Raw genomic sequence first — 52,005 nt, 5'->3', positions numbered from 1 at the left:
TGTTGGTGCCGGAACGGACGATCTACGCGGGTGCCAAACGCCGTCAGGCGTTGGAGGACAAGGCCGCCGCGCATGAGGAGTACGTGCACGCCCGTGAGGTGCTGGGCTACTCCCACGCTGCGGCGATGCGGTGGCTGATCGAGAGCTACGGGATCACTGAGCGGACGTTGTTCCGTTGGGGATTCACCGATGTGCACGCCCCACGGGCGGTGGCGTCATGACCGCCCCAGCTGTGCACGACTGCCCGTTTTGCCGTGGATCGGGTTGTTCCCACTGTAGTAGCGGGGAGGTTGACGACCGCGAGATCTACACGGCGGCACCGACAAAGTCCGGCATCTACGCGGGCGTCCCGGATGCGATCTACCACGGAGACAAGACCTCGCTGTCGTCGTCGGGTGCCCGCATGCTGTTGCGGCCCGGCGGACCGGCGCGGTTCCGGTACGACCAGGACCACGGCGGCAGTAAGCACGCCGCACATTTTGATGAGGGGCACGCCGCTCACGCCGAGGTGCTGGGTACCGGTCTCGAGGTCGTCGAGATCGAGGCGCTGGACTGGAAGACCAAGGCCGCGCAGGAAGCTCGCGCCCAGGCGTACGCCGAGGGCAAGGTGCCGCTGCTGACGTCGGGCGTGGAGATGGTGCGCGGGATGGGAGCTGCCGTCGACGCACACCCGGCGGCATCCGCGCTACTGGCCAGTGGGCGGCCAGAACTCAGTGCCTACGCCACCGACCCGCATACCTGGACCCGGTTGCGGGCACGCCCAGACTACCTCGCCGATCAGTTGATGGTCGATTACAAGACGACCACTGATGCCTCTCCGGCAGCGTTCGAGTCGTCGGCTGGCAAGTACGGCTACGCGATCCAGGAGGCGCACTACCGGTACGTGCTCGCGCTGCTGGGCATCGAGATCGACCGGTGCGTGTTCATCGCCCAGGAGAAAACCCCTCCGTACCTGATCTCCCTGCACGAGAACGACCCCGAGGACGTCGAACTCGCCGGACGGCAGGTCCGGCGTGCCATCGACATCTGGGCCGAGTGCACCGCCACCAACGAGTGGCCGGGCTACGGCAACACCATCCACATCATGCGCATGTCCCGTTGGGCGCGCTACAACGCAGAGGAGACGCTCGCGTGACCGACACGGACGGACTGCTGAAGCTCCGGGAACCGTTCGCGGAGAACCAGATCGGGAAGCTTCCCAAGCCCTACAGCAAGGACTCCAAACGCTCAGACTGCAAGGTGTGCGGCGGTTACCATGGCCAGCCCGCGATGCACATCGACTACGTCGGCCACGCCGCGATCACGTCCCGGTTGCTCGAGGTAGACCCGCTGTGGTCATGGGAACCTGTCGCATTCGATGATGGTGGGCTGCCGCGGTTCGACCAGCTCGGTGGGTTGTGGATCAGGTTGACTGTCCTCGGTGTTACCCGCCTCGGCTACGGCGACGCCCAGGGCAAGAAGGGCGGCGACGCCGTCAAGGAGGCCATCGGCGACGCCCTGCGCAACGCTGCGATGAGATTCGGCACAGCACTGGAACTCTGGCACAAGGGTGACCTGTACGCCGACGAGAGCGACGACCCGACCCCAGCGCCCGCACCCGACCCCGCAGGGGCGGCGCGCGCCGAACTGCTCGACCTGCTGGCGAGCATCGACATCGCCCCAGGCGAGGCGGCCGAGCGGTTCGCCGCCGACGGACACGGCGAGATCGGCCGGTCTACGGACGTCGCTGCCATCAGAGCGCTGACCGCTCACTACGCCCAGATCGCGGGGAAGTCGTGAACGACTACAACCCGGTCTCCGTAGAGAACGCGATCCGGGAGTGCGCCAACAGGATCGCGAAGGGCGTCACCGTATGCGGCAACGCCTACGCCGCGTTCCTTGACGCCGACCGCAGCTACGACCGCGTGTTCGCGAGCGCATACCTCGACGCTGACGGGCCTGCACATGAGCGGAAGTACGTCGCCGAGCTCGCCACCCAGGAGGAGCGGGAGAAGCGCGACGTGGCCGACGCCGCCTACCGGTATGCGGACCGTACCGCGCGGGCGGTGGAGGCCGAGCTGCGCGCTTGGCAATCGGTTGGCGCCTCGATCAGGCAGGCGTACGGCGTCGCGGGCAGGGGTGAGGCATGACCGTGCATCCGTCCGCCCGCAACCTGATCCGGCAGGCATGGCCGAAACCCGGCCCACGCCCGGCACGTACCCGCAACGCCGGGGAGTCCCGCACCCGCAAGATCGTCGACCTCCGCTCCGGTGGACTCTGCGAACGCTGCGGCGGCTCAGGACATTCGGTGCACCACTTGCTCAACCGTTCCCAGGGCGGCCGGTGGGAGCCCACCAACTGTGCACGCCTGTGCGGCAGTGGATTGACCGGCTGCCATGGCTGGATCACCACCCACCCGGACGAGGCATGGGCGGAGGGCTGGCACCTCAAACCGTGGGAGCGGCCCGGGGATCGGCCTATCCACTCCCGCGTGCATGGCGTCGTGCTGCTCGCCGATGACGGCACCGTCACCCCGATCGAAGGAGTCGCCCCGTGACCATCGACGTGCTGTGGTTGGGAGGCACCGGGTTCGGCGATCTCCCCGAGGGGATCTCCGACACGTTCGGCCGAGCGCTGGATACGAATCGGTTCGCCTTCCACTACCTGCGCTATCCGGCTGCCTATGGTGCGCCGATCAGTTACGCGGAGAGCGTGACCCGTGGTCGGCAGATCCTCATCGACGCCATCCGCGCCACACCCAACCGCGTTGTCATCGGAGGGTATTCACAGGGCGCTGGCATATGCGGTGACCTGGCCGCAGAGATCGCCGCGGGCGCGCATCCTGACCTCGAGGTGGACGCCTGCGCGCTGATCGCTGATCCGTCCCGGCCGTTGGGTGTCGGGATGCCCGGCTCACCAATGGTTGGGGGCTACGGCATCGAGGGTGAGCGCCCCATCTTCGGGCCTGTCCACCTGCCGACGTGGTGGGCGGTTGCGCCCGGCGACCCGATTTCGGCACTGCCCCAAGGCAACCCGTTGCGCACTATCGCAGACCTGACCGAGTGGTACAGCCTGTCGTCCCCGGACGCCGCACTGCGATGGGGTGAGGACCTCATCACCCGCGCGAAAACTGGCCGGTGGCAACGGTGGTGGTCGATCGAGAACTGGCGCAGCTGGGGTGGGGCACTGCAATTCGCTTACGGCTACCTGCCTCTCGGCGGTCGGCACACCACGGCGTACATAGCCGAGGGGCTGTGCGCCGCGCTCGCCGACGTCGTGAATCGGGAGGTTCGTTGATGGCGAAGCTCACCAAAGCGGAAGAGAAGCTGCACGCCGAAGCCCTCGCCTTAGTTGACCTCGAGCGAGACCTTTCCGAGGTTGAGAAGTGGTTCGTGCTGGAGCACTTCCAGGAGGCATCGACTGCTACGAACTCGACGCATGGCGCGTTCTTCACCCCCGATGGTCTGGCGCGAGACTTCGCAATCGAGGTCCCCGACTCCGCAGCACGGATCATCGACTTCGGTGCAGGTATCGGGCGACTCAGCATCGGCTGCCGGAATCAGTTCGGGTCGCGATGGAACAGTGACCCTGACCGCGAATTCGTGTGCATCGAACGTAACTCGGCGTACGTACGGATCGGGCGCAAGCTGCTGCCAGAGGCAGTATGGATCGAGGGTGATGTCCTCGATGTCCTGGATATGGGACTGGGACATTTCGACGTCGCGATCGGTAACCCACCGTTTGGTGGCATCAAGCGGTCGAAGGACGCCCTGGGATACAAGGGTCGAAAGTTCGAGTACCACGTGATCGCCCTTGCATCACAGCTCGCCGACTACGGGGTGTTCATCATCCCGCAAATGTCGGCACCGTTCCGATATAGCGGCCGGCCGTATTACGAGGGCGACTGCGGGGATCGCGAGTACCGGAAGTTCAGCGACGTAACAGGGATTGTCCTGAATGCCAACTGCGGCATCGACACCTCCTCTTACGCCGGAGATTGGCACGGGGTTTCACCGGCCGTGGAGATCGTGACGGTCGACTTCGAGGAGTGCCGCTCGGCAGCGGCTCATGAAGAAGAAACAGAGACCGCAGTCCACCCAGTGCCCATGAAGGTCATCGACGTTCAGCTGCCTGAACCGGATGTCGTGCCGTCGGAGTCGGGTGAGCAGTACATGTTCCAGCTCGGCGAGGCGCAGGTCGACGACCGCGGGGAACCGGTGCCATGCCACGCGGACGTCCTGCTGGCTATAGCGAACGAGGTGTCCTGATGGTGTGGTTCAACGTTGACGACACGATGGCGTTCCATCGCAAGACGATCCAGGCCGGGAATCCTGCCATCGGACTGTGGACTCGGGCGGGTGCGTGGTGCGCCTCGACGCTCACGGATGGGTTCGTTCCGAAGGCGATTGCACGCTCGCTTGGTACCTCCGCTCAAGCGCGCGCGCTCGTAAGAGCCGGTTTGTGGACTGAGGAAAACGACGGCTACCGATTCCACGAATGGGAGCAACGGCAGCGCACGAAAGCCGAAGTCGAATCGAAGCGTGAAGCGGACCGTCTCCGGAAGGCTGACCAGCGCAAAGGGAAAAGTGTCCCAGTGGGACAACCCCCGGACGTCGCAACGGATTCCACTATGGACTCCACCGCCGATTCCGATTCGGATTCCCCGCAGGAGTCCCAAGGGGAGTCGCATATGGCGTCCACACCCCCATTCCTTTCCATTCCTTTCCATTCCTCTTCTAGTGGTTACGTAGGGGAGGTATCTCTAGTAGCGACCGCGCGCGAAAACGACCCCCCTCTGCCTCATTGCGAAGACCACCCCGGCGGCACTCCAGCTCCGTGCGGCGCATGCGGCACCGCCCGGAAACGGTGGATCGCATGGAACCTCGAGCGCGACCAAGCCGCCGAGGCCGCAGAGAAGGCGCACCGAGAACGCCTCCACCAGGACAAGCTCCATGCCGCCGAGGACCGTGCCCGCGCCATCACCAACTGCGGGATGTGTGACGACGCGGGCTACGTCAACGCCTCCCTGTGCACCCACGACCCGGACGAGACCGACCGAGCGAAGCGCGGCATGGCGGAGATCCGAGCACGGATGAAGTGGGAGTCGGCGTCATGAGCCCCGACCGCTACGGCGAACCCGCCGACCGCGGTTGTCGAGATCCCCGCTGCCGCAGGGGGTTCCTCGGCGAGGACACCGAGGGCCGCCCCATCCCGTGCCTTGCCTGCAAGCCGCACCTCGCGGTTACCACGACCGCCAACGACTACGCCGAGCGCGAACCCAGCGCCCGAGCGCAACGAGCAATCAACGAGAGCGAGAACCAGCAATGAGCAAGGACCCTCAGTGGGCCGTGTGGATTCAGGGCCCGGATGACATCCTCCCCGCCCTCGGCCGCGCCGACGCGTTCGAGCGCGCCAACACCGCCAACACCGCGATCGCGTGGAACGAAACCCACCACACGCCAAGCAATTCGGATGCCTATCTGCCGCTGGTGTGGGCTATGCCGTGCCAGTACGGGCCCGGGTCGCCGATCGGTGAGGTTGGTCCGGCGTGGACTGCCGAGCAGGTTGAGGCCGCATGGAAGCGATGGGCCGAATGAGCAAGTCGCAGAGCGAGATCGAGGATGCTGCCCGCTACGTGGTGGCTGAGCGTCTCCGTACCGGGGTGTCCACCGCCTATGTCCTCGGTGTCCTCGAGCGCGATCCGTCCTGGCTGGATTTGCCGATGGAGGAGTACTCGCGGGTGCGGGTGGTGGTGGCGGACATCCTCGCGGGGATGGTCGCAGGCATCGGGACGGAGCACGCCGCATGAGCTCTCAGCGCCCCCAGGACATTCCACCCATCCTGAGACTCGAGACCGGCCCCGATCGCTCGCCCACGGCGCAGCTGGACGGGCGCACGGGGCAACAAGATAGCTACCTCGTCATCACCGAAAGGACCAGCGAATGAGCGACATCCGCAAACTTGCAGAGGGCGATGACCCGTTCGGCGCCCTGCCCTACGACCAGATGTTCGGCGCGCTCACCACTGTTGCGGCCATGGCGCACCACCAAATCCTCAACGGCAATGGCTTCCCGCTCGCGTTCGATGAGTTCTATGGCGGGCTGGAAACGCTGCGCCGTCGCGTGATTGCCATCCAGCTAGCCGTGGAGTGGTCGGACTACCGCAAGGAGTACAGCGTCAGCCAGCACGCACTCGCCGAGGCGCACAAGGCGTTCATTGCGGGATGGGACGCCGCGCTTGGCAATCATCGACATCACCGAAAGGCCCAGCGAATGACCGCCCAAGAAGACCTGTCGGACTTGCTGTTCGATCAGCTGGACCGCAGCGCCGAGCCTTACGAGATCGCAGGCAAGGTGATGGCCAAGGGTTGGCGTCCACCCGCCCAGGTGATCAGCACCGGCGACGAACTCGACACGGTTCCTGTCGGCTCGATTGTCGCGGTCGGTGAGGGCGTAGCCACCACACGATTCAGCGATGGGTGGTACGTCACCGGAGAGTTCTGGCACCTACGCAGCAACTCCCACGAGCTGATCGAGAGCTGCGGCCCCGTGACCGTCCTGTGGTCCCCCACGGAGCAGACCGGAGACGACAATGAGTAATACCCAACTGGCGCAACTGCTCACCGAGCACGCCTGGTATGTCGACCATCTGGTGCGGGGCTACTGCTTGCGCTGCCTCGACGGGGACGGCAAGTTGCGCAGATTCTCCACGGTCGAGGAGTTCGCCGCCCACCTGGTTGAACTGATCCTCGCCGAGTACCTGGTGATCCCACGGACACCTGCCAATGTCAGCGCCGAGGAAGCGCAAGCCGCATTCGACCGCGCGAAATCCCAGCGTCACACCTGGGAGTGCCTGAGCCGCACCCGAATCGGTGTGCCCGCACTGGACGCCTGCGACTGCCCACTCCCCGAGAACGGAGACACCCAGTGAGTGACAACAACATGATCGAGCCTCCCGAGGTGATCCGCGTCGTCGAGAACTACGTAGACGAGGAGCTACGCGACACCGCCCGGTACACCAACCGCACCCCACTGGACAGCTCCGGTGTGTGGGGGCTGCACCAGGTGGCTCGTGACATCTACGCCCTCGGGGTCCGGGATGGCGCGAGCCAGGAGCGGGCCCGGAGTTCGGGCATCCGCCAGCGGGAGCGCGACGCAGCGAAGGCCGCCGCCGAGAATGGAGACACCTATGCCTGAGCTGACCGAGCAACTGCTCCAGCGCCTCGCCCACGACAACGCGCACGAGACCCGGTCCGCGGACACGCTCCAGGCCATGGCTACCGAGATCCTCGCTGCCCGCGCCCGTATCGCCGAACTGGAGTCGGGCGCGCAAACACTCGGCACCATCGTCGACCGACAGTGCCGGGATGTCCTCGCCGCCACCGGACTACACCACCTCATCGACGACGACGGTGATGGTGATTGGGGTTTGGTGTGGGAGCGGCTGGCCGGGATGGGTGCGGAGCTGCGTGCCGCAACCGCGCGCATCGCCGATCTGGAGTCCGAGGCGCAGGCCGATCAGCGTGCGATCGAGGTGCAGTCGTGATCCCCGAACCCGAAACAGATCTCACCCCTCAGCAGTCGACCCGCTGGCGACTGACGAAACTGGCCGCTGCCCTGGTCCGTGACGGCGTCCCAGTGGACATGGTGATGATGGATGCCCGGCAGGGTTGCGACCTCGCCGCCGGGCGTACTCGGCAGGTGCAGTCGTGACCGCCGTCGAGATCCACACCCTTAACTATCCCGTCGATATTATCGCGGCCGGAATTAAGGTCTCCGTGTCGCCGCAGGTCCAAGCCCGAACGTGTTCCAGTTTGGTCCGGGAGGTACAGCCGTGAGCGCCCTCATGATCACGCTCGGCCGCGAATATGACACGGACACCCTGCGTATCGACGGGCGCACTGAGGATCACGTCGAGGGCTGTCGCTGCACTACCACGACTACGTGGTGGCCGTGCGGGGAGGTGCAGTCATGACCCCCGAGGAGGCGGACAAGTTCATCGACGCCTTCGCTGGCCTGACGAACTACCTGGCGTCGACAGTGGCTTGCCCGACATGCGGAGCGCTACCCCCGGGCCCGTGCTTCGAGGATGGGCGTGTCCATCCGTTGCGGATCGAGCGAGCTGAGGCAGACCAATGACCCCGGAGGAGATCAGGGCCGAGGCAATCGAGGTCATCGCGTGGCAGCTGCTCGAGCTGGACGATCCATACGCTGAGCATCCCGCCGACGACTGGCGGGCCGAGTATCACCCCAGGGCGGTGCCGTTCGTCGACGCTCTCGCCGCAGCCGGTCTACTGCCGACTGGGGTGGAGACGAGAGCTGTTGACGGGGGCGTGCAGTGGACCCACAGGGATGGATCCCGATCGACGTTGCCTGTCTACGGCAGCGAGCGGCGGTACGTCACAGCCTGGGAGGTGTCCGAGTGACCCGCTCTCGTGCCAGCGCCAAAGCGGCGGGCACCCGATTCGAAACCTCCATCGCCGCCTACCTCGCTGAGCGCGTTGACGACCGCATCGAGAGACCTGCCCGCAACGGTGCTCTCGACCGTGGGGACTTCTCCGGCATCCGCGCACCAGGCGGCGGCCGGACCGTCCTCGAGGCAAAGGATTACGGCGGCCGACTCCAGCCCGGCCCGTGGATCTGCGAGGCGGAGAAAGAGCGGGGGAACGATGACGCCCTCGTCGGCGCAGTGGTGGCCAAGCGTCGGGGAATTACTGACCCCGGTGCGCAATTCGTGCTGATGACGGTGCGGGATCTCGTAGCGTTGCTGACGGGCCACCGCCCCGACGAGTCCACCTGAAATATACTGCGGCCTAGTCAAATTGGGGGTCTCAGGCAATAACAGTGCACCGACATGCGAAGGGTGGCAGGCTATTGCGCATGTCGGGTGTGGAGACAGCAGTTGCGGGTGGGGTGGGTAAGGCATTGGTCCAACCGTCGATGTCGTTGTGGCGGTGGTGGAGACCCCCCACAGACAGGGCATCGGTCGCGGCGTGGGCCGATGAATTAGCCACGGCGGTTTACAACAAGGAACGACGTCTACGTGAGGACCTGCGGGGAGGTCCAGGAACATTCATGCGCGTCGGTTTCACCACGACCTCGCGATCGCGACCGGCTGTAGCGGCCGATGTCTCCAACATCGCGGCCTATTACGATCGACTCGACAGATCACTCCCACGCCTGGTCGTCCTAGGTGAACCCGGAAGCGGCAAAACCGTCGCCGCGATCCACCTGGTGCTGGGACTCTTAGGCACGCGCCGGGGCTTGGCCGATGCACTGCGTGCTGTGCAACCGGTCCCTGTGCGGGTCAACGCCTCGGGGTGGGACGGCACGCAGGATTTCTCCAGCTGGTTGACCACCCGGCTCGGCTACGACTACCCCAAGCTGCGGCCGGTGCTGGCACGAAAGTTGGTCGAGGACGGGTTGATCCTGCCTGTGATCGACGGCCTCGATGAAATGGATACTCCCGACAGTCAAGGATCGAGGGGCCGCGCGCTACTGGATCAGCTCAACACTGCCTGGCGCAGCGAACCAGTTGTCGTCGTGTGCCGCACCACCGAGTTCCTTCAACTGTCGCACCTGGGTGCAGACAACGGGCTGCACGCCGCCGAAACCGTCACCTTGCAACCACTGTCAACCGACCGAATCAGGCGCTACCTCACCAACTTTCGCGATGACATCAACCCTACTAGCGAGGCATGGTCCGAGGTCATCACCCACATCGCAACCGAACCGGACGGAGCCCTGGCAACCGCACTACACACCCCTTGGATGCTTAGCCTCGCCATCAATGCCCTGCACCCTGCCGGCATTGCTCGCCCTGCCCCTGGCATCGCTGACCAGCTCACCAGCTGCACCACCCCCGACGCCCTTGAGAACCTCCTGTTCGCCGCCCAAATCCCCGCAGCGGTCGTCGGTCTCAAACAGAAAAAGCAATACCGCAACTACACCGACGCCAATGTCCACGCCTGGATGCAGTCACTGGCCCGGCGCCTCGAACAACGCCGCAGCACCGGACGCGACGGTACCGGAATCCGCCTCGACGAGATTTGGGAAATCGCGGGTACCACCCGATGTCGCATCCTGCACGGACTCACCGTCGGCATCATCACCATTATTTCGTTCGGGCTTCTGTTCGGGCTTGTATCCGGGACCGTGATCGGGGTCGAGTACGGCATCAAACACGGGATGGCGAAGGGCATCGTGTACGGGCTCGTACACGCTATCCCGAGCGAACTCATGTCCGGGCTCATGTCCGCGTACGCACTCCCGCTCGTGTCCGGGCTCGTGGTCGGGCTCGTCAAGTCTCCTCCGGCGACTTGGATGGTATGGGGCGTGCCTGAACGTTCCAGATGGCCGAAGCTTGTGTCAGGGCTCAAACGTGGGCTCGTAGTCGGGCTGATTTTCGGCGTGATTTTCGGGGTGATTTGCGCGGTGAAATTCGGATTCGATCCCCAACTCGCACCTCATCCCGTGTTCTGGATCGTGTTCGGACTCCTGTTCGGACTTGTATGTGGGCTCCTGTTCGGGCTTGTGTTCGGGCTCGTGTACGGCGTCGTGGCCGGGTTCAAGGTCGACGCCAACAGCCAGTTACGCGTCGTGGTCGATGAGAGGCAACTGATCTACGGAGACACCCGAGCCGCAGCTCTTATCGGACTCATCTTCGGGCTCGTAGCCGGACTCATCTTGATGCCCGTGTACTCGTTCTATACCGGGCCTGCTCAGGGGCTCGCCGCCGGACTGGCTTACGGGACCATGGTCGGACTCATGGTCGGCCGCGCAGCTGGACGATTCTTCGCCGCAACCCTTATCTTCCGGTCGACCAAGGCGTTCTCGGTCCGGCCCACAGTGTTCCTGGACTGGGCTCGCCGCAATGGATTGCTACGTGTGAACGGCACCGCCTACCAGTTCCGGCACGAAACCTACCGGCAATGGCTACTACAGCAACCTTCACTCGAGTAGCTGGTATGCGATGACCAGGGCCACGACGGCATCGACTCTCGAGACAATGGTCAGCGTGACTGCGCGGAGACAGCGCCGCGCGGTCGGCGCCGCGCCGATGCGCTCGCCGGCGTGGTGGTGGCGAAGCGTCGGGGCGTGAGTGATCCTGGCGCGCAGTACGTCCTGATGACCGTCCGGGATCTGGTTGCTCTGATCACCGGCCAACGACCAGAGGAGGAGTCGTGAGCCATGAAATGCCTTGTGACCTACTAAAATTGGGCGTGGGTGGTGATCGCATGAAATCCGAGGACACCGCCGAGAGCAGGCGGAACCTAAGACAAACGCCACCTACTGGCCGTCTGTCGATACCTGAAATGCCTCGCTATTTCGGTGAGATGTCTTCACCGTTGAGGAACGTGGCACCGCATTTGCCGCACCGTTTATCGCCGGTACTCATCCCTAAATGGTACTCCCGCACCAGTTGGTGGGGGTCGCAAGCTGGCCGACCGTCAGCCTCCCAGCGGGCACGAATTCGGTTCGCATCATCGAATTGCATCGCCCAAATCTACGGCAACGACACACCGAAAGGCAGCGACTGCCGATGACTCGAGATGATCTGATCGCCCGCGCGACGTGCCACCCAATGCGCAGCCGCGCTGACCAGTGGCAAGCGATTGGACCCCGCCCCAGCCGCATTCCAGCTGACTCGAGATCACCGGATGGCCTTAGTTGTGTGAATCCTCTGACACGCGAACCCGGTTGCAAGACAATAGATCCGAGACCGACAAGGAGAACTTGATGACGAGCAGTCCGGATCAGCCCACGCTCGACCGCGGAAGCGTTTGGCGTTGGAACCCGGACCGGGCAACCGGCGTCATCGAAACCACCTCGGGGACTTTGGTGTGGTTTCACTACTCCGCATTCGATGACGAAACCTTCGACACCATCACCATCGATATGCCGGTCGACGTCGATATCGACCACACACCGCAGGGGGACTTCACATGCCGCGCTTCGCGTATCCGCAGATCGCTGCCGTCATCCTGGCAGCGGTAGCCGTTTTCACGGCGGCGCCCGCTCACGCCAAACCCGGGCAGGCAGACTTCACGCCCACCAGCACCTCCTACCGGTACGACGGCACCCACGGCGTTTTCACCGCTGACGCTCGATACAACACCGCTTCCCGCGGCCACCAGTTGATTTGGTCGCTACGCTTGTCGGAGTCGGTACGCGCGATCGTCCTCGGCGACATGGCGTGTGGCGCTTACGTGGAAGGCAAGCGCGGATATTCGGATCATCACCCGGCGGTCCCGTCGGACTATCAGTGGCATTCGATCGTCTCGGAGCTACAGCTGGACACTCAGTACCGGCTCGTCGCGAACTGCGCGTTCACTGCGCAGAACGGTTCGACCACGGCGCCAGGGCGAGTGGACTATTCGGTGGTGTTCACCCTGCACTCCAGCTGACCTTGGCGGCCGTTGGCGCCTCATCCCCGTCGCACTTGGCTCGGCAACCGCTACAACGGCGCCGGGGCTTGAGATCCCGGCGCCCGCCTCAGATGTCTCACCGTCAGCCGAGAACGACAACCCTCTGCTTTGACTTCTTTGCCTCGCCCGGTTGCTCGATGGCGAGCGGAATGGACTTCGACACGGCAACCGACAGTGACCCACCGCCCGCTAACTCGGCCTTGACGAAATTGAATTCATTGTCGGACTTGATCGCCTGTTCGACCTGGGAGACGAACGTCTCGACGGCTTCCGGGGCCATCCGATATTCCTGGCCGCCGTAGTGAAGTTTCGGACCTGACAACTCTGAGCCTCCTTCGCGATGCCCCCGGTGCAGGGGTCTGCGTGCAGCGTATGACTGACGAACTGTTCCTGTAGCCGCTTTGGTCGGGAGCGGGGAAAGTCGCCTCTCGCTGTGGTGGTGGCCTGTTGATCGCGACTCGAGATCCTCGCCGCGACTGGCTAAGCTAGCTATCTATGAGCAACCGTTCTGTGCGTGTGGCCGCGATGGACAACCCCAACCACATGTTCATCCCACGCCACGAACTCAAGCTGCTCCGCGAACTCCTCCGCGAAATACCCGACCTCGCCTTGGATCTCGGTATCGCCGTCACCAAACAGGCCCGCCTCGGGGAAGTCGGGCGCTCCCGCAAACCCCGCCGCCCCTCTGAGCAGCCCCTGCCATACCACGTCGCTGCCGCAGACGCCGCCGAGGAACTACACAACGCCCTCGTCGGCTGGGTGCGCCTCACCTGTGAGCAGCGGGACATCGACTACACCGGCCCGACATCCACTCCCGCCTTGGCGAAATGGCTGCACCGCAACATCGTTGCTCTCGCCATGACCGAAGGCTCGGAGACAGCGTTACCGGAGATTCGGGACGCCATGCAAGCAGCGGAGTGGATCGTGTGCCCACCCATGCGACCCCATGCGGTCGACCAGGCCAGAATCGACCGCGCCCGCAAGCTCATGCTCAACGTGTCCGGGATCGCCGCTCTGGCAAAGGAGTTGGGCGAGGAGTACCGGCACCTCACGAAACGCCGGGTCCACGTGCTAAAGGAAGCAGGCCGGATACTCCCTGTGCCCGGCCCGTGGCGTATCGATTGGCCTGTGCTGTATTTCGTGGGCGATGTGCTGGATGCGCATCTGTCGCTGCCGATTCGGGAGCGACACGCTGAGGCGTGCTGATCTGCACGAACCCGTTACGGACGCCCGGAATGCTACGCTAAGCGCGTCGCGTGAGTTGACCGCGAATCCACAATCCCCGCAGTGCGTGCGCATTCCATTCCCCACAGCCTGGAGCTACGCGCGCTGCGGCCCCCTTGTAAAGAATCCGCGCCGAACGGCAAAACTGCTGGTCGTACTCGATCAGCCGGTATGTTTCGCCCGAATTTGACTGATTGGAAGCCAATGGCCGCCGTCCTGCCTCTGCTTTGGACCATCCTGTCCTACAACGACTTCATGCTGCCGCTCGCTGTATACCACGGCCTGTCCGACCTCGTCGGCTCGTTGTCCGCTTCCTGATTCAACCCCATGGCCTGGTCCCGCAACCCCGACCGGTACCGCGGCCTACCTCAAGCCACAGCCAACCGGATACGGCAACGCGACAACAGCACATGCCAACAGTGCGGAGACGCTGGCTACCAGGTTGACCACATCATCAACGTCCGCCGCGGCGGGACAGGCGACGACACCAACCTGCAGGTGCTGTGTGACCACTGCCACGAAGTCAAGACCAGGTCAGAGTCGGCACGGGGTAGAGCACTACACGGCCGCCGTCGTCCCCCCGAGGCCCACCCCGGACGCCTCATGGGTGGGGGATGACCCTCGATCCGGATCGACCTAAGGGCGGAGCACATAGCACCTCAGACCATGCGTGCGTCGGTCGTCCGTTTTGCCGCAGGTCAGAGCGCCGCCGGATTTCCAGCCCACTTCAGCCCCTGGGTGGTGGAGTGGAAGTGGCCTGGTGAAATGGCCTTACTCGTTACATTTGCCTGGTAGACTCATTGGCATGAAGCGAGTCTGTGAGCGGTGCGGAGGTGATCTCGGACCGCTGAGGAAGGGCCCGACCCCGCGCTACTGCTCGACTCGGTGCCGGGTAGCCGCACACCGTGCTCGGCAGACCGTGCCCGCCCCACTGCGCACCCGCGACCGCTGGGTGATGTGGCGGCCCATGACGAAAGCCCCGGTCCAGCCCACAGGCAAGGCCGCATCCTCGACGGATGCGCGCACCTGGTCGTCCTGGTCGCGGGTGAAGACGGCCGCCCACAAAGGCTATGTACTCGGCAATGGGATCGGCTGTATCGACCTGGATCACTGCCTGGTCGATGGTGAATTGACCCCAGCTGCAGCCGAGTTCCTCGCGCAGTTGCCGCCGACCTGGATCGAGATCTCCCCGTCCGGTACTGGCTTGCACATCTGGGGGCGGATGCCCGAGGGCCGCGGCCGCCGGTACATCAACGCCGATGGCCTGCATATCGAGCGGTACTCGACGGGCCGGTACATCACCGTCACCGAGCGCGAATTCGCCGGATCCGTCCGGTGTCTCGCCGATCTGTCCAATGTGAGCTGACCTCCAGGCCGATCGGCCGCTGGCGGCGGCTCGATAAGCCAGCCGCCCGGGTGGCGGTCGAGACCCTGGAGGTCACATGGCATCGAAACCACTCCCGAAAGGGCTGAAGGCCGGCGGGCGCAAGCTCTGGACCGACGTCGTCGGCAAGTGGGATCTGCGCCCGGATGAACTGCGCGTGCTTCGAGAAGCAGCCGGCGAGGTCGACCTGATCGACACGTTGGAGCAAGCAGCGGAGTCGGCCGAGCTGATTGTCCGCGGATCCCAAGGGCAGCCGGTGATCAACCCCCTGATTTCTGAACTTCGTCAGCACCGGGCGACTCTCGCCGGGCTGCTGCGGAGTCTGAAACTTCCCGACGAGACCGACACATCGGAAGCCCGGTCGACGCAGGCGCGCGCCGCGGCGAACGCCCGATGGTCGAAGCGTGGCGCGTAGCCGCTCCGCTGCCCTGATCTCCACTCCCGAAGCGGAGTTCGCCGAGATCATCGCCTGGTACGAGGAGCAGCTGAGGACCACCGCACCGCCGGTGGATCTCGAGTGGGAGCCGGTGAAGATCGGCCCCACGTGGCAGTGGGAAAACGGCTGGGTCCTACCGGAACTGACCCTCGGGTGGCGGGTACTGGCGTGGTGCGGAAAGTGGCTGCGCGACAAACACGGCCATCCGTGGCAGTTCACGCCGGAGCAAACCAGGTTCGTGCTCTGGTTTTTCGCGGTCGATGAGACCGGCGATTTCCTGTACCACTCGGCGGTGTTACAGCGGCTGAAGGGATGGGGAAAAGATCCCATCGCCTCATGCTTGGGTATGGCGGGCTGCTTCGCTGAGGTCACTTTCGACCACTGGAAGCGCGGGCGCCCGATCGGCCGCGAGGAACCGTCAGCGTGGGTGCAGATCATCGCGGTCAGCCAAGAGCAGACCAAGAACACGATGAAGCTGTTTCCGTCTCTGGTGCCTGCGGAGACGCGCGCCTACTACGGAATCCAGATCGGAAAGCTGAACGTCTACGGGCTCGGCGACACTCGGCAGATCGAGGCTGTGACGTCCTCGCCGCTGGCGATTGAGGGCGGGCGTCCGACTCTGGTGATCCGTGCTGAGACGCAGAACTGGAACTCGTCCAACGGCGGCCACGATATGGCCGGCGCCTTGGAAGGCAACGCTGCGAAGTCGGAGCGTGGTGCGGCGCGGATGCTCGACATCTGCAACGCCTACCGGCCCGGTGAGGATTCGGTCGGCGAGCGCGCCCGCGAAGCGTATGACGCGACAGTGGGCGCGAACCCGACGACGGTGGATTTCGGTCTGTTGTATGACTCGCTGGAGGCCCCACCGGATGCTCCACTGACCGCGGAAGCCGCCCCGGCGGTAGTGCATTCGATCGCCGGAGACTCGTACTGGCTCGACACCCGCCCCAACGGGCGAATCGTCAAGTCCATCTTGAACCCGGCGAACCCGCCGAGCGAGTCACGCCGCAAGTGGTTCAACCAGATCACCGCGGCTGCGGATGCCTGGTTGACCCCGCAAGCGTGGGATCTGCTGGGCACTCCGCCGACGCCCGTGCCCGCAGATGAAGAGCGGGTGGTGCTGTTCTTCGACGGCTCCAAGTCTGATGACGCGACGGCGCTGATCGGCTGCCACATCGACACCGGCGCTGTGTTCCATGTCGGGGTCTGGCAGCGGCCGGCCGGGTGGGACAGCAAGCGCCGCTGGCTCGTGGACCGGGACGACGTCGACCACCGCGTTCGGGAAGCCTGTGAGAAGTGGGATGCGCTCGGACTGTGGGTGGATCCGTCGGACGCCCGCGACGACGAGACCGGCGAACGGTTCTGGGAACCTCTCGCTGATGAGTGGGCGCGCATCCAAACCTGGGAGCTGCCCGCGGTGAAGACCGGCGATTTCGCGCACCCGGTGATCTGGGATATGCGAAACCCGCGCCACCTCAAGCTGTTCACAGAGGCAGCGGAACGGTTCACTACCGACGTCACTGGCCAGTCGTTCCGGCACGACGGACACAAGGTGCTCGCCAAGCACGTGCATAACGCGCGTCGGCGGCCGAACAAGTTCGGTGTCGGACTCGGCAAGGAGCACCGCGAATCCGCCCGCAAGATCGACGCGGCTGTTGCAGCCGTCGGCGCCCGGATGATGCGGCAAATGTGGTTGGCCATACCCCGGCAAGAGATGACCTACGAAGCGATGTTCGTGTGAGGGAGGTGAGATGAACCGGAAACAGGCCATCGACGCTGTTCGCCTGATGTTGCAGGGGCCGCGCACGTTCGAGCTGGAGCGTCTGGACAAAATCGACGCGGCGATGCGGCCGTGGACGGCTGAACGCGCGTTACAGTCGCTGGAGATCCGGGGCGTCACCTCGAGCGCATCGGAGGGGCCGATGGCTCCGCTGATCGGCCTGGCCCGCAAATCGCAAACGAACTTTCTGCCGCTGATGTTGGAGCAGTACTCGCAGTCGATGAAGGTCGACAACTACCTGTCCGGCAACGGACAGGACACTGCACCTCCGTGGGAGTGGTGGCAGCGCAATGCATTCGACGCTCGTCAAACCGGCGTCAACCGTGCCGCACTCCAGTACGGGGTCAGCTACGCCACCGTGCTGCCTAGCATGCGACCCGGCGGGGAAGACGGGGCGGCGGCGTATCTGCGCGGCGTGAGTCCTCGGCAGATGACCGCCATGTACGGCGAACGCCTGGAATGGGATCCACGCTCCGGCGGTCCGGTCGATGACGACTGGCCAATCATGGCGATGGAGATGAAGGGTCCAATGATTCGTCTCTACGACGAGACGAACATCCACTTCATCGGCGTCAAGAACGTCCCCACCTCGGCGCTCGGGTGGCGGGATCCGATGTACTGGAACGCTGGCAACTTCGAGTACATCGAGGGTCGCACGCACGGTGTCGGAGTGTGCCCAGTCGTGCGATTCCGTGACCGGATGCTGCTCGACGGAGAGGAGCAGTACGGCATCATCGAGCCCCTGCTCACGATCCAGGAGCGCATCGACGAGACCACGTTCGAAATGATGGTCGCCCAATACTGGTCGGCGTTCAAGCAGCGCTACGTGATGGGCTGGATCCCGAAAGACCAGAGCGAAGCCCTCCGCCAAGCAGCGTCGGACACATGGTTTTTCAAGGATCCACAGGTCAAGGTGGGACAGTTCGATGCCACCGACCTCAAGAACTACATCGACTCCAAGGGCTCCGCTGTCCGTGACCTCGCGGCGATCGGACAGGTTCCGGCGCAAAACCTCGGCATCGACGGGATCTCGAACATCTCCGAGGCCACCCTCGCCGGGCTTGAGGCGGGCAAGGACCGCAAGGCATCGGAGATCGAAACATCGTTCGGCGAGTCCTACGAGCAGATGCTGCGCACATGCGCGCACATTGTCGGCGACACCGAATCCGCACAAGACTTCGCATCCGAAGTGAAGTGGCGCGAGCAAACCGCGCGGAGTTTCGCCCAGACCGTTGACGGTCTCGGCAAACTTGCGACCATGCTCGGTATCCCGGATGAAGTGCTCTGGGAAGACATCCCGGGCTGGACGCGGGAGAAGGTGGAGCGCGCCAAGCAGGCTCGCGACCAGATGGACATGGCACCGACTGTGCCGGTGCCCCCTGTCGATCCCGCCGACGCGCTCGACGTACCGGCGTAGTCCATGCTGCTGTCGGCGCTGCTCGCGTTGCAGCGGCGGTGGGCGAGGACACTCGGTCGGGTAATCCGCCGCCTCATCGTCGCCCAGGGCGTCCCGGTCACCCCGCAACGTCGCCAGCAAATCGCTGTCCAGCTGCACCGCGAAACCTTGCCGTATCGGCAGCAGAGCTACGAAGCCGCTGTCACGCGAATCCGCGAGTTCGATCCGCATTTAACTCCGGCACCGATACGGGACTATCCGGTCGCGGCTGTCGTGTCGGTCCTCGAGCGCGCCACCGAACCGCCAGCACGAGTGTCGTCGCCGCGCGCGCGGGTCACGGTGGCCCCGGCGGAGTTGGATCCGCTGTCCCGCCGTCAAGCTCGTAGACGCGTCAATGTCACTGCAGCGCCCCGGAGCCCGGCGGCGGTGCGTGAGGTTGTCAACCGAGTGTCGGTGACGATGGGCCGCCACATCCAGCAGGCGGGGCGGGACGCGATTGTCGATACTGCCGACGGCGCGGGCGAGGAAGTCGGTTGGGCGCGCTTGCTGTCCGGTGCCGAGAACTGCGCCTTCTGCGCGATGCTCGCCTCCCGGGGGCCGGTGTACCGGTCCGACAAATCTGCGACATCGGTAGTCGGCCGTCCGCGTGGCAATCGTGAACTAGGCGAGGCATACCACGACAACTGCGATTGCGAGACCGTCTTGGTGCGCCGCGGCCAGCCGTGGGAAGGCCAAGCCGAATACGAACGCCTCGAAAGGTTGTGGATCGCCGCCAGCAGCCTCGACGGAGAACCCCGCCTCGCGTTCAACCGGGCGTTCCGTCGAGGGCAGAAGGACCCAGATCTGCTCAAAGAGATCGAGCGGCTCTGGGAGGACTCCACCGAGGGACTGACCGGTACGGACGCAACCGATGCATTCGTCGCCGCTGTCCGTGCCAACCCACCAGCTGCCCTGGCGGCAGCGCGAAAGCTCCAGGAGAGCAAACACAATGACAGATCCAGCTGACACCATCGTGACGGCCGAACCCGCCCCGGAGCCTGTCGCCGAGCCGACAGCGCGCGGTGCCGAGGACTACGAGGCCGAGATCGCGAAGCTCCGCAAGGAAGCCGCAGGGTGGCGCACCAAACTGCGCGAAGTCGAACCCTTGGCACAGAAGTACGCCGAGGCTGAGGAAGCACAAAAGTCGGAGATTCAGCGTGCGACTGAGCGCGCCACCCAAGCTGAAGCCGCCGCCGCTGAGCGTGAGGCCGAGCTGACCCGGGTGCGTACTGCGATCCGTCACGGTATCCCCGAGGAAGACATGGACTTGCTGGGGTCAGGTACCCCGGAGGAGCTGGACGCCCGCGGCGCGCGTATCGCGGCGCTGCGGCAGGCCAGCGTGAAGGAAACGACCCCGCCTCCTACGGATCGGCCGGTCGAATCGTTGAGGCCCGGCGCCTCGCCCACTCCACCTCCTGCGGTGGACAACTCATATCCCGCTGCGTGGTTGCCGCGGGAACGAACCTAGGAAAGGGCTCTCATGGCTAATGAGTGCAAGCCCCTGTTCCGGCCGGGTCGAGACGTCACTGTTCTCGCCACGGCTGCGGTCACGGGCTCCACGTTTGTCAACATCTCCGCCAGCCGCGACGCCGCCACCGGTCTGATCAAGGTCGCCCCTGCGACTGCGGCGGGTGCTGCGTTCGGTGTGGCCACCGCCGATATCGCTTCCGGTGGTGTTGGAGCCGTCATCAAGGGAGGCATCGTGCCCGTCACCGCTGGCGGCGCCATCGCCGCGGGTGCGCAGGTGGAGATCGCCGCGGGCGGCAAGGTTGTGACGCTCGCGTCCGGTATCGCCGTCGGGCAGGCCGTCGAGGCCGGCACGAACAACAACCCCGTCTTCGTCAACCTCTACCAGTAAGGAAGGAGTAACCCATCATGGCGAATTCCCCGTACAGCCAGGAATACCCGCTCGGTACTCCGTCCGTCTCGGGCAACAACCTCACGGTTGACCTGATGCTGAAGGAGCCGACCCGCATCAACGCCTACTTGTCGGATCTGGCGTTGAAGCAGTACTTCGCGGAACGGATCTTCACCAACGGTGGCGGTGTCTCTGGCGGTGCTCTGGTGTACAACCAGCTCGTCGCCAACGACCTGTTCCCGACTCGCGCCACGCAGCGCGTCGCGCCGGGTGCCGAGTTCCCCGAGGTGACATTCGACCGTCCCGAGCCGAAGACCGCGCAGGTCGAGAAGCTCGGTGGTAAGTTCCGCGTCACCGATGAGGCGCGGGATCGTAACGACCTCACCGCGATTCAGTCCGAAGCCACCAAGCTCGGTAACGACATACCGCGTCAGTTGCATGTGCGGGCGCTTGCTGAGTTGGAGGCGTCGATCACCGCGATCGGCTCCGACGTGCAGATGACCACCACCTCATGGGCGGACGCGGCGGCGCTGACGTTGACCACCACCAACTCGGCAGCCATGCCGACCGCGGACTTCGCGAACCTGCGAAAGCTCGCCGCGGTCAAGGAATTGGGCGTCACCTACAACCTGCTGATTGTGAATCCGCAGGAGCGCGCCAACTTCGAGATCATCTACCAGGGCAACGGCCCAGCTGTGCTGGCCGCCAACGGTCTGTCGATGATCGTGTCGAACCAGGTCGCCGCCGGTACCGCCTATGCGGTGCAGGAAGGCACTGTCGGTCAGGTGCGCTACGAGCAGCCGTTGCAGACGGTCAGCTGGCGCGACGACGCCACTGAATCCTCGTGGGTTCAGGCGTCGATCCGTTCGGTGTTCGCGGTGACCAACCCCTACAACGCCGTCAAGTTGTCGGGTCTGGCCGCCTGATGTCCGGGGTGGAGCGCACCGTCCGACTCGGGTCGATGGCCTACATCGACGGTGACGGTGCACACCGTAGCGCCGACCGCGGCGCGACCATCCATGTGCACCCGGACAACCTCGAGAGGTTCGACCGGCTCAACGTGCTGCTGGGCCAGGAGCCCGAGCCGGTCGCACCCGAGGCCGCGCCGAAGCCGCGGACCGCACGCGCCCGCAAGGAGAACTGACACCATGGCCTTCGCCATGTCCGCCGATCTGGCCGCACGCTGGCGTGCCCTCTCCCCGGAGGAGGAGGCACGCGCCGCCGTGCTGCTGGGCGACGCGGCGTTCTGGCTGAAGGCGTGGTTCAAGCCCTACGCGGCAGACCTGGAAGCCCTGGCGGCCGACAATGAACTGCTCGCCGACGGCTTGAAGATCGTGTCCTGCGCGATGGTCCGCCGGTCCATGACCAACGGCGGCTACGACGGCGCTTCCCAAGTCCAACAGACGATGGGCCCGTTCACCGCGCAGGTCTCCTACAGCAACCCCAACGGCAACTTGTACATCTACGACACCGACCGTGACACCCTCTTCGGACTGTTGGGCATCAATGTGTCCGGCGCCGTCTCGATGACGAGCCCGGGACTGTGAACCCGATCAACGCCCCATACGGGGAAACCGTGGAGGTGCTGCGCGCCACCCGTGACCGGGTCGGCGACCGATCCGACGCTGTCCACCACAGCATCGAAGGGTGCGTGTTCTGGTCCGGGTCGGACGCCGGGGCGGCAGTGCAGGAAGACGACCAGCGGCGTGACACCTCGACGGTCCACGCCAACCTCGCCATCCCCAGATCCGCGGACCTACTCGGCACCGATCGGATTCGCCGCACCGATCAATCGGTGTACACGGTCGTCGGTGGTCCGCAATGGGATCAACTCCACCCAATGACCGGGTGGGACACCGGGTTCAAGATCGTGAAGCTGAAAGGGGTGTTCTGATGCAAAACAACATCCCCGCCCCGAACCCCGCGGTCGGCGGCATCCTCAAATCCGGTGAGATGCGCTCACTGATGTTCGAACGCGGTGAGGTCGCTCAAGCCCTGTACCGGGAGATCGTCGCGAAACGTACTGGCCGCCTGGCGCGGTCGGCGCGGGTCGAAACTTTTATCGGCGGTAGTCGTGGTGACCGGTGGTGTTCCCGCCTGATCGTGGAAGCGCCGTACGCGGCCAGCCACGAGTACGGCACCGACGACGGCAACACAGGAATCCAGGTCGGCGCCCATGATCTCAACATCGTGTTGAATCAGTTGGGGCAGTTGTGATCACGTTCCCCAACTGGTATGAGGGCGGGTTCCCCGACCGCGAACTTGTGGTGCTGGATCTGGTCCAGAAATACCTGGACCTGCTGACCCCGCAAGGCGTCGCCTGCACATGGTTGCCCGACGATGTCACTGACCTCATCAACGCCGGTGTGCCCGTAGTGCGGGTATACCGGGGTGGGATGGGGTCCGACGGGTTGTTCGATGCTGCCGCTATCCAGCTAGGTGTCCTCACCGCCACACGACAGGATTCGTGGGCGGTCATGGAGTACCTGCGCCAGGTCATGCTGTCGTTCGCTCACGGTGGCCCGGTGCGCCATGAGGACGGCTCCATCACCATGATCGCCTCCATCGATGAGGTGGTCGGCCCTCAACAGATCCCGGACCTGAACCCCGACCACCGGCTGGTCCCGGCGACGTTCCGCGTCGAATGCCGTCTCCCGCGCGACCGCCCGGACTACACGAGCATCCGCGCGTCCCTTCCTCTCTAACCAACATTTTTCTCCCGATTACCGCGCCTGCCGCGGTGATTCGTGATGCCCCGATGGGGCGGATAGGAGCGCCATCATGGTTGCTACCGACTTTCTCACCTTGAAGGGCAAGAACGACCCGCTGGTCGTATCCGCCCTCGACTACCTGGTGCTGTTGCACAAGTGGGCGCCGGGCGCCAGCTACATGCCAGCCGATCTCACCGACGCCTCCGGTGTCCTGCAAGCCATGGGCGCGGGCTGGTTCAGCTCGGGTGAGATCCAGAAGAAGGCTGGTGTCGAGCTGACGCCGGATACCCAGTCCTCGGCCGTCGAAGGCTACGGATCCTCGGGCCCGCGGCGCACCATCGTCACCGCCGAAGGGTTCACCATCGACTACTTCGCGCAGGAGTGGCGCAAGGGCAACCTCGAGATGTGGCACAACACCGACCTCTCGACGACGTCCGCTACCCCGGGTAAGGGGTTCCACGCCCGCAAGACCAGCCAGTTGTCTATCCAGTACTACTCGGCCATCGTCATCGCCTACGACGGCATGCCGTCCGCCGAGCTGTACCCGTGGTGGATGTTCGGCAAGGTCGCCGTCACCAAGCGTGCCGCGATGTCCGGACAGCAGGGCGCGGAACTCGGCCTGCCGATGACGCTGACGATCTATGAGGACACCGAGTGGGGTGCCCTCTATGACTTCGGTGTCGCCGGTGCCGGTTTCGACAGCATCGCCACCGATGCCGGGTTTCTGAGCGCGGCCACCTCGATCACCGTGTCACCGGCCACGACCACCCTCGCCGTCGGAGGCAAGCTGCAACTTCTGGTGCTCGACAACAACGGATTCGACCGCACTGCCGAGGCGACCTATGTGTCGGGCACTCCCGCCAAGGCGACGGTCACCTCTGGTGGACGTATCAGCGCGGTCGCAACCGGCACGTCGACGGTGACCGTGACCCTCGGGGCGCTCACCCCTGTCACCTGCGCCGTCACCGTCTCCTAACCCCGTACGCCGTCCTCGCGTCCTCCTGGCGGAGCGCGGGGGCGGCTTCCGCCAGGACCGCCAGGAACAGGAGTAAGTCATGCCCCCGAAGAAGAGGGTTGCACCCGCGCAACGGTTCTCACAGCTGCGGGCGCGCGCCCAGCACGCCAGCAAGGACACCCCCACGATCGAGGACTTCGTCCTCGGACCCGACGACGGGTTCGATCCGGAGATCCGTGTGTCGCTGCCACTCTCGCTGAAAGCGCAGGAGTCGTATTACTACGCCGCCCGTGCGGGGGACACGTTCGCGCAGGTGCGGGCTGTGCTCGGTGACGCCCAATACACGCGGATCGTCGAGATCTTCGACGCCGAAAAGGACTCCGCCGACTTGTTCGTGGGGTTCGCGCGAATGTTGACCGACCACCTCTCCGGTAAGGGCGCCGGTGATGTGGAGGGGGGGTCTGGGGCCTCGTAACCGAGGTCGCCCGCTACGACGTTGAACTGCGCTGGGACCTCCACAAATATCTCGGCCTCGACCTCAACGAGTGGCTGCGCGGGGAACGGGACTGGCGCGATCTGTGGGAGCTGAAAGACCACTTCCCGCAAGGCTCCCTCTATCAGTCCGCGAAACTCCGTGACCCCGACACCGTCGAGGCACTCGCCCGGATGCCGGAGACCGCCGGGCCGATCCCGCTCGAGGGGTTCGACCCACTGATCAGTCGGTTGGCGAACATCGAGGACCTCCTCACGAGGGTCATGTACGCCACCGCGCACGCCGACGTCGCTACCGCGCCCACCGCGGCCCGCCCCGAACCCCCGCACATCCAGCGACGCCGAGAACTCAAGCGCGACAAAGCGAACGCCATGGAACTGCGACTGATCCCAGGAGGTGACGGTGCCTGATTACTCGGCCGGATCAGCGTCAGTCGAGATAAAGCCCGACTTCACGGGGTTCGTGCGTCGCCTTCGTCAAGACCTGGACCGGGTCAACGCTGAACTCGCCGTTGACATCGAACCGTCCCTAGCGGGATTCACGGAGCGGCTGCGAACGGAGTTGCAGCGGATAGACGCCGGCGTCACTGTCGATGTCCGCCCGAACTTCAACCGGCGCGAGTTCGAAGCAGTCCTTGCCACGTATCGGCCGACGGTGTACGCGAACATCGTTCCAGCGCTGGACCAAACGGCGTTCGCACGGATCGATGAGCTGCTGAATCGACTGGCCCGGGACCGCACCGCGAATATCCGCCCCAACGTCGGCGGCTTGAGTGGCGTCAGCGGATCCGCCGACCGCGCCACCCGCTCACTGACGGCGATGTCCGCAGTGAAATTCACCGGCCTCGCCGCGGGAATCACGGCGCTGGTCCCGATCCTCCTCGGCGCTGTCGGTGCCGCGGGCGGGTTGGTGGCGGCGCTCGGCGCGCTCGGTGGTGTCGGCGCTATCGGCGGATCCGGGATTATCGGCGCGTTCTCGGCGATGAAGGACAGCACCGAAGGCGCCGGGGCGGCAGCCGAGAAAGCAGCCAACGACCTCGACCAGGTCGCCGACGCGCAGCAGCGTGTGATCGACGCACAGCACAACGAGATGGACGCTCTCCAATCGGTGGAGGACGCCCAGAAGTCGTTGACGCAGGCCAAGATCGACGCACGCGACGCGCAGGACAACCTGAACCTCGCGGTCAAGAACGGTGCCCTCACGGAGAAGGGCGCCGAGCTCGCCTACCGGCGTGCCGTGGTGGCACTGAACAAGACTCGCCGCGACGCCGCCACCGGCAAAGCCTCTGGTCTCGACGTGGAAACCGCGCAGCACGCAGTCGACGAGGCCGCCCAGAACATCACCAACGTCCGCGTCGGCAACCAGCAGACCAAAGCGAAAGCTGACGACGCCAACGCCAAGGGCATCGAGGGCTCCGACCAAGTGCAGGCCGCGCAACGTCAACTCGAGTCCGCCCAGTACGGGGTCACTCAATCCCAGGTGCAAACCGCCCAGGCGGTAAGGGATCTCGCGAAGGCGCAGGACGACGCAGCGCAGTCCGCCGCAGCCGCCGCAGGCAACACCGACAAACTCCAGCAGGCACTCGCGAAGCTGTCCCCGAACGCGCGGGACTTCGTGCTGCAAATGCAGGCACTCGGTCCCGCATGGAAAGACCTGCGGCTCGCGGTGCAGGACAACCTGTTCGCTGGTCTCGGCGACTCCATGACCCAGCTGGCCAACAACCAAATGCCTGCCCTGAAGGATGGGTTGTCGCAGATCGCGGGCGGGCTGAACTCAGCGATCAAGGACACCCTGTCCAGCCTGGACGGACTGTTTACCGAGCTGGTGAACAACGGGTCGATGCAAGGGTTCATCGACGGAATCAACGCCGCGATGCAGGGGATCGCCCCGCTGGTCACCGGGCTGACATCCTCGTTCATCACCCTCGGCGAAGTCGTCGGCCCACACCTCGGGCCATTCTTCGCCGCGCTCGGCAAAATGATCTCCGACATCTCCGGGCCACTCGGGCAGATCGGTGGGGTTTTCCTCGACACCCTGACCGCGCTGATGCCAACCCTGACGCAGCTGATCAACGCCATGTCCACTGGGCTGGCACCGATCTTGCCCGTCGTTGGGAGACTGTTCGACTCGATCGGACAAGCCCTGATCCCCTTGATTCCGTCGATCTCCCGGATCGTGGAAATCATCGGCAACGCGCTGGCTGACGCGATCGTCGCCCTCGCCCCGTATCTGCCGACGATCGCGCAGGCGTTCGCCGACATCCTCGCCGCGGTCGCCCCACTGATCACCCCACTCGCGCAGCTGATCGGTGTAATCGCCGGCGCGATCGCCACGAACCTGTCGTCGCTCGCCACAGCTTTGGCGCCGGTCATCACGCAACTCGCAGAGGGGCTGACACCGGTCATCCCGATCCTGACCAATGCCTTTGCCCAGCTGACACCGGTATTCGCGCAGATCGCGGCCACCATCGGCACCGCCCTGGTATCGGCCCTGGAAAAGATCCTGCCGGTGCTGCCGGAACTGATTCAGTCCTGGTCGAACCTGATGATCGCCCTGGTGCCGCTGCTGCCGGTGATCGTGGACCTCGCCGTGCAGATCCTGCCCGTGCTCGCCGACATTCTCGTGCGACTGGCCCCGTTCCTGGTGACGTTGCTCAACCACATCACCGACCTGGTCAATTACGTCGTGCCCATCCTCATCCCGGCCATGGAGAAGTGGAAAGACACCATGGTCGGGGCCTGGGACAAGATCAAAGGCGCATGGGACGGGATGAAGGCTGGCCTAGACCAGCTGCGCGACAAGTTCTCCGGCGTCGTCGACAAGATCAAAGAGATCTGGACCGGCCTCACCGACGTCTTCAAAGCGGGCGGGCTCGGCGGCGTCGCAGGCAAGGTCGTCGACAAAGCCCTCGACCTCATCCCAGGACATGCGACCGGCGGCCTCGTCACCGGCGAAGGCACCAGCACCTCCGACTCGATCCTTGCTCGCCTGTCGGACCGCGAGTTCGTCGTCAACGCGCGCTCGGCGGCCAAGTACATGCCGCTGCTCGAGGCGATCAACACCGATCAGGTGCCGGGGTTCGCCGAGGGCGGCGCGGTCCGCGGTCCGAACAAGAAGAAGCAGTCCACAGGTCAGTCGGCGATCGTCTCGTCGATGGCCGATGTGGTGGCCGCAAAGTTCCCCGGCATGACCCTGACCTCGGGACAACGCAACACCGACAACGGACACCACACCCAAGGCAAAGCCGCTGATTTCAGCAACGGCTCCGATGACACGCCGGAGATGCAGGCCCTCGCGTCGTTCATCGCCACGAACTACCCGCAATCCCTGGAGCTGATTCACCAACCGTTCGGCCACAACATCAAGGACGGCAAGGATGTTGGCGACGGTCTCGGGGTGTACGGGGCGGCCACCATGGGGCAACACCGCAACCACGTCCACTGGGCTGTCGGATCCGTGATCTCAGCGCCCGCCGCGACGCCGAGCACCGTCACCCCGGCGAGCCCGCAGGCCGCGAACGATCCTTCGAACTACTCCAACGGCACCTACATCGGTCCGTCCTCGGTCGACACCAGCAAGGACGTTCAAGCCGACTCCGGTTTACCGGAGGAGTACAGCGCGCAGGGTATCGGCGCCAAGGCGGGGTCGATCCTCGCCGAAGGTCTGCTGGGGATCTTCGGGCTGGAGAACTCTGTGCTGTCCTCCAGCAACCCCTACAACAAGGCGCTGAACACCACCGTCGATTACTACTCCCAGAAGCAGCAAACCGAGCAGGACGACCCGGGTACGTTGAGCACCACCGCCCCGGCAACTACTGCCCCGGCACCAGCTGCGCCACCGGCCAAGCACACCTACCAGCCGGGCGCGGGGGCGGAGCAGTGGCGCGACACGGTCTTGACCGTGCTGCGTGGTACGGGCCGGTCGGATGGGTTGGCGGATCGCACGATCGCCCAGATCGGCATCGAGTCCGGTGGTAATCCGAACGCGCAGAACAACTACGACATCAACGCCAAGAACGGGACACCGTCGATCGGTTTGTTGCAGGTCATCAAACCGACCTTCGACTCCAACATCGACGGCCGGTACCCCGGCGGCCAACAAGACCCCGAAGCGAACATCGCTGCCGCGTTCAACTACGTGGACAAGCGGTACGGGGGTGCGGCGAAGATCTGGCCGACCACCGCCGGATACGCGGGCGGCGGATGGGTGTTCGGGCAAGGGTCTGGCACCTCTGACAGCAACCTTGCGAGGTTGTCCAACGGTGAGTTCGTCGTCAACGCTGCTGCGGCTGCCGCGAACGGGGATGTGTTGCAGGCCATCAACTCCGGGCTCTCCCTGCGCGCCCCGTCTCTGCCCGCTGGTCTCTCCCCGCGCGGAGGCGACACCAGTAACACCACCCGCGATCACTCGGTGAACTTCAACGGAGACGTGCATGTGATGAACCATGACCAGCTCGTCCGTGAGCAGGACCGGTGGGCGACCAACCAGTCCATGGGTGCGCTGGCGGCCTACTCGTGACCGACTATATGGCCGTCGAGCTGACCGGCGTCGACGGATCCCATTGGGACCTGGAAGGCCCCAACGTTGGCGCTCAAGGTGTGGAGCTACGGCCGGGGCCGAAGAAGTTCATTGACGCCCCAGCGAAGACGTTCTGGTTGCAGGGCGCGCAGCGAATGCACTACCAGGGCCGCCAGTTCGAGCGCCGCGACCCGATTTTCGCCGTCAACATCTTCGGCGACGACCCAGATCAGTGGCGTGAGATCGACTCGAAATTCCGTATGGCATTGGGCATGTACGACACGGAGTTCCGGCTCACGGTCACCACTGCCGACGGTCCGCGTCACCTCGACATGCGACTACTCAACGATCCGCAGGCGTGGGAGTCCGGGGAATGGGAGAAGGGCAAAGACCCCCACCTCTACCGATCTTCGACGCTGCTGATCAACGCCGCTGCGGCACAACCGTTTTGGTACGCCGACGACTGGGTGAAGGAACTCGAGGTCACCAGTTCAACCTGGTCGACGACATTCGACATTCGGAACCTCGGCGATATCGACGTATGGCCGAAATACTTCCTGCCTGCCCCAGGCACGTGGACGGTGTCAGACAAGTCGTTCGGTCAGGAGTGGAAATACCAGCGCAAGGCAGGTGTCGACGCCAACCGCACCGCACCACCGTTCCCCGCGCTGCTGGCCGGAGAGGACCTCGACGTCGACTCCGACCCCGATGAGGAGTTGATGGTCGCCGCCAACGAGGCACCGGTGTGGGCACGCTACAACGGCAACGGCCTGAACTACCCCATCCCTGGACTGACCCCGGCGACGCCGTGGACGATCTCCGGGACCGGCCTCGCCGCCGGTAGCGGGCTGACGATGACCTTGCCGCGCAGGTACTCCCGGCCGTTGGGGGTGAGCCTGTGACCACCACCCTCGCCGACATCCCCGCCCGCCAAGCCCTGTGTCGGAACATTCGCGAGGAACACCGGCAGTGGCGTAGCGCCGCACCACGAATCCGCGTGTGGGCCAACAAACCCAACGGATCCCCGGGCCTCGTGCTCCGCGGTGAAGTCGGCGACCACCTGGCGGGATCGTTCAAACGGCAGAAGAACGTCGCCGCTCCGGGGATGCTGCGGTTGCGCACCGATCACTACATCGCGCGCTGGCTCATGTCGATCCCCAACGACCCGAAGGCGAAGAAGAACGTCGTCATCACCGTCGACTGGATGGGCGGCCGGTGGCGGTGGTCCGGAATCCTCAAGAACTGGAGATTGCGCGTTCAGGACGGCGTCCGCTACCTCGAGGTCTCCTGGATCGACGACCTCCAATATTTGCAGTTCATGCTCGGCCCGCCGAACCCCTTGTTGCCCATCCCACTTTTCCAATTTCCAAGGGTGCTACCGCTTCTCGGGCCCGCGCGGTGGGCGATTTCCATGATGATCCTGCTCCAGCTGATTCGCCTGAACGGGAACCTCTGGACCCTTCCGGACGATCCGTTCGCGATGGACTCCTACGACGACCTGTTCGACTGGAGCGACTGGCAAGTCCTCATCAAATGCAATCCCTTCGACCTCGACGACTCCAGCACCTGGGCGCTGCTGGCTACACGGATGAACCGGATGGATACCGTCATCGCGGACGCCCTCGAGGACGCGAAACTGGTCCTCACCTACCGGCGCATCCTCACCGTGGACGGCGAAACCTGCCCCGTCGACGGTGTTGACGAATGCGCCAACGGTGCATTGGTACTGGAAGTCGTTGACCCCGCGCAGTATTGGGGGCCGGATGGTACTGCCACCGGCGGCGGGATCGCCGGTGGATTCATCCGCACTTTGCAAACGTTCCTCGACGGCGCGGTGGAAGACACCAAAACAATCATCGGCGATGACGAGTCCATCAAGCCCGGCGAGTATTTCGAGCCGGGGTTCTACGGCACCATCGGCTCTCACCCCTGGATCGTGCTGCGCGATTCTCCGTGGACCTCGATCCAAACCTCCGACCTCATCTGGTCACCGGCCACGGCGACGAGTGTCATTGTCGGCGGGGACAATCCGCTGGCCGATCAACTCGCGAAGCTCACTATCGAGTCGATCGGCGCCCTGATCGGCTACTTCCTACTGGCCGGGTTCTCGGGGCTCGGTGCGATCGCTGCCGACGTGGTGATGCCGTTTTTGGTGGGCACGATTTTTGCCTGGTTGCAGTGGGAGAACTCCACGCGTGGCCACAACCTGGGCTGGGTGCACCTGTACGAGATCTACCAGCAGGGCGCCGAGAACAACGCTTGGAGCTTCACCGCGGTCGGTGCACTGCGTTCCGGGTTCCAGGCCACTGATTCCGAGACCGCGCACCAACTCACATTGGGTGCGGCATGCCCGATCATGCCGGGACTGCACTACGACATCGGCACACCAATGGGCTCCACCTGCCCCGAAGTCGGTGACGTCATCCTCGTCGATCAGGTGGAGGAGATGGTTCTGGATTGGGATTGGACGGCCGGCAAATCGTACGCGTGGTCGACCACGGTCGGGACGGCGCGAGCTCTGCAATCCCAGTCGGAGCGGTCCGCGCGGTTGATGAACAAGGCCCTCACCACGCTCTCCAACATCGGCGTTCACCTCCTCTCGTAAGGAACCACATGTCAGAGGATCTGTTCGGCCCCAACGCAACTCAGGTCGACATGCTCATGCAGTTGCTCGATGCCTTCCCTGGGCAGCGCGACGGGATCTCCGTCCCCATCCACCCGAAGGCCCGCAGGCCGTGGGCGGAAGCCCTCGTTAAGCGTGGGGTGCGTGTGCATCCCGAACTCATGGAGTCCTTCCCGATTCCCGGTGATCACCCCGAGGCGGGATGGATGAACCCCAGCAAGTGGGTGCCGAAAGCGGAGTACGAGAAGCACGCCACCACCCGACCGTCCTCCGAGCAGTCGGCGCAGCAGATGAAATCCCTTCTCGGGGCGATCGACCCGGCGGCACTCAAACGCATCGAAGGCATGTCCGACGCCGAGCGCCACGAGGAGGCAGCCCGCCAAGCGCCGATGGTCCCGGACATGCTCGCGCGCCTCAATGAGCTGCGCGCCCAACTCGACAAGCAGCAGAAGGAGACAGGCGAGTGAAACCCCAGTACACCGAGATAGAGCGGATGGGCTCGTCGTCGCAGGGCCGCAATGGCAGGCGCGTCACGAACTTCCTGCTGCACACGCAGGAGGGCGACGGCACCGCCGAGAGCCTGGCGGGCTACCTCAACAACCCGAACAACGGCGCGAGCTACCACTACACCGTCCGCAACGGGATAGTCGTCGACGTCGTCGACACCGACCTCGCGAGTTGGTCGGTGGGCGACGCGAATTCGTACACGATCAATCTCTGCTTCGCCGGAAGCCGCGCCTCGTGGAGTCGCGCCGAATGGCTGAACATCCGCGACGACATCCGCATCGCCGCATGGCTGGCCGTGCAGGACGCCGCGAAATATGGGTTCTCGACCGAGGTCATCGCCCCGCCGTACGGCCGGGCACGACCTGGTATCAGCGACCACCGGTACATCACCGATGTCATCGGCTGGGGGTCACATACCGATGTCGGCAGCGGTTTCCCGTGGGACGTATTCGCTGCTGACGTCGCGGAATTCACAGGATCACCATCGATTGGAGCAGACATGCAGCTGTCCGACACCATCACCGACGCCTACGGCAACAAGGTCAGCGTCGGCGACATCCTCAAATGGGTGGCCTACCACACCGACATCACCGCCGATCAGCTCGGCGGCAGGGATACGCGACGCGACATCCCCGCCAAGTTCAACGGCTGGCCGCAGCTCGGTGACCGCACCGTCGTCAACGCGCTCGCCGCGATCGGCGAGAAGCTCGGCATCGACGGCTTCGGGGGTGCGAAGTGAACTCGCTGAACCCGTTGAAGTATCACCCCGCGCAACTGGCGAAGTCCATTGCCGCCCTGCTGACTTCGGTGGTCGCGTTCCTCGGGCTGCTCGCCGCGTCCCTGTCGGATGGCGGGCTGGCAACCGCCGGTGGATGGGTGGCCGGCGTGGCGGTGGTCCTGACCCCGATCGCTGTGTTCGCAACCAAGATGGCGCCGCTGCTCGGCATGTTCGCCGGGGCGGACGAACTGGGCGCCGAGCCCCGTGCCGGGGAGTGAGGTCCTGTTCTCTGCCGGATCTCCGGCTGGCAGTCGGGGTGTGGTGGATGAGGAGGGTGTAAATGGCCAGCCAAGACTACGGAGTGTCGACGACGACACTGACCGTGCTGGTGTACGTCGTAACGGTCTGTTGGGCGGGAAACATCTTCGCGCCGCTGGTCATCGATTCATATACCGGAAATACCGGCGTGAACGGAATCATGGGCGCGATTATCGGCCTACTCGGAGCCGCGAGATTCCAGGCGTCACGAAATCGAGACCGGGAAACCCAAGGTGATTCTGATGAGTGACATCGTCCTGCAGTTGGTCTTCGGTGCCGCGTGCATCGCGCTGGGATTCTGCGCTGGACTGTCGTTGAGTTGGCGTGAATATCGGCGCGGCAAGAAGGCGATCACCCTTCCCGCGATGCCGCGCACCGATCGGCAGCAAGCGTACTGGCTTCTCCTGGTGGCCTTGCTCGCCGTAGTAAGCACGGCTTTCGCCGCGATGCAGTCGGCGAAGCAGGAGGCGTGCAACACCGAATTCCGGACGACCCTGATCACTCGGTCGGCGATCACCGCAGAGAATCAGACGCATCTTGACGACATGATTGCCGCAATCGCCGACGCGTCGGCGAACCCGCAACCGGACAGCCGGGAGCGGATGGAGCAGGCGATCATCGACTACCAGAATTGGGTGGTCGAGGCGCAGAGGCAGCGTGCCGAGAACCCGCTGACAGACCCGAAGTGCGGCGGCTGACATGACTTTTCCCGGCGGCTCCCCGACCACTCCCGGCGATTGGGGTGCGTCGGCCGGCGGCTCAATCCCTGGGATGGCCAACCGTACTCAGGGCAACATCACCGACGTCCTATCCAAGGACGTCGCCGACACCGGGCACTGGCCCAACCTCGGCGACCTGCTGGTTGGGTTCGTCCTGTCGTTTATCGCCGGTGCGCTCAACGCCATCCTCGGCGGGTTTGCCACAGTCCTCGACGCGATCTTCGGGACCGTCAACAACGAGTACGTCTCCCAGATTCCGATCATCACCGACCACACCCACACGTTGGATCAGCTGGTCGAGCAGTTCGACCAGCTGATCCTCCAGGGCAATGCAACGGTTTTCACGTCGAACAACACCTACACCCCATCCGCAGGGATTCTGTCTATCGACATCATCATCATCGGTGCCGGCGGCGGCGGTTCCTCCGGGTCTTACGACGCCCTCTTGAGCGGCGCACGCAGCGGAGGCGGTGGCGGAGGTGGCGGGGAAACTCACACGTCGATCCCCGCGAGTCTGCTGCCAGTCGATGGGGCCGGCAACTTCAAGCCCATTCGGATCTTGATCGGGACTGGCGGTGCGGGCGCCGCGTCCGACGCCAAGGTTGGATCCGGCGGCGGCCACTCGACCTTCGGGCCCGAGGTAGGCGGCAGTGGCGGGGCGTGGCTGCTCGGCGGCGGCGGCAATGGCGGCGGCTGGGGCACGCCCGGCCCGGTTGCTGTCGGTGGCGTCGGCATGATCCCGGGCGGCAACGGCGGTGTCGGTGGCTACTCGGCCGCCCCGCCCACCCCTCCGACATCGTCGGTGTCAGCCTATGACCTGCACGGAGGTGGGGGCGGAGGCGGATCGGGTGGGTCCGCGAACGGCACGGGCTATGGCGGCGGGGCGGGTGGTATCTCCCCGGGCGGCGCGACCGGAAGCCCAGGCTCCGCGGGTACCGCGCCCGCGTCGATCATCGCCACCGGTGGCGGCGGTGGCGGCGGAGGTATCACCGGAACTACAGGTGGCGGCAACGGGGCGTTCCCCGGTGGGGGTGGCGGCGGCTCTGCATGTGGCGTCGGCGGCGCCACATTCGGCGGCATCGGCGGCCACGGTATCTGTTTCGTCATCGAGCGGTCCTCGTAGTGCATGTCAACGCGATCGTCTACACCTCCAGCGCCGTCTGGACCCAGCCCGCCGGTCTGTACGCCATCGACATCTACCTGCGCGGCGCGGGCGGTGGCGGCAACTCCACAGCTGGTGGCGGCGGGGGAGCGGCCGTGGCGAATCCGAAGCGCATTCCCGCGACCAGCCTGACTGCCACCGTCGCTGTCACCGTCGGTGCAGGCGGAACCAGCGACGGCGGCGACGGCGGCGACTCATCTTTCGGGTCCTACTACACCGCACCCGGCGGGAAAGGCGCTACCAACGGCAGCGCCGGGGGTTTGTCGTTCATGCGCGGCGGCACCGGTGGATCGACAACCGGGATCGTGGGCGAGTCCGTGAGCTCCGGCCCTGTGCGCCTACTCGCTGGCGGCGGAGGAGGGGGAGGCGCGGGCGCGTCAGGCGGCAGGTCTGGCCTCGTCGCCGCAGGCAAATCGAACCCGCCCCTGTGGGAGGCGTGCCAATCCGGGGGCGGCGGAAACGGCGGCAGTGCAGGCGGATTCCCCGCTGGCGGGGGCGGAGCAAACGCGGTCGGCGCGGCCGGCGCGATCACGATCATCGAATATCTCTTCGACTGAGGAGTCCAATTGGCTACAGCCACAGTTCAGGTCGCCGACGTCGGCGGCTACTCCGGCCCTGCCCGGTGTTTCAAGGTCGACCCACCCTACGAGGGCCATGACTACGTCACTGTGTGGGTACAGCGCAGTTTCGGCCCCCATCAGATGGCGGAAGCGGGAGTCGTCCCGGCAACCGAAACCGGTGCCTGCGCAGAGCGGTCACTGAAACGACGCCCCGGATCGTTCACGCTGCACGAGGACCCCGACACCCCCGAGCGGGTCGACGGCGCGTACTGGTTGGCGTTGCTGATGCTCGGCGGATACACCGTGCAACCCACGGATTCGGTCGAATGATGCTGTACCCCAAGAAGTTCAAGGATCCGCAAGCGGCCTTGGATTACAAATTCAGTTGGGGTGAGGTGCATCGGGGGGACCCGCCGTGGTTGCAGCCCGGCGAGACGATCCAAACCGAGACGATCACCGTCAGCCCCTCCGGTCTCACAGTCGAATCCACCGACATCACCGACAGCGGGCGGGCCGTCACGGTCTGGCTGTCCGGCGGCACCGTCAACACCTCATACACGGTGCGCTGCCGCATCGTCACCAACTCCTCACGGACCGATGTCCGTTCGATGACCATCTCCATACAGAACAGGTAGGCCGATGACCGCCGCATTCAATATCGCGATCACCGCCGAGGCGGAAGTAACGCACGCCGAGGACTCCACAGACACCAACACCACACAGGAGGACTGACCCATGAGCTTGGGACTACACACCACCAACTTTGCGAACAAGGTCCTCGACCATCTGCGCGGGGGTCCAGCCTGGTCGCAGCCGTCAGGACTGTATGTCAAGGTGCACACCGGCGACCCCGGCGCGGGCACTGCGAACGCATCCGCAGTGACCACCCGCTCGCAAGCGACGTTCGCGGCAGCAGCATCTGGCGCGATCGCGCTCACCGGCACCAACCCATCCTGGCCGATGACCGCGACCGAAACCATTTCGCATGTCAGCGTGTGGGATTCCTCGACGTCGGGGAATTTCCTTTGGTCAGCGGCACTTTCGGCGCCGAAGGCGGTAGTCAACGGCGACACGCTGACCCTGACAAGCTTGGGGTTTTCCCTCGCTCCGCTCGCCGCGTAAGCGGGTGTGGCTGTGACCGCACCGGATCCCTGCGCAGTACAGGCGAGGCTGCTACAGGCCGCCGCGATGCTCGAGCGACGCCAGTATGTCACCGCAGAGATCGAACGCCTGCACGCTGAGGCCGCCGCGCTTGACAACACGATGTCGAGCGCGTGGCCGACACTGATCACCGAAGTCGCCTCCGACATGCAAACCCTCGCGGAACAGGCCGGCGGTGGCTGACATGCTGCAATGGGCTCGCAGCGCCGACAATTTCGCCGCCCCGCTCAGCGGTCAGTGGGTACGCCGTAACGGACTGACCAACCCGTTGACGTCGGGCGGGATGGTCACCACGAACACCAGTAGCGGCCTCTACCCGGCCGAGTTCATTGCACGCCGAACCAGTACCGCTGACCAATATGTGGCCGTGACATTGGCCCAGCTGCATCCCGGCACCTCCGGCGGGTCAGCATCCTGCTTGTTCCTGCGCAGCCCCAACAACGCGGCATCAGGAACGGTCCCGGTCGCGTTTATCAAGAACGCGCAGATCGGGATCTTCACGATGACGTCTTGGGCGGCGGGTGGTCTCGCCCCTCGAGCCCCGTATGCGGATGTCAACGGCGGCGCCAACATCCCCCTCGGGAGCCGCATCGAGTTTTACGTCATCAACAACGTCTACTACGTCGCCTGCAACGGCGTGGTGGTCATCAACCCGTGGGTCGACAGCGCCAACATCGCATCCCAAACGGGCCGGTACGGCGGGCTGATCATGCAATACGCCAGCGACGGATCCGCTTCCGGCGCAATGGGATTCGATGATTTCGTTTTCGGTGACTACCGGCCTGTCGAGGTCCCTACCCCCATGCAGTCGATGAACCGGTCTGCGTCGTTCTAGAGGAAGGCGAAACACTATGGCACGTCGCAGGTTTATCGTATGGAACGGCGCGACCGCGGCACTCACCGGCGCGCTCGCACCTGTCGCTACGGGCACGACAATCAAGACAATGCTCCAGCTCAAGCCCACCACGAACATCGCGGTCTTGGAGTGGGGTTACAGCACTGATGCGCTACCGGTCGCGAAGATCGCATCCGAGTTGATAACCACAGGTACTGTCGCGGCGACAGTCACCGCTTTTGCGGCCGGTGACGTCGTCAAGTACGACGACGCCGGGTCGGCAGCGTCGGCGCTGTCGCTGGGTACCAGCGCATCTGGCTTCTCAGCCACAGCTGAGGGATCGATTACGGCATCCCGACTGTTGGCGTATCGCTCGGAGTGGGGGCAGTCCTTCAGCCAGCAATTCCCGCTCGACCGCGAGCCCGGCGTCCAAGCCAATGACATCCTGCGCATCCGGATGACCACATCGGCCACGATCAACGCCCTCGCCTACATCGTTTTCGAGGAGTGACCGACCCCGGCGAGAGGTGGTGACGTATGTCCCGCATCGGTAGGGGTCGCCCCGCCAGCAACTACAGCTCGACTATCGGCCCGTTGGGTCGCGCGCCGATCCTGGCCGATGTCGCTTTATCCGCGACGGCCACCCTCACGGCTGTCGGACAGCGCACCGCGAACGTCGCCGCCACGGTGGCCGCGACGGCCGCAATGACAGCAGTCGCGCAACGCATCACGTCGAGCGATGCCACAACAACAACAGCGGCGGCCACCCTCACCGCCAGCGCCGCACTCTCCACCGCCATCAGCGCGGCAACCGCCGTCACGGCGGGACTCACCGGCACCGCAGCGTGGTCCGGATCGGTAGGGGCCGCACCGACTGTCGTCACCGCGACCACGGTGACAACTGGTCTCGCAGGGCAAGCCGTTGACGGCGCCACGACCGCGACTGCGCAACGCACCGCGACCGCGCAACGCAGCGCGAACGTCACCACCGCCCTGACTGCCACCGCGGCACCGACAGCGGCAGTATCTCGAGTCACCTACGCGGACACGGCCACACCGGTCACCGCCACAACACCAGCCGCGGCACTGCGCACCACACCCGCTACGGGCAGCACCATGGCCACAGCAACATTGACGGCCATCGCCCTATCCACCCGGCCCGCGCAAGCCGCAGGGACCGTCGCTACAGCTGCGCTCACCGCTGGCATGGGCACATTCGCGGCAGCGGCGACCGCCGCAACCGCGACGCGCACCGCGACCGCAGTGCGTACAGCGGCGGGCGTGAAAACCGTCAACGGTGCGCTCGCTGTCGCAGCCACGGTTACCGCTGGCGCTACACGCACCACACGCACCGACGCATCCGCTACCGCGACAGCCAGTCTCACAGCCGACATGGTGGGCGTGCTGCATCAAGGCACGCAATCCACGATCGTGACAGCAACCCTGATTGCGCGCGCTCAGATCCTCGGCGCCCCAGACCCGATCACGCCGGCCGAACGCACCCTGTACATCACTGCGGAGGACCGCACGGTGATTATCGGCGCCGAGGACCGCACCCAGATCACGACCGCGGAACAGCGACGAGTTGCCGCGGCGTTGCTTTAGCTCAGCGCGGGATGTAGATCAGCTGGTATTGGCCACTCGCCCCACCGACTGGGCTGCACTCTGCGGTGACGCCTGGCCGCCGAAGCCGGTTCGCTTCCCTGTTGCAGGATTCGAAGTCGGGGTACAGGCGGCTTTGCGGCCTACCGGGCGACGGCGTATTGGGATTCGAGCTACCGAATGCGCCACCGAAACCTTGCAGGATCCCTAGTACTGCCCCTTCGGGGCTGTTCGGGTCAACCGCACTTGCTGTTGGAGCGAACACAGCAAGCGCCGCAGCGATAGCAATCGTGGCGGCGGTGAACTTTCTGAGCATTGATTCCCCTGGTGAGGTAGATGCGCGCGGTCCCGGACGGGCAACTCCCCCCGACGAGAGCTGTCGCGCGTGCAATATCGTGCACCCTCAATTCGCGACACGCCAGAGCATGAACGAAAAATCGCCCCGCTGGATCCCGAAATGGGTTCCAGCGGGGCGATTTCGTCGTCTACGTCAGTCGTCCGCGCGGTCTTCTCGCGGGTCTTCGTTCCAGTTATCGCCAGCGCTTCCGTCAGGGCCTGGCCCCAATACATCAACCATCGGTGTCACCTCCTCTGTGTTGTTGTCTCGCTCGGTCACCCGCACCACCTTCAGGCGGCGCGGACGTTGTGCCCCAGTCAGCCGCAGCACTGCTGCTTCCGCAGCGGGTCCTGCCAGCTCGACCGGGATAGACCGTCCGTCCTCGTAGAGGACCGACCACGACCCGTCAGCGTCCTGGACGTATCCGCCGTACTCGGGGTCGTCGGTCATCGGGTGCGGCCGGTATCCCGCACCAGACGATGCTCCGATTCCAAATGCTTGAAAGCGGCTGTCTTGGCGCGGCATTCGCCGACCAGGCAATCCAGGTGCACCTGCATCGTGTGATGCGCATTGGCGACACTGACCGTTGGCCACGTGGTGTTGCTGCAATCGAGCTTCGCCAGTAACGCATCTATCGGAGTCATTACCGGACCTCGCTCAGACACTCGCGGTAGCCGGGCAGATACTCGCGGTAGCCGGGAGCGCGGAGCGCGAGTCGACCACGAGCGGTGATCCGCCAGTGGAACGGCGGACGCTGCGATCGTGACGTGAGGCCGATCACCGCGAGCGAGGCAACCACATCCCGTACCGATCGCGGCGACCGATCCAGTCGTGTCGCCAGCTCTCGAACCGTCAGTGCCTGTGTGGGTTCCAGACCCGACAGTGCGCCGAGCATGATGGCCTGCGATTGGCTAAGCGGCATCACAAGCCCCTTGGTGATTCCCAGAGCCGGAGGAGTCAAGCTCACCCCGGCTCTGGGAAGACTCGGGCCAATTACGCAGCGCGTCAGCGACGCGTTCCATGATCGGGAGCGACGCCGTGAAACGCCCTACGGGCGACGGGCCGCTGAACGGCATTCGTTGCGGCAATGGTGTTGCGGGCATTGGCTGTTACCCCTGCGTGTGGTCCGTGTGTGTGGTTGGAGGCCACCCGGCGTTTGGGTCGGGGACCAGACTCCGGGTGGCTCAACAACCATCGCGTCACGACCTGCCCCGCAGACAGGCGAAAGCGGTACACCGTGGGATACCGTGGGATACCGTCCGGCTATCGGATCTCCCATCAGAGGAAACGAATGGGTACGCAGGTCAAGTGGACCGGTGCAGACGCCACGGAACTCCGTAAAGCGCTGGGGATCTCGCAAAGGAAATTCGCTGAGGTCACTGGCATCAAGCAGCCCACGATCAAGAAGTGGGTGCAGCGGGGAGCCTTGCTGACTCTGTCCGAGGAATTCGCTCAGATCATGGACATCGTCCTGACTCGAGCCACGCCGCAAGAGGTGGCGCGGTTCGAGGTGGCAACAGGTCGGGCATCCGGTCCCACGACAGCCGTGGTGGCGTGGTCTGCGGACGATTCCGCAGATTGTGTCGACGCTGCCGCGGAATTGACCCGGAAGGATCTGATGGTGGACCGCCGCCAAGCTAGCCAGGCGTTGATAGGCGTCGCGCTCGGAGCTGGCCTATTGGAGAACGTCGAGCGCTGGCTGTTCTTTGAAGACCAGTCGTCGACCCCCGGCCAGCCAGCGGGGCTGGGGTTGCACGATGTCGAGCAACTGGAAAACGTGGCGCGCGCCTTCCGTGACTGGGATGACCGGCTCGGTGGTGGACTGCGACGCAAAGCAGTCGTCGGCCAACTGGCCGAAGTGAACGACATCTTGCGTGACCGCCAGCCGATCAGGGTTGAGCAGCGGCTGTGGCTGGTGATGGCGCAGCTGGCGGAAACCGCGGCAACGATGAGCTGGGACTCGGGGCAGCAGTCGATGGCGCAGCAGTACTACGCCCTCTCGGCACGGGCAGCGAGCCGGGGTGAAGATCCCGCGTTCTGCGCGTACTCCATCGCGGGTATGGCGCGGCAGTTGCTGAGCCTTGACGGGTCCGCCGCAGCGGGGGATGCACTGGAGTTGATTCGTATCGCCCATGATCGTGGACGGGGTGCGTTGACGCCGACGGTGGAGGCGATGCTGTATACGCGGGAGGCGTGGGCGTACGGGCAGCTGGGACGTCCCTCCGCGTTCCGCCGAGCCTGCGACAAGGCAAGGGAGCGGTTCTCCGACAGCGACCCCGCAGCGGACCCGTTCTGGGTGCACTACTTCGATGCGGCAGAGTTGGCGGGGACCATCGGCGGTCGACTGCTGGAGATGGCGCGCCATACTCCGATGTTCGCAGCGGAGGCGGCCGAGCACATAAGTGCGGCAATCGAGTTGCGTCGGCCGGACCGGTTCCGGAGCGGAGCGCTGGACCGTCTCGGGTTGGCTGAGGCGCGCATCATCGAGGGCGAAGTCGATGAGGCTTGCCGGGTGGGTCATGATGCGTTGGCTATGGTCGAGCAGACCCAATCTGATCGGGTGCGGGTCAAGGCCTCGAAGGTCTTCAAACGCACAGGGCGGGTGAAGGATGTTGCTGCGGTCGCTGAGCTGCGTGACCGACTGCGCCCGCTGGTGAGCACATAGGAGTGGTTGATGCGGGTCGCCGTTACCGGGCATATGAATATCACGGCGGAGACCGAGGGGCTCGTCTACAGCGAGATCGCCAAGCGACTGGCGGGGCAGCCGGACTTGGTTGGCGTGAGTTGTATTGCGCGCGGCGCGGATTCGGTCTTTGCGCGGGTTGTTCTCGATCTTGGTGGACGACTGGAAGTGATCTTGCCGACGTCGAACTATCGAGAGCAGAAGGTTAAGCCGGATCATCGTGAGTTGTTCGATGAGCTCATCGCTAGGGCTGCGGTGGTGAGGGCGATGGGGTTCTCTGAGGCTGGTCGCGAAGCGTACGAGGCGGCGAACGCAGCGTTGCTCGATTCGTCCGATCGTCTGGTGGCGGTCTGGGATGGACAGATTAGCGAGCGCGGCGGAACGGGGACGGTTGTTGAACTTGCGCGCTCCCAAGGGATTGCCGTCGATGTCGTGTGGCCGACAGGCGCAGCGCGCGACTAGCCGACGACATGAACAACACAAACCCGCCCGGACTCGATGAGTCCGGGCGGGTTTGGGCGCAGCCCCCGACTGCTGCGCCAGTCAGGGGGGTCAGCGTTGCGCGTACTGCGTGGTACCCGCCGGGGCGGAGCCACGACTATGCGACCTCGGTCGGGTGTTACACACGCACTGATCGTTGAGGGGTGGCGTGTACACCACCCCATCGCACACGTTGCAGGTGTGGAGTCGATGCCCCGTCCGGCCGTCGACCGGCCCTGGACTCCATAGGAAGCCCGTGCCCGTTGGTTGAGAGTCAGAGCGGGCGGATCGCTACTCTCTGCCCGGGGCTCCGCTCGACAGCCTTGACATGGAAGGCTGTCGGTTCCGGGCGGCGTTCGAGGTGTTTGAGGATATGCGGGAACGCGCTCAGATAACCGGCGGTCAGTGACGTGATGATGTTGATTCCTTCGGTATTCGGGTCCCGGTGTCCGATCCAATGCAACCCGCTCTCTCGAAGTGCGGCTTTCTCATCGGCCCTGGACAGCTGGTTCTTATCGCGCGTGACAATCGCATCGAACGTGCGCGATCTCAGCTCGTAGAACAGTGGAATGTCGAGGGCGTCCTGGAGCTTTTCCTCGGCCGCCGTCCGGAATTCGTGCTCATGGAACACCAATTTCAGCACCGGCAAAATCGCGTCTGTCTCATTGTTATCCAGGAAGAATCTCACGCGGACTTTACCTGCTCGTCGAAGCTGATTGCATCGAGAGCTGCGTCAGTGGACACGTCCGGGTAGAACCGGTTCACGTCTTGCGCGCTTATCCCGTGCTCTCCGCGCTGCAAGCCAGCCACGGTGTCATAAGGGACACGAGTGCCGCTGACCGTCGGCCAGCCACCCATCCGACCCTCGCGAACCTCAAGCCTCTGCCGCGGATGCAGGAAGTCGACAACCGGATCGTCGTTGAAGTTGCGGAATGGCGCGAAGACCTCGTCCAGCTCCGCGATCACCCTCTGGCCGGGTCTTCTCACGAGGTCCATTGCCTGGCCTTCCTCATCCACGAGGTATACCGAGTCACCGTCCGATACGAGTCGATACCGCGAGGGGTGATCAGTGAGATCCATACCCGCCAACGAATGGAATGCCTTCCGTATTCGCTGGAGAGAAACCTGGGTCCGCAGGTAGACCATCGTGCGCAGCGCAAGCACGTCGCGGAATGAGTAGAGAACCCGAGGGGCCTGACTTACCTCTGGGTTGAGTAGCGCGCCTGGTGATCGCCGCCATCGTGACAGCTGGCCGGGGGTAGCCCCCGTCAAGGCGCATGTCAGATCGACCGGGAATGCCATGTTTCACCCCCTTCCCTTGGAAATTGGCCGATCGTCATAGCCTCATTATTGGCGATAGAGGACACCTTGGGAACTACCCCCTGAATGAAAAGTCAAGGCCACCGGAACGTACCGGTGTTCCGGTGGCTACGCATGGTGATTCGGAGAATCTAGGCCGCTCGTTACGACCCATGCCGTGTCTGGACCGCCAACACCTCCCGGGGGATGCACGGCAAACCGCCCCAGACTCCAATGTCGCGGATTCCGGGGCGGTGCCATCTCCTCTTGAGGTTGGGGTTTCGGGTTACCAGCAGAAGCGGTATTCGCCGCTGCCATCGCACTCCTGCTGGTAGTCCCACTGATCCGGGGTCTGCGAGTTCGGGATGCTGGCCCCAGCTGCCCCGCCGACGGCCATGCCACCAAGCAGGCCGACGATGAGCCCGATGGGCAGGGTGATGGGCACGAGGATTCCTCCGGCGAGGATGCCGATCACCATGCCCACGAACGCCCCGGCGAGCGCGCCGGTGAGGCCGCCGATGCCGATGCCGGCCTCGATGCTGCGCTGCCACGGGGAGGTGAGTCGCCACGACCCGATCTCCTCGGCGTGTGCGTCTGCGATGAGCTTCGCGCCTTCGACGTGCGGAGTGAGCGCGAGGTCGTAGTTCTCGACCGCCACGCGCATCGGGAGATGGGCGACGATCCGGCCGCCCTGGTCGAGCACGTCCACGCCGTCCTCGGCGGTCCGGAATGTGCCCCCGGTAAGGGTGGTGATGACCTTCGCGCCGTCGCGGGCGACGGTGTAGCCGACACCGGCGGTGTTGCCCTGCACTGTCTCCGGGACTGTCGGGGTAGGGGCGGCGCCCGCGGTGCCAGACATGATGCCGGTGGCGGCGATGGCGAGCAGGGCGGTAGCGATGGTGGTGCGCATGATGATTCGGTTCCTTGCTGATAGATGGGGTTGTCGGTGAATGAATTGACAGGGAGTGTCGCTAGCGCAGAGCGACTTTCGCGCCGCCGGAAAACATGGAGTCGTGCAGCTCGAGCGATGCGGGAACCGCGCCGGCGGGCACGTCGAACACGAGGATCGCGTCAATCTGGTTGCCTGGGTTGATGTCCGTGGACAGGTGCGGGTTGACGTTCATCTCGGCCCCGCTGTCGTTGCCGAACTCGCGGCCCTGCTCGTCGGTGAGTTTCTGGCTGCCGCCGTAGAAGCTGCGTGCTTCGGTGCCGATGTTGGTCACGGTGACGTGAATCTGGACGTACTCGCCCTGCGCGGTCTGCTGCATGTACTGATTGGTTCCGACAGTCGGAACGGGCGCGTCGATCGAGGTGACGATGAACGCGAACTTGCCGTCGCGCACCTCGGTGCCCGCAGGGGCGATGGCGTTGCGGGAGTTGGGCGTCGGTGCCGCCGCTCCGGATGCCACGACTGTCGGCTCGTCCCCGCTGTTCGCGACGAGGGCGACGCATCCACCGCCGAGGCCACACACGGCGACGGGGATGAGCAGGGCGAGCAACCATGCCTTGCTCTTCTTGCGTGGCGGCTGCGGGTAGGGCTGGCCGTAGGGCTGCTGTGGCTGCTGTGGGTACTGCGGTCCGGTCACGGACATACTCCTGTTGTGTGTGTTGGATAGACGGGGGTGACTCGAACTCCGGGCGTCCCCCTGCGCCCGGCGAGAAACTGCGGGGTTACAGGACGTCGACGCCGAGGAGGGTGACCGGTAGCCTGGGCTGCCACGCCTCCCCGTCGCCGTAGATCCACGCACCGACCGAGGATTTCGCGGCCAGCCGACCGTGATCGGAGATGATCGCGCCGACGGGTAGGGCGTCGAGCGCTTCGGGGCTGTCGATGGTCATGCGGGTCCGTAGACGGAGACGGGCCAGCCCTCGATCTCACCGCGCCACACGCGACCGCTGCGGTATGGGGCCATCTCGGGCAGGCGTAGGCGGGTCGCTGCCGCTAGTGCGGCGTCCTCGTCGTCGGCGAAGACGCAGAAGGTACCCCCACAGACCCATTGAAGGTCGGGCACGACACCTCGGAGGGTTTCCAGGAAGGCTCTGGCGTCGGCACTGTGGAACCGGAGCTCTCTACCGAGTTCCTCGATCCGAACCTTCAGTGCGTTCAGCTCGGCTAGACGATCGCCCTCAGACGCCCCGTACTCGGCAGCGAGCGCGAGCGCTTCCTGGATGCGGGCGTAGAGGTAGCCGGCATCCGTAGCGTTGTCGCTATCGACATGCGGTAGATATCCGTGCTGCTGGTAGTCGTGCTCCCACCGCAGCAACTCCCCCGCATCTCTCGAACCGTAAGGGCTCGGCAGCGGTGCGAGAGAGGGTGTGTTGGCTACACATTTGGCTACACTAGCCGTTTGAGCTGATTGGCCGGATGTTGCTCCGGCGCTGGTCAGTGACTGTTTTTCGGTGGAGCGGGTGACGGGAATCGAACCCGCACCATCAGCTTGGAAGGCTGAGGTTCTACCATTGAACTACACCCGCAGGCAAACGACACCGATGGGATCGCCACGATGTCGCGTGCGCACCGACTGTACCGAACCTCGCTTCGGAAACGCCAATCAGCGGGTAACAACAGTCGATTCCAGCGGGATGCCGCACCCGTTTCCCCCTTCCCGGCGCGCCCTCGGCGTTCCGGTCCGCGACTTCTCAGCGAATGAAAATTGATATGTAACGTCTCGGCCTCCTGAGCGATGTCATACCCGATCGCCATTCGCGAGGGTTCGCGAACACGTTGTAAAACGACGTATTTCGAAGCCGAGTGGCTTGCTAGGATCCTTTTTGCCGGACGGGGGTACCTGGAAAGGGGGCGGTGAGCGTGCACCAAGCTAGGTGGACCCAACCGCGTAGCAGTGGGGACGATCGGGGCCGCACCGGCGCCGGTGCGGGCACACGGCACCGGGGTACCGACCGGACCTGTGCCGGGTGAGTGCGATGTCGACCGAGGTAGTAAGGATGGCCAGGGCGTGGGCGCATGCTGTCTGCGCCGAGCCCGGCTCACACGCCGCACCGAAACAGCTGGAACCGGTACTCGTCGAGATCATCGAACAACTGCTCCATTTGGCCGAGTCCGAGCCCTTCCCGGTGCCCGCCGCACGAAAGCTCGGCGCACGACTGGTGGAAGCGCCATTCGAACGGACCAGGATGCTGGCGCAGGCCACCCGTTGGCTACTCGGTTTTCTCGCGGGCACACCGGGATCGCTGGTCGCCACCCGCTGGCCGTTGGTCGCGAGTCAGGCCATCGACAGCTATGCCCAGGCGTTGCAGGAACGGGCGCTCGCCCAGCAGGAGCAACATATTTCGGCCGCAGTATCGCTGCGCGTCCAGGAGATCGCCGCTTTGCAGCATCGATTGCGGCACGAGGCGACCCACGACGCACTCACCGATCTGGCCAATCGCACCCTGCTCCAGGATCGGGTGAAGCTGATGGCGACCGACCCGGCCCGTGGGGTCGGCCTGCTGCTGATCGACCTCGACCGGTTCAAACAGATCAACGACGGCTTCGGGCACGCGGTCGGCGACGAGGTGCTCGTGGAGCTCGCCCGCAGGCTGCGCGAGATCTGTCCGCCCGACACGGTGATCTGCCGCTACGGCGGCGACGAGTTCGTACTCGCTATCAATCCCGACCAGAACAACCTCGACGATTTGGCACACCAGATCGTCGGCGCGCTGCGCGACCCGGTGTGGTCGACGGCGGGGCCGGTCCCGGTGTCGGCGAGTGTCGGAACCGCCTACTGCGCGCCGGGCACCCCATGCGATTTCACCGACCTGCTACGGCGGGCCGACCGCGCGATGTACGCGGCGAAAACCGCGGGCGGCAAGCGTTTCGCGCCCGCCGAGCCGAAGGAACCGGATATCGAAACCGCGGTGGCGGGCTGAGGGCGACGCGCCACCCCCAGCGTCGCTCTCGGCCGTTAGGTCACCCATCGCTGCTGGTCGTCGGCGGCTTCACGTGTTCGCCGATCGATGCGGGCCCGCACATATCGTCACGTTCGGTAGCGCGGATACGCGGGCGCGCACGTGCGATTCCAGAAACGTGCGACTCGCCGTGACCGAACTGCGGCCCAACGCCGCGCCGGCAAGCCGCTGCCTACCGGAGGTCAGCCAGCTGGAGGCTGACAGCTGGGGCACCAGAACAGGTTTCGCCCCTCGAGGACGGTGTGTGCGACCGTCGTGCCGCAGATCCGGCAGGCCGAACCGGGGCGGCGGTAGACATAGGTGCGTGGCCGGTCCGCCGCATAGGAAGGTTCGCCGTGATCGTCCTCGGGCCGCACCACGACCATCTTGCCGACCCGTACACCGACCCGCATGAGCGCTACGAGGTCGCTCCACATCGCCGCCCACTCGTCGGCGGTCAGCGCGGTTCCGGGCCGCTGTGGCGAAATGCCGTGCCGGAACAGCAGTTCCGCGCGGTAGACATTGCCCACCCCGGCGACCACCCGCTGGTCCATCAGCAGAGCACCGATCGGCCTGCGCGAGCGGTGAATTCGCTGCCAGGCTCGATCGGGATCGGAGCCGCGACGCAACGGATCGGGGCCGAGCCGCTCGGTCAGGGCCGCCACTTCCGGGTCGGTGTACACCTCGCACGCGGTGGGGCCGCGCAGGTCGGTGCCGTAGCCGGGCTCGGCGGCCGAACCGTCCCCGAACAGCCGCATCCGAACCTCACCGACCGGCTCACCCATCGGCATGGGCGCGTCGAAGAACTTTCCGTACAACCCCAGATGAACGTGGACGACCAGCCCCGAATCGTAGTGGTGCAGCAGGTGCTTACCCCACGCCTCGGCCCGCACCAACACCTGCCCGTCGACCCGCGCGGCTCCGGCGGCGAACTTGCCCTGCGGGCTCGACACTCGCACCACACCGCCTGCGAAGCGCCGCTGATGCAGCCGCGCGAGACGGTGCAGCGTATGTCCTTCAGGCACAGCGGATTACGACCCCGATAACGTCAGTTCGCGGGCAAAGCGGGCGCGACGCCGGTCTTCTCGTACTCCGCGAGGATGTCGATGCGGCGCTGATGGCGAGCCTCACCGGACCACGGGGTGGCGAGGAAGGCGTCGACGATGGCGAGCGCTTCCTCGGTGGAGTGCATGCGGCCGCCGATGCCGATCAGCTGGGCGTTGTTGTGTTCGCGGGCCAGCTTCGCGGTCTCCACGCTCCAGGCCAGGGCGCAGCGCGCACCTTCCACCTTGTTCGCGGCGATCTGCTCACCGTTTCCGCTGCCACCGAATACGAGCCCGAGGCTGCCCGGATCGGCGACGGTGCGCCGCGCCGCCTCGATGCAGAACGCGGGATAATCGTCGAGAGCATCGTATTCGAGGGCGCCACAATCGACGGCCTGATGGCCCGCCTGTTCCAGATGAGCCTTGACGAGATTCTTCAGTTCGAAACCAGCATGGTCGGCACCCAGGTATACGCGCATGGCAGCGATTGTGTCAGGCCGTCTCCGGCGCCCTACGACAGGGGACATCGCGACTGAATAGAGTTCGTTCCATGCAGCCGCACGACTCCAAGCCGCACCAGCAGACGGGCCAGCCGCTCGACCCGTACGCCCAGCAGGCCGGCCGGGACCAGACTCAGGACGCGCCCGCGACACCGGACCCCGCTGCGCCGAATCCTGCTGAGTCCTACCCCGCGCCGTCCTACCCCGCGCCGTCCTACCCCGCGCCGTCCTACCCCGCGCCGTCCTACCCCGCGCCGTCCTACCCCGCACCGTCCTACCCCGCACCGCCCTTTCCCGCACCGCCGTATGGCACGGCCCCCTATGGCAATACGCCCTATCGGCCTTCGCCCTACGGCGGCCCACCGGCGCCACCGATGAGCCCGCCGCAGAGCCTGCCGCGCGGACTGTCCCCGTTCGGCATGCCCGCCCGGCACCTTTGGGAGATCCCGCTGCTGATCGTGGTTGTGATGATCACCGTTGTCGGGTTCTTGCTCGCGATCCTGCTCGCGGCGACGGGCACCATCAACGAATACATCCTCGCGCTGCTCGCCGCGCCATTGCTGGTGTGGTTCATTCGCGGACAGACCTTCGCGGGCCTGCGGGTCAATGGCGTCAAGATGTCGCCGACGCAGTTTCCCGAGGGGTATCAGATGGTGGTCGAGGCGGCGGCCAGGTTCGGTATGAAGAAGGTCCCCGACGCGTACGTGCTGCTCGGCAACGGGCAGATCAACGCCTTCGCCTCCGGACACGGATTCCGGCGTTTTGTCGCGGTGTACAGCGACCTGTTCGAAATCGGCGGTGCGGCACGGGAACCAGACGCGCTGGCGTTCATCATCGGTCACGAGGTCGGGCATATCGCCGCCGGGCATGTGTCCTATTGGCGGCAGCTCGGCATGTACCTGGCGCCGTTCATGCCGATCCTGGGCAGTTCACTGATCCGCGCGCAGGAGTACACCGCCGACAACCACGGCTTCTGCTACCGGCATACCGGCGCGCGAGCGGCGATGGGCACCCTGGCCGCGGGCAAGTACATGAACACTCTCGTCGGCTTCGACGAGATGGCCGATCGGGCGGCGGCGGAGAAGGGCTTCTTCGTGTGGGCGGTCAACGCGATGTCCTCGCATCCGGTGCTGACCTGGCGCATGTGGGCACTGCGCGACCGCAGCAGGCACGGGCGCATGTTCCTGCGCCCGATCCGTCCCGCCGGTGCGCCACCGGCGGGCGGCTACCCGACCGGATACGGCGAGGTTCCGGCGTTGCCGCCGAAACCCGTCGCCTGACAATGGCTTTCGCCCCTCCATCGCCCGACTCCGCCGCCGGTGATCGGCGCATCCGGTCGCGACTCGCAACCGCTAGTCGAAGGACGGGTCCTCGGTACGGGTGCGCTTGAGTTCGTAAAAGTGTGGGTAGCCCGCCAGGGTCACCGCGGCGTCCCACAGCTTCCCAGCCTGTTCGCCGCGGGGGATCCGCGAAAGCACCGGGCCGAAGAATGCGGCGCCATTGATGTGAATCGTCGGGGTGCCGACATCGGGGCCGACCATGTCCATGCCTTCATGGTGGCTCTGGCGCAGCGCATCGTCGTAGTCGGTGCTCTCGGCCGCCTCGGCCAGCGTGGCGGGCAGACCGACTTCGGCGAGGGAATCCGCGATCACCGCGGTGAGTTTTTCCGCGCGCGAGTCCTGTACGTACTCGTCGCGCCGGTTGTGGATGCGGGTGCCCATCGCGGTATACAGCGGTGCGAGCACCTTGTCACCGTGCTGCTGCGCGGCGGCGATAGCGACCCGGACCGGCCCCCAACCGGTGGCGAGCAGCTCCTTGTATCCGTCGGGTATGCCGTCGCGACCCTCGTTGAGCACCGCCAGGCTCATCACGTGGAATCGGACCTCGATATCGCGGACCTGCTCGACCTCGATGATCCAGCGCGAGGTTATCCAGCACCAGGGGCACAGCGGGTCGAACCAGAAATCGGCAACATCCTTGTCAGTGCTCACGAGTCGCTTCCTCCTCATAGTCGAACAGCGCCGGTCTCTACGCGTCGCTATTTCGGCCAACCACGCCGGTACGCAATTCGTTCCCGCGCCGTTTTCCGGACAACGCCGCCGCTGGTCACAGTAGGGTTGAGACGCAGGAGTCCGGTTCCCTTTCAGACAAGGAGTCCGCAATGACCTCTGATCGTCACTTCGTCATCGTCGGCGGCGGGCTGGCCGCCGCGAAACTCGCGGAAGCACTGCGGGACAACGATTTCGACGGGTCCGTCACCGTGATCGGTGCCGAAGAACAGCTGCCATACGACCGACCACCACTGTCGAAGGAACATCTGCTGGGTAAGAAGTCGCTCGAGGACTTCACCGTCAATCCTGGCCAGTGGTA

General features: G+C 64.9%; 78 protein-coding genes and 1 tRNA gene (1 of these 79 only partly in view). 64 read left to right on the top strand and 15 right to left on the bottom strand.

Translation table 11 applies throughout. From position 1 onward, the window contains the following. The 21 genes from LKE06_RS26980 to LKE06_RS26885 form a co-directional block, all read left to right on the top strand. Positions 1 to 221, top strand: partial view of a hypothetical protein gene (locus tag LKE06_RS26980; RefSeq protein ID WP_228002178.1) — the 3' portion only. 133 nt of this gene lie to the left of the window's left edge; the window shows 221 of its 354 coding nt (coding positions 134-354); its start codon lies beyond the left edge, outside the window; its stop codon occupies positions 219 to 221. Continuing rightward, positions 218 to 1,135, top strand: coding sequence for a PD-(D/E)XK nuclease-like domain-containing protein (locus LKE06_RS26975; RefSeq protein WP_228002177.1), 918 nt, complete (start codon positions 218 to 220; stop codon positions 1,133 to 1,135). The genes LKE06_RS26980 and LKE06_RS26975 overlap by 4 nt, the downstream gene beginning before the upstream one ends. Further along, positions 1,132 to 1,779, top strand: coding sequence for a hypothetical protein (locus tag LKE06_RS26970; RefSeq protein WP_228002176.1), 648 nt, complete (start codon positions 1,132 to 1,134; stop codon positions 1,777 to 1,779). The genes LKE06_RS26975 and LKE06_RS26970 overlap by 4 nt, the downstream gene beginning before the upstream one ends. Continuing rightward, positions 1,776 to 2,129, top strand: a complete 354-nt coding sequence (locus LKE06_RS26965) for a hypothetical protein (protein ID WP_228002175.1) — start codon at positions 1,776 to 1,778, stop codon at positions 2,127 to 2,129. The genes LKE06_RS26970 and LKE06_RS26965 overlap by 4 nt, the downstream gene beginning before the upstream one ends. Then, on the top strand, positions 2,126 to 2,536 hold the full coding sequence (locus tag LKE06_RS26960; protein WP_228002174.1) for an HNH endonuclease: 411 nt from the start codon (positions 2,126 to 2,128) through the stop codon (positions 2,534 to 2,536). Before LKE06_RS26965 ends, LKE06_RS26960 begins: the two co-directional genes overlap by 4 nt. Beyond that, positions 2,533 to 3,276, top strand: a complete 744-nt coding sequence (locus LKE06_RS26955) for a PE-PPE domain-containing protein (protein ID WP_228002173.1) — start codon at positions 2,533 to 2,535, stop codon at positions 3,274 to 3,276. The genes LKE06_RS26960 and LKE06_RS26955 overlap by 4 nt, the downstream gene beginning before the upstream one ends. Beyond that, complete coding sequence (locus LKE06_RS26950) at positions 3,276 to 4,247, top strand: class I SAM-dependent methyltransferase (RefSeq protein ID WP_228002172.1); 972 nt, start codon at positions 3,276 to 3,278, stop codon at positions 4,245 to 4,247. The genes LKE06_RS26955 and LKE06_RS26950 overlap by 1 nt, the downstream gene beginning before the upstream one ends. After that, on the top strand, positions 4,247 to 5,095 hold the full coding sequence (locus LKE06_RS26945; RefSeq protein ID WP_228002171.1) for a hypothetical protein: 849 nt from the start codon (positions 4,247 to 4,249) through the stop codon (positions 5,093 to 5,095). Before LKE06_RS26950 ends, LKE06_RS26945 begins: the two co-directional genes overlap by 1 nt. Next, complete coding sequence (locus tag LKE06_RS26940) at positions 5,092 to 5,307, top strand: hypothetical protein (protein ID WP_228002170.1); 216 nt, start codon at positions 5,092 to 5,094, stop codon at positions 5,305 to 5,307. Before LKE06_RS26945 ends, LKE06_RS26940 begins: the two co-directional genes overlap by 4 nt. Then, a complete protein-coding gene (locus tag LKE06_RS26935) occupies positions 5,304 to 5,576 on the top strand; it encodes a hypothetical protein (protein WP_228002169.1) in 273 nt (90 codons plus the stop codon). The genes LKE06_RS26940 and LKE06_RS26935 overlap by 4 nt, the downstream gene beginning before the upstream one ends. Further along, positions 5,573 to 5,788, top strand: coding sequence for a hypothetical protein (locus LKE06_RS26930; RefSeq protein WP_228002168.1), 216 nt, complete (start codon positions 5,573 to 5,575; stop codon positions 5,786 to 5,788). The genes LKE06_RS26935 and LKE06_RS26930 overlap by 4 nt, the downstream gene beginning before the upstream one ends. Continuing rightward, positions 5,785 to 5,925, top strand: coding sequence for a hypothetical protein (locus tag LKE06_RS26925; RefSeq protein WP_228002167.1), 141 nt, complete (start codon positions 5,785 to 5,787; stop codon positions 5,923 to 5,925). The genes LKE06_RS26930 and LKE06_RS26925 overlap by 4 nt, the downstream gene beginning before the upstream one ends. Next, the gene (locus tag LKE06_RS26920) at positions 5,922 to 6,578 is read left to right on the top strand and encodes a hypothetical protein (protein ID WP_228002166.1); all 657 of its coding nucleotides are present in this window, start codon (positions 5,922 to 5,924) and stop codon (positions 6,576 to 6,578) included. Before LKE06_RS26925 ends, LKE06_RS26920 begins: the two co-directional genes overlap by 4 nt. Continuing rightward, positions 6,571 to 6,909: a hypothetical protein gene (locus tag LKE06_RS26915; RefSeq protein WP_228002165.1), complete on the top strand. Its 339-nt coding sequence runs from the start codon at positions 6,571 to 6,573 to the stop codon at positions 6,907 to 6,909. The genes LKE06_RS26920 and LKE06_RS26915 overlap by 8 nt, the downstream gene beginning before the upstream one ends. Next, on the top strand, positions 6,906 to 7,175 hold the full coding sequence (locus tag LKE06_RS26910) for a hypothetical protein (RefSeq protein WP_228002164.1): 270 nt from the start codon (positions 6,906 to 6,908) through the stop codon (positions 7,173 to 7,175). Before LKE06_RS26915 ends, LKE06_RS26910 begins: the two co-directional genes overlap by 4 nt. Then, positions 7,168 to 7,524, top strand: a complete 357-nt coding sequence (locus LKE06_RS26905) for a hypothetical protein (protein WP_228002163.1) — start codon at positions 7,168 to 7,170, stop codon at positions 7,522 to 7,524. Before LKE06_RS26910 ends, LKE06_RS26905 begins: the two co-directional genes overlap by 8 nt. Beyond that, positions 7,521 to 7,691 carry a hypothetical protein gene (locus LKE06_RS26900; RefSeq protein WP_228002162.1) on the top strand — a complete coding sequence of 57 codons (171 nt, stop codon included), beginning with the start codon at positions 7,521 to 7,523 and terminating at the stop codon, positions 7,689 to 7,691. Before LKE06_RS26905 ends, LKE06_RS26900 begins: the two co-directional genes overlap by 4 nt. 258 nt (positions 7,692 to 7,949) lie before the next feature. Continuing rightward, entirely contained in the window at positions 7,950 to 8,117 is a 168-nt protein-coding gene (locus LKE06_RS33485) for a zinc finger domain-containing protein (protein WP_443678138.1), read from the top strand. Continuing rightward, positions 8,114 to 8,404 (top strand): hypothetical protein, encoded by a 291-nt coding sequence (locus LKE06_RS26895; protein WP_228002161.1) that lies wholly within the window; start codon positions 8,114 to 8,116, stop codon positions 8,402 to 8,404. Before LKE06_RS33485 ends, LKE06_RS26895 begins: the two co-directional genes overlap by 4 nt. After that, positions 8,401 to 8,778 (top strand): hypothetical protein, encoded by a 378-nt coding sequence (locus tag LKE06_RS26890; protein ID WP_228002160.1) that lies wholly within the window; start codon positions 8,401 to 8,403, stop codon positions 8,776 to 8,778. Before LKE06_RS26895 ends, LKE06_RS26890 begins: the two co-directional genes overlap by 4 nt. A gap of 275 nt (positions 8,779 to 9,053) precedes the next feature. After that, positions 9,054 to 10,940: an NACHT domain-containing protein gene (locus LKE06_RS26885; protein ID WP_228002159.1), complete on the top strand. Its 1,887-nt coding sequence runs from the start codon at positions 9,054 to 9,056 to the stop codon at positions 10,938 to 10,940. Here LKE06_RS26885 and LKE06_RS26880 read toward each other — a convergent pair. Beyond that, the gene (locus LKE06_RS26880) at positions 10,929 to 11,144 is read right to left on the bottom strand and encodes a hypothetical protein (RefSeq protein WP_228002158.1); all 216 of its coding nucleotides are present in this window, start codon (positions 11,142 to 11,144) and stop codon (positions 10,929 to 10,931) included. The genes LKE06_RS26885 and LKE06_RS26880 overlap by 12 nt on opposite strands. 573 nt (positions 11,145 to 11,717) lie before the next feature. Here LKE06_RS26880 and LKE06_RS26875 point away from each other — a divergent pair. Continuing rightward, complete coding sequence (locus LKE06_RS26875; RefSeq protein ID WP_228002157.1) at positions 11,718 to 11,975, top strand: hypothetical protein; 258 nt, start codon at positions 11,718 to 11,720, stop codon at positions 11,973 to 11,975. Beyond that, a complete protein-coding gene (locus LKE06_RS26870; protein ID WP_228002156.1) occupies positions 11,924 to 12,385 on the top strand; it encodes a hypothetical protein in 462 nt (153 codons plus the stop codon). The genes LKE06_RS26875 and LKE06_RS26870 overlap by 52 nt, the downstream gene beginning before the upstream one ends. A gap of 103 nt (positions 12,386 to 12,488) precedes the next feature. On the opposite strand, the gene LKE06_RS26865 is transcribed toward LKE06_RS26870, so the two are convergent. After that, on the bottom strand, positions 12,489 to 12,686 hold the full coding sequence (locus LKE06_RS26865) for a hypothetical protein (protein WP_228002155.1): 198 nt from the start codon (positions 12,684 to 12,686) through the stop codon (positions 12,489 to 12,491). Positions 12,687 to 12,901: 215 nt separating this feature from the next. Between LKE06_RS26865 and LKE06_RS26860 the strand changes: the two genes are divergently transcribed. The 36 genes from LKE06_RS26860 to LKE06_RS26680 all read left to right on the top strand — a co-directional run bounded on the left by LKE06_RS26860 (position 12,902) and on the right by LKE06_RS26680 (position 39,408). Continuing rightward, positions 12,902 to 13,612: a hypothetical protein gene (locus LKE06_RS26860; protein WP_228002154.1), complete on the top strand. Its 711-nt coding sequence runs from the start codon at positions 12,902 to 12,904 to the stop codon at positions 13,610 to 13,612. An 81-nt stretch (positions 13,613 to 13,693) separates the two neighbouring features. Further along, positions 13,694 to 13,948 (top strand): hypothetical protein, encoded by a 255-nt coding sequence (locus LKE06_RS26855; protein ID WP_228002153.1) that lies wholly within the window; start codon positions 13,694 to 13,696, stop codon positions 13,946 to 13,948. Positions 13,949 to 13,957: 9 nt separating this feature from the next. Then, a complete protein-coding gene (locus LKE06_RS33370; protein WP_228002152.1) occupies positions 13,958 to 14,248 on the top strand; it encodes an HNH endonuclease in 291 nt (96 codons plus the stop codon). A 187-nt stretch (positions 14,249 to 14,435) separates the two neighbouring features. Then, positions 14,436 to 14,996, top strand: coding sequence for a bifunctional DNA primase/polymerase (locus LKE06_RS26845; RefSeq protein ID WP_372477433.1), 561 nt, complete (start codon positions 14,436 to 14,438; stop codon positions 14,994 to 14,996). Between the two features lie 76 nt (positions 14,997 to 15,072). Further along, the gene (locus LKE06_RS26840) at positions 15,073 to 15,429 is read left to right on the top strand and encodes a hypothetical protein (RefSeq protein ID WP_228002151.1); all 357 of its coding nucleotides are present in this window, start codon (positions 15,073 to 15,075) and stop codon (positions 15,427 to 15,429) included. Further along, complete coding sequence (locus LKE06_RS26835; RefSeq protein WP_228002150.1) at positions 15,419 to 17,191, top strand: terminase large subunit domain-containing protein; 1,773 nt, start codon at positions 15,419 to 15,421, stop codon at positions 17,189 to 17,191. The genes LKE06_RS26840 and LKE06_RS26835 overlap by 11 nt, the downstream gene beginning before the upstream one ends. A gap of 10 nt (positions 17,192 to 17,201) precedes the next feature. After that, positions 17,202 to 18,647, top strand: coding sequence for a phage portal protein (locus tag LKE06_RS26830; RefSeq protein WP_228002149.1), 1,446 nt, complete (start codon positions 17,202 to 17,204; stop codon positions 18,645 to 18,647). A 3-nt stretch (positions 18,648 to 18,650) separates the two neighbouring features. Further along, complete coding sequence (locus LKE06_RS26825) at positions 18,651 to 19,631, top strand: VG15 protein (RefSeq protein ID WP_228002148.1); 981 nt, start codon at positions 18,651 to 18,653, stop codon at positions 19,629 to 19,631. Next, positions 19,615 to 20,133 carry an ATP synthase subunit B family protein gene (locus tag LKE06_RS26820; RefSeq protein ID WP_228002147.1) on the top strand — a complete coding sequence of 173 codons (519 nt, stop codon included), beginning with the start codon at positions 19,615 to 19,617 and terminating at the stop codon, positions 20,131 to 20,133. Before LKE06_RS26825 ends, LKE06_RS26820 begins: the two co-directional genes overlap by 17 nt. Positions 20,134 to 20,145: 12 nt before the next feature. After that, on the top strand, positions 20,146 to 20,523 hold the full coding sequence (locus LKE06_RS26815; protein ID WP_228002146.1) for a capsid cement protein: 378 nt from the start codon (positions 20,146 to 20,148) through the stop codon (positions 20,521 to 20,523). A gap of 17 nt (positions 20,524 to 20,540) precedes the next feature. After that, the gene (locus LKE06_RS26810) at positions 20,541 to 21,449 is read left to right on the top strand and encodes a major capsid protein (RefSeq protein WP_228002145.1); all 909 of its coding nucleotides are present in this window, start codon (positions 20,541 to 20,543) and stop codon (positions 21,447 to 21,449) included. 35 nt (positions 21,450 to 21,484) lie between these two features. Next, positions 21,485 to 21,667 (top strand): hypothetical protein, encoded by a 183-nt coding sequence (locus tag LKE06_RS26805; protein ID WP_228002144.1) that lies wholly within the window; start codon positions 21,485 to 21,487, stop codon positions 21,665 to 21,667. A gap of 4 nt (positions 21,668 to 21,671) precedes the next feature. Continuing rightward, a complete protein-coding gene (locus tag LKE06_RS26800) occupies positions 21,672 to 22,070 on the top strand; it encodes a Gp19/Gp15/Gp42 family protein (RefSeq protein ID WP_228002143.1) in 399 nt (132 codons plus the stop codon). Next, positions 22,067 to 22,417 (top strand): hypothetical protein, encoded by a 351-nt coding sequence (locus LKE06_RS26795; RefSeq protein WP_228002142.1) that lies wholly within the window; start codon positions 22,067 to 22,069, stop codon positions 22,415 to 22,417. Before LKE06_RS26800 ends, LKE06_RS26795 begins: the two co-directional genes overlap by 4 nt. After that, entirely contained in the window at positions 22,417 to 22,740 is a 324-nt protein-coding gene (locus LKE06_RS26790) for a hypothetical protein (protein ID WP_228002141.1), read from the top strand. The genes LKE06_RS26795 and LKE06_RS26790 overlap by 1 nt, the downstream gene beginning before the upstream one ends. Next, a complete protein-coding gene (locus LKE06_RS26785; protein WP_228002140.1) occupies positions 22,737 to 23,228 on the top strand; it encodes a phage tail termination protein in 492 nt (163 codons plus the stop codon). Before LKE06_RS26790 ends, LKE06_RS26785 begins: the two co-directional genes overlap by 4 nt. Before the next feature lie 76 nt (positions 23,229 to 23,304). After that, positions 23,305 to 24,210 (top strand): Ig-like domain-containing protein, encoded by a 906-nt coding sequence (locus LKE06_RS26780; RefSeq protein ID WP_228002139.1) that lies wholly within the window; start codon positions 23,305 to 23,307, stop codon positions 24,208 to 24,210. Between the two features lie 79 nt (positions 24,211 to 24,289). Then, the gene (locus LKE06_RS26775; RefSeq protein ID WP_228002138.1) at positions 24,290 to 24,664 is read left to right on the top strand and encodes a hypothetical protein; all 375 of its coding nucleotides are present in this window, start codon (positions 24,290 to 24,292) and stop codon (positions 24,662 to 24,664) included. Positions 24,665 to 24,855: 191 nt separating this feature from the next. Then, on the top strand, positions 24,856 to 25,092 hold the full coding sequence (locus LKE06_RS26770; protein WP_228002137.1) for a hypothetical protein: 237 nt from the start codon (positions 24,856 to 24,858) through the stop codon (positions 25,090 to 25,092). Then, complete coding sequence (locus LKE06_RS32975; protein WP_228002136.1) at positions 25,085 to 29,200, top strand: transglycosylase SLT domain-containing protein; 4,116 nt, start codon at positions 25,085 to 25,087, stop codon at positions 29,198 to 29,200. The genes LKE06_RS26770 and LKE06_RS32975 overlap by 8 nt, the downstream gene beginning before the upstream one ends. After that, positions 29,197 to 30,102 carry a hypothetical protein gene (locus tag LKE06_RS26760; RefSeq protein ID WP_228002135.1) on the top strand — a complete coding sequence of 302 codons (906 nt, stop codon included), beginning with the start codon at positions 29,197 to 29,199 and terminating at the stop codon, positions 30,100 to 30,102. The genes LKE06_RS32975 and LKE06_RS26760 overlap by 4 nt, the downstream gene beginning before the upstream one ends. Continuing rightward, complete coding sequence (locus tag LKE06_RS26755) at positions 30,099 to 31,805, top strand: Gp37-like protein (RefSeq protein ID WP_228002134.1); 1,707 nt, start codon at positions 30,099 to 30,101, stop codon at positions 31,803 to 31,805. Before LKE06_RS26760 ends, LKE06_RS26755 begins: the two co-directional genes overlap by 4 nt. Positions 31,806 to 31,813: 8 nt before the next feature. Further along, a complete protein-coding gene (locus tag LKE06_RS26750; RefSeq protein ID WP_228002133.1) occupies positions 31,814 to 32,290 on the top strand; it encodes a phage gene 29 protein family protein in 477 nt (158 codons plus the stop codon). Next, the gene (locus LKE06_RS26745) at positions 32,287 to 33,069 is read left to right on the top strand and encodes an N-acetylmuramoyl-L-alanine amidase (protein ID WP_228002132.1); all 783 of its coding nucleotides are present in this window, start codon (positions 32,287 to 32,289) and stop codon (positions 33,067 to 33,069) included. The genes LKE06_RS26750 and LKE06_RS26745 overlap by 4 nt, the downstream gene beginning before the upstream one ends. After that, the gene (locus tag LKE06_RS26740) at positions 33,066 to 33,326 is read left to right on the top strand and encodes a hypothetical protein (protein WP_228002131.1); all 261 of its coding nucleotides are present in this window, start codon (positions 33,066 to 33,068) and stop codon (positions 33,324 to 33,326) included. The genes LKE06_RS26745 and LKE06_RS26740 overlap by 4 nt, the downstream gene beginning before the upstream one ends. Before the next feature lie 62 nt (positions 33,327 to 33,388). Further along, complete coding sequence (locus LKE06_RS26735; protein ID WP_228002130.1) at positions 33,389 to 33,616, top strand: hypothetical protein; 228 nt, start codon at positions 33,389 to 33,391, stop codon at positions 33,614 to 33,616. Next, positions 33,609 to 34,064 (top strand): hypothetical protein, encoded by a 456-nt coding sequence (locus LKE06_RS26730; RefSeq protein WP_228002129.1) that lies wholly within the window; start codon positions 33,609 to 33,611, stop codon positions 34,062 to 34,064. The genes LKE06_RS26735 and LKE06_RS26730 overlap by 8 nt, the downstream gene beginning before the upstream one ends. A gap of 73 nt (positions 34,065 to 34,137) precedes the next feature. After that, the gene (locus LKE06_RS32835; protein WP_305082817.1) at positions 34,138 to 35,208 is read left to right on the top strand and encodes a hypothetical protein; all 1,071 of its coding nucleotides are present in this window, start codon (positions 34,138 to 34,140) and stop codon (positions 35,206 to 35,208) included. Next, a complete protein-coding gene (locus tag LKE06_RS26715; protein WP_228002193.1) occupies positions 35,208 to 35,804 on the top strand; it encodes a glycine-rich domain-containing protein in 597 nt (198 codons plus the stop codon). Before LKE06_RS32835 ends, LKE06_RS26715 begins: the two co-directional genes overlap by 1 nt. A gap of 9 nt (positions 35,805 to 35,813) precedes the next feature. Beyond that, a complete protein-coding gene (locus LKE06_RS26710) occupies positions 35,814 to 36,137 on the top strand; it encodes a hypothetical protein (RefSeq protein WP_228002127.1) in 324 nt (107 codons plus the stop codon). Next, the gene (locus LKE06_RS26705; RefSeq protein ID WP_228002126.1) at positions 36,134 to 36,442 is read left to right on the top strand and encodes a phage fiber-tail adaptor protein; all 309 of its coding nucleotides are present in this window, start codon (positions 36,134 to 36,136) and stop codon (positions 36,440 to 36,442) included. The genes LKE06_RS26710 and LKE06_RS26705 overlap by 4 nt, the downstream gene beginning before the upstream one ends. 100 nt (positions 36,443 to 36,542) lie before the next feature. Beyond that, positions 36,543 to 36,929 carry a phage tail fiber protein gene (locus tag LKE06_RS26700; RefSeq protein ID WP_228002125.1) on the top strand — a complete coding sequence of 129 codons (387 nt, stop codon included), beginning with the start codon at positions 36,543 to 36,545 and terminating at the stop codon, positions 36,927 to 36,929. 12 nt (positions 36,930 to 36,941) lie between these two features. Next, on the top strand, positions 36,942 to 37,151 hold the full coding sequence (locus LKE06_RS26695; RefSeq protein ID WP_228002124.1) for a hypothetical protein: 210 nt from the start codon (positions 36,942 to 36,944) through the stop codon (positions 37,149 to 37,151). Position 37,152: 1 nt separating this feature from the next. Then, positions 37,153 to 37,803 (top strand): hypothetical protein, encoded by a 651-nt coding sequence (locus tag LKE06_RS26690; RefSeq protein ID WP_228002123.1) that lies wholly within the window; start codon positions 37,153 to 37,155, stop codon positions 37,801 to 37,803. A gap of 16 nt (positions 37,804 to 37,819) precedes the next feature. Further along, positions 37,820 to 38,314, top strand: a complete 495-nt coding sequence (locus LKE06_RS26685) for a hypothetical protein (protein ID WP_228002122.1) — start codon at positions 37,820 to 37,822, stop codon at positions 38,312 to 38,314. 26 nt (positions 38,315 to 38,340) lie between these two features. Continuing rightward, positions 38,341 to 39,408, top strand: a complete 1,068-nt coding sequence (locus tag LKE06_RS26680; protein WP_228002121.1) for a hypothetical protein — start codon at positions 38,341 to 38,343, stop codon at positions 39,406 to 39,408. A 487-nt stretch (positions 39,409 to 39,895) separates the two neighbouring features. Here LKE06_RS26680 and LKE06_RS26675 read toward each other — a convergent pair whose 3' ends face one another. From LKE06_RS26675 to LKE06_RS26665, 3 genes are read right to left on the bottom strand one after another with little or no spacing between them, the layout of a single operon-like run. Beyond that, positions 39,896 to 40,192 (bottom strand): hypothetical protein, encoded by a 297-nt coding sequence (locus LKE06_RS26675; protein WP_228002120.1) that lies wholly within the window; start codon positions 40,190 to 40,192, stop codon positions 39,896 to 39,898. After that, a complete protein-coding gene (locus tag LKE06_RS26670) occupies positions 40,189 to 40,386 on the bottom strand; it encodes a hypothetical protein (RefSeq protein ID WP_228002119.1) in 198 nt (65 codons plus the stop codon). The genes LKE06_RS26675 and LKE06_RS26670 overlap by 4 nt, the downstream gene beginning before the upstream one ends. Beyond that, entirely contained in the window at positions 40,386 to 40,664 is a 279-nt protein-coding gene (locus tag LKE06_RS26665; protein WP_228002118.1) for a hypothetical protein, read from the bottom strand. The genes LKE06_RS26670 and LKE06_RS26665 overlap by 1 nt, the downstream gene beginning before the upstream one ends. A 369-nt stretch (positions 40,665 to 41,033) precedes the next feature. Between LKE06_RS26665 and LKE06_RS26660 the strand changes: the two genes are divergently transcribed. Then, positions 41,034 to 42,407: a helix-turn-helix domain-containing protein gene (locus LKE06_RS26660; protein ID WP_228002117.1), complete on the top strand. Its 1,374-nt coding sequence runs from the start codon at positions 41,034 to 41,036 to the stop codon at positions 42,405 to 42,407. Positions 42,408 to 42,416: 9 nt separating this feature from the next. Further along, the gene (locus LKE06_RS26655) at positions 42,417 to 42,887 is read left to right on the top strand and encodes a hypothetical protein (RefSeq protein WP_228002116.1); all 471 of its coding nucleotides are present in this window, start codon (positions 42,417 to 42,419) and stop codon (positions 42,885 to 42,887) included. A gap of 292 nt (positions 42,888 to 43,179) precedes the next feature. Here the strand turns inward: LKE06_RS26655 and LKE06_RS26650 are convergent, their stop codons facing one another. From LKE06_RS26650 to LKE06_RS26620, 7 genes are all read right to left on the bottom strand, one after another. Further along, positions 43,180 to 43,593, bottom strand: a complete 414-nt coding sequence (locus LKE06_RS26650) for a PIN-like domain-containing protein (RefSeq protein WP_228002115.1) — start codon at positions 43,591 to 43,593, stop codon at positions 43,180 to 43,182. Next, complete coding sequence (locus LKE06_RS26645) at positions 43,590 to 43,985, bottom strand: DUF433 domain-containing protein (protein ID WP_228002114.1); 396 nt, start codon at positions 43,983 to 43,985, stop codon at positions 43,590 to 43,592. The genes LKE06_RS26650 and LKE06_RS26645 overlap by 4 nt, the downstream gene beginning before the upstream one ends. Before the next feature lie 505 nt (positions 43,986 to 44,490). Continuing rightward, complete coding sequence (locus LKE06_RS26640) at positions 44,491 to 45,114, bottom strand: DUF8020 domain-containing protein (protein WP_228002113.1); 624 nt, start codon at positions 45,112 to 45,114, stop codon at positions 44,491 to 44,493. 61 nt (positions 45,115 to 45,175) lie between these two features. After that, a complete protein-coding gene (locus tag LKE06_RS26635) occupies positions 45,176 to 45,790 on the bottom strand; it encodes a DUF4352 domain-containing protein (protein ID WP_228002112.1) in 615 nt (204 codons plus the stop codon). 85 nt (positions 45,791 to 45,875) lie between these two features. Further along, complete coding sequence (locus tag LKE06_RS26630; protein WP_228002111.1) at positions 45,876 to 46,043, bottom strand: hypothetical protein; 168 nt, start codon at positions 46,041 to 46,043, stop codon at positions 45,876 to 45,878. Beyond that, on the bottom strand, positions 46,040 to 46,468 hold the full coding sequence (locus tag LKE06_RS26625) for a hypothetical protein (RefSeq protein WP_228002110.1): 429 nt from the start codon (positions 46,466 to 46,468) through the stop codon (positions 46,040 to 46,042). Before LKE06_RS26625 ends, LKE06_RS26630 begins: the two co-directional genes overlap by 4 nt. Positions 46,469 to 46,605: 137 nt before the next feature. Further along, positions 46,606 to 46,679 (bottom strand) — tRNA-Gly (locus tag LKE06_RS26620). 450 nt (positions 46,680 to 47,129) lie between these two features. On the opposite strand from LKE06_RS26620, the gene LKE06_RS26615 reads away from it, so the two are divergent. Then, positions 47,130 to 48,074 carry a GGDEF domain-containing protein gene (locus LKE06_RS26615; RefSeq protein ID WP_227999202.1) on the top strand — a complete coding sequence of 315 codons (945 nt, stop codon included), beginning with the start codon at positions 47,130 to 47,132 and terminating at the stop codon, positions 48,072 to 48,074. Between the two features lie 221 nt (positions 48,075 to 48,295). On the opposite strand, the gene LKE06_RS26610 is transcribed toward LKE06_RS26615, so the two are convergent. Beyond that, the gene (locus tag LKE06_RS26610) at positions 48,296 to 49,117 is read right to left on the bottom strand and encodes an Fpg/Nei family DNA glycosylase (protein WP_227999201.1); all 822 of its coding nucleotides are present in this window, start codon (positions 49,115 to 49,117) and stop codon (positions 48,296 to 48,298) included. Between the two features lie 23 nt (positions 49,118 to 49,140). Next, positions 49,141 to 49,614, bottom strand: coding sequence for a ribose-5-phosphate isomerase (locus LKE06_RS26605; protein ID WP_227999200.1), 474 nt, complete (start codon positions 49,612 to 49,614; stop codon positions 49,141 to 49,143). A 71-nt stretch (positions 49,615 to 49,685) separates the two neighbouring features. Between LKE06_RS26605 and LKE06_RS26600 the strand changes: the two genes are divergently transcribed. Beyond that, positions 49,686 to 50,915, top strand: coding sequence for a M48 family metallopeptidase (locus LKE06_RS26600; protein WP_308188359.1), 1,230 nt, complete (start codon positions 49,686 to 49,688; stop codon positions 50,913 to 50,915). A gap of 72 nt (positions 50,916 to 50,987) precedes the next feature. Here the strand turns inward: LKE06_RS26600 and LKE06_RS26595 are convergent, their stop codons facing one another. Then, complete coding sequence (locus LKE06_RS26595; RefSeq protein ID WP_308188358.1) at positions 50,988 to 51,626, bottom strand: mycothiol-dependent nitroreductase Rv2466c family protein; 639 nt, start codon at positions 51,624 to 51,626, stop codon at positions 50,988 to 50,990. Positions 51,627 to 51,796: 170 nt separating this feature from the next. On the opposite strand from LKE06_RS26595, the gene LKE06_RS26590 reads away from it, so the two are divergent. Further along, positions 51,797 to 52,005: FAD-dependent oxidoreductase (locus LKE06_RS26590; protein ID WP_228002109.1), on the top strand; the 209-nt coding region annotated here is incomplete at its 3' end.

The organism is Nocardia australiensis, assembly GCF_020733705.1.
GTDB classification, from domain to species: Bacteria; Actinomycetota; Actinomycetes; order Mycobacteriales; family Mycobacteriaceae; genus Nocardia; species Nocardia australiensis.
This window is presented reverse-complemented; position numbering and strand designations above follow the sequence as displayed.

Excerpts from the sequence above, each read along its gene's own strand:
- LKE06_RS26975 (WP_228002177.1), top strand. The coding sequence starts at position 218 with ATGACCGCCCCAGCTGTGCACGACTGCCCGTTTTGCCGTGGATCGGGT.
- LKE06_RS26960 (WP_228002174.1), top strand. The coding sequence starts at position 2,126 with ATGACCGTGCATCCGTCCGCCCGCAACCTGATCCGGCAGGCATGGCCG.
- LKE06_RS26950 (WP_228002172.1), top strand. The coding sequence starts at position 3,276 with ATGGCGAAGCTCACCAAAGCGGAAGAGAAGCTGCACGCCGAAGCCCTC.
- LKE06_RS26945 (WP_228002171.1), top strand. The coding sequence starts at position 4,247 with ATGGTGTGGTTCAACGTTGACGACACGATGGCGTTCCATCGCAAGACG.
- LKE06_RS26940 (WP_228002170.1), top strand. The coding sequence starts at position 5,092 with ATGAGCCCCGACCGCTACGGCGAACCCGCCGACCGCGGTTGTCGAGAT.
- LKE06_RS26935 (WP_228002169.1), top strand. The coding sequence starts at position 5,304 with ATGAGCAAGGACCCTCAGTGGGCCGTGTGGATTCAGGGCCCGGATGAC.
- LKE06_RS26930 (WP_228002168.1), top strand. The coding sequence starts at position 5,573 with ATGAGCAAGTCGCAGAGCGAGATCGAGGATGCTGCCCGCTACGTGGTG.
- LKE06_RS26925 (WP_228002167.1), top strand. The coding sequence starts at position 5,785 with ATGAGCTCTCAGCGCCCCCAGGACATTCCACCCATCCTGAGACTCGAG.
- LKE06_RS26920 (WP_228002166.1), top strand. The coding sequence starts at position 5,922 with ATGAGCGACATCCGCAAACTTGCAGAGGGCGATGACCCGTTCGGCGCC.
- LKE06_RS26915 (WP_228002165.1), top strand. The coding sequence starts at position 6,571 with ATGAGTAATACCCAACTGGCGCAACTGCTCACCGAGCACGCCTGGTAT.
- LKE06_RS26905 (WP_228002163.1), top strand. The coding sequence starts at position 7,168 with ATGCCTGAGCTGACCGAGCAACTGCTCCAGCGCCTCGCCCACGACAAC.
- LKE06_RS33485 (WP_443678138.1), top strand. The coding sequence starts at position 7,950 with ATGACCCCCGAGGAGGCGGACAAGTTCATCGACGCCTTCGCTGGCCTG.
- LKE06_RS26895 (WP_228002161.1), top strand. The coding sequence starts at position 8,114 with ATGACCCCGGAGGAGATCAGGGCCGAGGCAATCGAGGTCATCGCGTGG.
- LKE06_RS26885 (WP_228002159.1), top strand. The coding sequence starts at position 9,054 with ATGCGCGTCGGTTTCACCACGACCTCGCGATCGCGACCGGCTGTAGCG.
- LKE06_RS26875 (WP_228002157.1), top strand. The coding sequence starts at position 11,718 with ATGACGAGCAGTCCGGATCAGCCCACGCTCGACCGCGGAAGCGTTTGG.
- LKE06_RS26870 (WP_228002156.1), top strand. The coding sequence starts at position 11,924 with ATGCCGCGCTTCGCGTATCCGCAGATCGCTGCCGTCATCCTGGCAGCG.
- LKE06_RS26865 (WP_228002155.1), bottom strand. The coding sequence starts at position 12,686 with ATGGCCCCGGAAGCCGTCGAGACGTTCGTCTCCCAGGTCGAACAGGCG.
- LKE06_RS26860 (WP_228002154.1), top strand. The coding sequence starts at position 12,902 with ATGAGCAACCGTTCTGTGCGTGTGGCCGCGATGGACAACCCCAACCAC.
- LKE06_RS33370 (WP_228002152.1), top strand. The coding sequence starts at position 13,958 with ATGGCCTGGTCCCGCAACCCCGACCGGTACCGCGGCCTACCTCAAGCC.
- LKE06_RS26845 (WP_372477433.1), top strand. The coding sequence starts at position 14,436 with ATGAAGCGAGTCTGTGAGCGGTGCGGAGGTGATCTCGGACCGCTGAGG.
- LKE06_RS26840 (WP_228002151.1), top strand. The coding sequence starts at position 15,073 with ATGGCATCGAAACCACTCCCGAAAGGGCTGAAGGCCGGCGGGCGCAAG.
- LKE06_RS26830 (WP_228002149.1), top strand. The coding sequence starts at position 17,202 with ATGAACCGGAAACAGGCCATCGACGCTGTTCGCCTGATGTTGCAGGGG.
- LKE06_RS26825 (WP_228002148.1), top strand. The coding sequence starts at position 18,651 with ATGCTGCTGTCGGCGCTGCTCGCGTTGCAGCGGCGGTGGGCGAGGACA.
- LKE06_RS26820 (WP_228002147.1), top strand. The coding sequence starts at position 19,615 with ATGACAGATCCAGCTGACACCATCGTGACGGCCGAACCCGCCCCGGAG.
- LKE06_RS26815 (WP_228002146.1), top strand. The coding sequence starts at position 20,146 with ATGGCTAATGAGTGCAAGCCCCTGTTCCGGCCGGGTCGAGACGTCACT.
- LKE06_RS26810 (WP_228002145.1), top strand. The coding sequence starts at position 20,541 with ATGGCGAATTCCCCGTACAGCCAGGAATACCCGCTCGGTACTCCGTCC.
- LKE06_RS26805 (WP_228002144.1), top strand. The coding sequence starts at position 21,485 with ATGGCCTACATCGACGGTGACGGTGCACACCGTAGCGCCGACCGCGGC.
- LKE06_RS26800 (WP_228002143.1), top strand. The coding sequence starts at position 21,672 with ATGGCCTTCGCCATGTCCGCCGATCTGGCCGCACGCTGGCGTGCCCTC.
- LKE06_RS26790 (WP_228002141.1), top strand. The coding sequence starts at position 22,417 with ATGCAAAACAACATCCCCGCCCCGAACCCCGCGGTCGGCGGCATCCTC.
- LKE06_RS26780 (WP_228002139.1), top strand. The coding sequence starts at position 23,305 with ATGGTTGCTACCGACTTTCTCACCTTGAAGGGCAAGAACGACCCGCTG.
- LKE06_RS26775 (WP_228002138.1), top strand. The coding sequence starts at position 24,290 with ATGCCCCCGAAGAAGAGGGTTGCACCCGCGCAACGGTTCTCACAGCTG.
- LKE06_RS26770 (WP_228002137.1), top strand. The coding sequence starts at position 24,856 with ATGCCGGAGACCGCCGGGCCGATCCCGCTCGAGGGGTTCGACCCACTG.
- LKE06_RS26750 (WP_228002133.1), top strand. The coding sequence starts at position 31,814 with ATGTCAGAGGATCTGTTCGGCCCCAACGCAACTCAGGTCGACATGCTC.
- LKE06_RS26735 (WP_228002130.1), top strand. The coding sequence starts at position 33,389 with ATGGCCAGCCAAGACTACGGAGTGTCGACGACGACACTGACCGTGCTG.
- LKE06_RS26730 (WP_228002129.1), top strand. The coding sequence starts at position 33,609 with ATGAGTGACATCGTCCTGCAGTTGGTCTTCGGTGCCGCGTGCATCGCG.
- LKE06_RS32835 (WP_305082817.1), top strand. The coding sequence starts at position 34,138 with ATGGCCAACCGTACTCAGGGCAACATCACCGACGTCCTATCCAAGGAC.
- LKE06_RS26705 (WP_228002126.1), top strand. The coding sequence starts at position 36,134 with ATGATGCTGTACCCCAAGAAGTTCAAGGATCCGCAAGCGGCCTTGGAT.
- LKE06_RS26700 (WP_228002125.1), top strand. The coding sequence starts at position 36,543 with ATGAGCTTGGGACTACACACCACCAACTTTGCGAACAAGGTCCTCGAC.
- LKE06_RS26690 (WP_228002123.1), top strand. The coding sequence starts at position 37,153 with ATGCTGCAATGGGCTCGCAGCGCCGACAATTTCGCCGCCCCGCTCAGC.
- LKE06_RS26685 (WP_228002122.1), top strand. The coding sequence starts at position 37,820 with ATGGCACGTCGCAGGTTTATCGTATGGAACGGCGCGACCGCGGCACTC.
- LKE06_RS26680 (WP_228002121.1), top strand. The coding sequence starts at position 38,341 with ATGTCCCGCATCGGTAGGGGTCGCCCCGCCAGCAACTACAGCTCGACT.
- LKE06_RS26675 (WP_228002120.1), bottom strand. The coding sequence starts at position 40,192 with ATGACCGACGACCCCGAGTACGGCGGATACGTCCAGGACGCTGACGGG.
- LKE06_RS26670 (WP_228002119.1), bottom strand. The coding sequence starts at position 40,386 with ATGACTCCGATAGATGCGTTACTGGCGAAGCTCGATTGCAGCAACACC.
- LKE06_RS26665 (WP_228002118.1), bottom strand. The coding sequence starts at position 40,664 with ATGCCGCTTAGCCAATCGCAGGCCATCATGCTCGGCGCACTGTCGGGT.
- LKE06_RS26660 (WP_228002117.1), top strand. The coding sequence starts at position 41,034 with ATGGGTACGCAGGTCAAGTGGACCGGTGCAGACGCCACGGAACTCCGT.
- LKE06_RS26655 (WP_228002116.1), top strand. The coding sequence starts at position 42,417 with ATGCGGGTCGCCGTTACCGGGCATATGAATATCACGGCGGAGACCGAG.
- LKE06_RS26645 (WP_228002114.1), bottom strand. The coding sequence starts at position 43,985 with ATGGATCTCACTGATCACCCCTCGCGGTATCGACTCGTATCGGACGGT.
- LKE06_RS26640 (WP_228002113.1), bottom strand. The coding sequence starts at position 45,114 with ATGCGCACCACCATCGCTACCGCCCTGCTCGCCATCGCCGCCACCGGC.
- LKE06_RS26630 (WP_228002111.1), bottom strand. The coding sequence starts at position 46,043 with ATGACCATCGACAGCCCCGAAGCGCTCGACGCCCTACCCGTCGGCGCG.
- LKE06_RS26615 (WP_227999202.1), top strand. The coding sequence starts at position 47,130 with ATGTCGACCGAGGTAGTAAGGATGGCCAGGGCGTGGGCGCATGCTGTC.
- LKE06_RS26605 (WP_227999200.1), bottom strand. The coding sequence starts at position 49,614 with ATGCGCGTATACCTGGGTGCCGACCATGCTGGTTTCGAACTGAAGAAT.
- LKE06_RS26600 (WP_308188359.1), top strand. The coding sequence starts at position 49,686 with ATGCAGCCGCACGACTCCAAGCCGCACCAGCAGACGGGCCAGCCGCTC.